General features: G+C 65.1%; 44 protein-coding genes (2 of these 44 cut by a window edge). 25 read left to right on the top strand and 19 right to left on the bottom strand.

Annotated features, from left to right (window positions below):
* On the top strand, window positions 1-325 hold the 3' portion of the coding sequence (locus AXW84_RS13000; protein ID WP_068227993.1) for an IS701 family transposase. It extends 737 nt beyond the left edge of the window; only the last 325 of its 1062 coding nucleotides appear in the window; the start codon falls outside the window, past its left edge; the stop codon is at window positions 323-325.
* A 200-nt stretch (window positions 326-525) separates the two neighbouring features.
* Here the strand turns inward: AXW84_RS13000 and AXW84_RS12995 are convergent, their stop codons facing one another.
* Complete coding sequence (locus AXW84_RS12995) at window positions 526-2940, bottom strand: TonB-dependent receptor domain-containing protein (protein ID WP_082773875.1); 2415 nt, start codon at window positions 2938-2940, stop codon at window positions 526-528.
* 104 nt (window positions 2941-3044) lie between these two features.
* Window positions 3045-3476: a hypothetical protein gene (locus AXW84_RS12990; RefSeq protein WP_068233844.1), complete on the bottom strand. Its 432-nt coding sequence runs from the start codon at window positions 3474-3476 to the stop codon at window positions 3045-3047.
* A 254-nt stretch (window positions 3477-3730) separates the two neighbouring features.
* Between AXW84_RS12990 and AXW84_RS12985 the strand changes: the two genes are divergently transcribed.
* Window positions 3731-4552, top strand: a complete 822-nt coding sequence (locus AXW84_RS12985; protein ID WP_068233841.1) for a phosphatase PAP2 family protein — start codon at window positions 3731-3733, stop codon at window positions 4550-4552.
* A gap of 230 nt (window positions 4553-4782) precedes the next feature.
* On the opposite strand, the gene AXW84_RS12980 is transcribed toward AXW84_RS12985, so the two are convergent.
* The 4 genes from AXW84_RS12980 to AXW84_RS12965 form a co-directional block, all read right to left on the bottom strand.
* The gene (locus AXW84_RS12980; protein WP_068233838.1) at window positions 4783-6561 is read right to left on the bottom strand and encodes an ABC transporter ATP-binding protein; all 1779 of its coding nucleotides are present in this window, start codon (window positions 6559-6561) and stop codon (window positions 4783-4785) included.
* Between the two features lie 258 nt (window positions 6562-6819).
* Window positions 6820-8355 (bottom strand): TolC family protein, encoded by a 1536-nt coding sequence (locus AXW84_RS12975; protein WP_082773874.1) that lies wholly within the window; start codon window positions 8353-8355, stop codon window positions 6820-6822.
* A 245-nt stretch (window positions 8356-8600) separates the two neighbouring features.
* Window positions 8601-9806, bottom strand: coding sequence for an efflux RND transporter periplasmic adaptor subunit (locus AXW84_RS12970; RefSeq protein WP_068233832.1), 1206 nt, complete (start codon window positions 9804-9806; stop codon window positions 8601-8603).
* Between the two features lie 47 nt (window positions 9807-9853).
* Window positions 9854-13222, bottom strand: a complete 3369-nt coding sequence (locus AXW84_RS12965; RefSeq protein WP_068233829.1) for an efflux RND transporter permease subunit — start codon at window positions 13220-13222, stop codon at window positions 9854-9856.
* 435 nt (window positions 13223-13657) lie between these two features.
* Here AXW84_RS12965 and AXW84_RS12960 point away from each other — a divergent pair, with 435 nt between their 5' ends.
* From AXW84_RS12960 to AXW84_RS12935, 6 genes are all read left to right on the top strand, one after another.
* A complete protein-coding gene (locus tag AXW84_RS12960) occupies window positions 13658-14029 on the top strand; it encodes a hypothetical protein (RefSeq protein ID WP_068233826.1) in 372 nt (123 codons plus the stop codon).
* Window positions 14030-14141: 112 nt separating this feature from the next.
* Window positions 14142-16496 (top strand): TonB-dependent receptor, encoded by a 2355-nt coding sequence (locus tag AXW84_RS12955; RefSeq protein ID WP_068233822.1) that lies wholly within the window; start codon window positions 14142-14144, stop codon window positions 16494-16496.
* Between the two features lie 92 nt (window positions 16497-16588).
* Window positions 16589-18232 carry a PepSY domain-containing protein gene (locus AXW84_RS12950; RefSeq protein ID WP_068233813.1) on the top strand — a complete coding sequence of 548 codons (1644 nt, stop codon included), beginning with the start codon at window positions 16589-16591 and terminating at the stop codon, window positions 18230-18232.
* A gap of 192 nt (window positions 18233-18424) precedes the next feature.
* Entirely contained in the window at window positions 18425-19189 is a 765-nt protein-coding gene (locus AXW84_RS12945; protein WP_068233808.1) for an MbnP family protein, read from the top strand.
* 103 nt (window positions 19190-19292) lie between these two features.
* Window positions 19293-20444 carry a cytochrome-c peroxidase gene (locus AXW84_RS12940; RefSeq protein WP_068233805.1) on the top strand — a complete coding sequence of 384 codons (1152 nt, stop codon included), beginning with the start codon at window positions 19293-19295 and terminating at the stop codon, window positions 20442-20444.
* A 140-nt stretch (window positions 20445-20584) separates the two neighbouring features.
* A complete protein-coding gene (locus AXW84_RS12935; RefSeq protein WP_068233803.1) occupies window positions 20585-22186 on the top strand; it encodes a S41 family peptidase in 1602 nt (533 codons plus the stop codon).
* A gap of 121 nt (window positions 22187-22307) precedes the next feature.
* Here the strand turns inward: AXW84_RS12935 and nagA are convergent, their stop codons facing one another.
* Complete coding sequence (gene nagA / locus AXW84_RS12930; RefSeq protein ID WP_068233800.1) at window positions 22308-23447, bottom strand: N-acetylglucosamine-6-phosphate deacetylase; 1140 nt, start codon at window positions 23445-23447, stop codon at window positions 22308-22310.
* Between the two features lie 293 nt (window positions 23448-23740).
* Here nagA and fbaA point away from each other — a divergent pair, with 293 nt between their 5' ends.
* The 13 genes from fbaA (at window position 23741) to AXW84_RS12865 (ending at window position 38039) form a co-directional block, all read left to right on the top strand.
* Entirely contained in the window at window positions 23741-24826 is a 1086-nt protein-coding gene (gene fbaA, locus AXW84_RS12925) for a class II fructose-bisphosphate aldolase (protein ID WP_068233799.1), read from the top strand.
* A gap of 159 nt (window positions 24827-24985) precedes the next feature.
* Window positions 24986-27202, top strand: a complete 2217-nt coding sequence (locus AXW84_RS12920) for a penicillin acylase family protein (protein WP_068233797.1) — start codon at window positions 24986-24988, stop codon at window positions 27200-27202.
* A gap of 231 nt (window positions 27203-27433) precedes the next feature.
* Window positions 27434-28045, top strand: a complete 612-nt coding sequence (locus AXW84_RS12915; protein ID WP_068233794.1) for a hypothetical protein — start codon at window positions 27434-27436, stop codon at window positions 28043-28045.
* 12 nt (window positions 28046-28057) lie between these two features.
* The gene (locus tag AXW84_RS12910; RefSeq protein ID WP_068233793.1) at window positions 28058-28393 is read left to right on the top strand and encodes a hypothetical protein; all 336 of its coding nucleotides are present in this window, start codon (window positions 28058-28060) and stop codon (window positions 28391-28393) included.
* Between the two features lie 178 nt (window positions 28394-28571).
* A complete protein-coding gene (locus AXW84_RS12905; protein WP_068233791.1) occupies window positions 28572-30644 on the top strand; it encodes a restriction endonuclease subunit M in 2073 nt (690 codons plus the stop codon).
* A gap of 83 nt (window positions 30645-30727) precedes the next feature.
* Window positions 30728-32014 carry a restriction endonuclease subunit S gene (locus AXW84_RS12900; protein ID WP_068233788.1) on the top strand — a complete coding sequence of 429 codons (1287 nt, stop codon included), beginning with the start codon at window positions 30728-30730 and terminating at the stop codon, window positions 32012-32014.
* Between the two features lie 36 nt (window positions 32015-32050).
* Window positions 32051-32842: a TIR domain-containing protein gene (locus AXW84_RS12895; protein ID WP_068233785.1), complete on the top strand. Its 792-nt coding sequence runs from the start codon at window positions 32051-32053 to the stop codon at window positions 32840-32842.
* 162 nt (window positions 32843-33004) lie between these two features.
* Window positions 33005-33559 carry a hypothetical protein gene (locus AXW84_RS12890; RefSeq protein ID WP_068233784.1) on the top strand — a complete coding sequence of 185 codons (555 nt, stop codon included), beginning with the start codon at window positions 33005-33007 and terminating at the stop codon, window positions 33557-33559.
* 82 nt (window positions 33560-33641) lie between these two features.
* Window positions 33642-34061, top strand: a complete 420-nt coding sequence (locus AXW84_RS12885) for a hypothetical protein (RefSeq protein WP_068233777.1) — start codon at window positions 33642-33644, stop codon at window positions 34059-34061.
* 226 nt (window positions 34062-34287) lie between these two features.
* Window positions 34288-35568, top strand: a complete 1281-nt coding sequence (locus AXW84_RS12880; RefSeq protein ID WP_068233775.1) for a metal-dependent hydrolase family protein — start codon at window positions 34288-34290, stop codon at window positions 35566-35568.
* 418 nt (window positions 35569-35986) lie between these two features.
* Complete coding sequence (locus AXW84_RS12875) at window positions 35987-36718, top strand: phosphatase PAP2 family protein (RefSeq protein ID WP_157886997.1); 732 nt, start codon at window positions 35987-35989, stop codon at window positions 36716-36718.
* Between the two features lie 80 nt (window positions 36719-36798).
* Window positions 36799-37815 carry a YncE family protein gene (locus AXW84_RS12870; RefSeq protein WP_071891300.1) on the top strand — a complete coding sequence of 339 codons (1017 nt, stop codon included), beginning with the start codon at window positions 36799-36801 and terminating at the stop codon, window positions 37813-37815.
* 26 nt (window positions 37816-37841) lie between these two features.
* Window positions 37842-38039, top strand: a complete 198-nt coding sequence (locus tag AXW84_RS12865) for a GldL-related protein (RefSeq protein ID WP_068233769.1) — start codon at window positions 37842-37844, stop codon at window positions 38037-38039.
* Here the strand turns inward: AXW84_RS12865 and AXW84_RS25895 are convergent.
* From AXW84_RS25895 to AXW84_RS12850, 3 genes are all read right to left on the bottom strand, one after another.
* Entirely contained in the window at window positions 38017-41229 is a 3213-nt protein-coding gene (locus AXW84_RS25895) for an efflux RND transporter permease subunit (protein ID WP_068233766.1), read from the bottom strand. The two genes, AXW84_RS12865 and AXW84_RS25895, sit on opposite strands and share 23 nt — an antisense overlap.
* A 28-nt stretch (window positions 41230-41257) precedes the next feature.
* The gene (locus AXW84_RS12855) at window positions 41258-42220 is read right to left on the bottom strand and encodes an efflux RND transporter periplasmic adaptor subunit (protein WP_068233762.1); all 963 of its coding nucleotides are present in this window, start codon (window positions 42218-42220) and stop codon (window positions 41258-41260) included.
* A 291-nt stretch (window positions 42221-42511) separates the two neighbouring features.
* Complete coding sequence (locus AXW84_RS12850; RefSeq protein WP_068233761.1) at window positions 42512-43849, bottom strand: TolC family protein; 1338 nt, start codon at window positions 43847-43849, stop codon at window positions 42512-42514.
* A 190-nt stretch (window positions 43850-44039) separates the two neighbouring features.
* On the opposite strand from AXW84_RS12850, the gene AXW84_RS12845 reads away from it, so the two are divergent.
* Both AXW84_RS12845 and AXW84_RS12840 read left to right on the top strand, forming a co-directional pair.
* On the top strand, window positions 44040-44717 hold the full coding sequence (locus AXW84_RS12845) for a response regulator transcription factor (RefSeq protein ID WP_068233758.1): 678 nt from the start codon (window positions 44040-44042) through the stop codon (window positions 44715-44717).
* 215 nt (window positions 44718-44932) lie between these two features.
* Window positions 44933-46195 carry a sensor histidine kinase gene (locus tag AXW84_RS12840; RefSeq protein WP_068233755.1) on the top strand — a complete coding sequence of 421 codons (1263 nt, stop codon included), beginning with the start codon at window positions 44933-44935 and terminating at the stop codon, window positions 46193-46195.
* Window positions 46196-46376: 181 nt separating this feature from the next.
* Here AXW84_RS12840 and AXW84_RS12835 read toward each other — a convergent pair whose 3' ends face one another.
* Both AXW84_RS12835 and AXW84_RS12830 read right to left on the bottom strand, forming a co-directional pair.
* The gene (locus tag AXW84_RS12835) at window positions 46377-46835 is read right to left on the bottom strand and encodes a c-type cytochrome (protein ID WP_071891295.1); all 459 of its coding nucleotides are present in this window, start codon (window positions 46833-46835) and stop codon (window positions 46377-46379) included.
* Window position 46836: 1 nt separating this feature from the next.
* The gene (locus tag AXW84_RS12830) at window positions 46837-48117 is read right to left on the bottom strand and encodes a PQQ-dependent sugar dehydrogenase (protein WP_068233746.1); all 1281 of its coding nucleotides are present in this window, start codon (window positions 48115-48117) and stop codon (window positions 46837-46839) included.
* A 453-nt stretch (window positions 48118-48570) separates the two neighbouring features.
* On the opposite strand from AXW84_RS12830, the gene AXW84_RS12825 reads away from it, so the two are divergent.
* Both AXW84_RS12825 and AXW84_RS12820 read left to right on the top strand, forming a co-directional pair.
* Window positions 48571-49014: a hypothetical protein gene (locus AXW84_RS12825; RefSeq protein WP_068233744.1), complete on the top strand. Its 444-nt coding sequence runs from the start codon at window positions 48571-48573 to the stop codon at window positions 49012-49014.
* Between the two features lie 108 nt (window positions 49015-49122).
* Window positions 49123-51282 (top strand): glycoside hydrolase family 97 protein, encoded by a 2160-nt coding sequence (locus tag AXW84_RS12820; RefSeq protein WP_068233741.1) that lies wholly within the window; start codon window positions 49123-49125, stop codon window positions 51280-51282.
* Between the two features lie 129 nt (window positions 51283-51411).
* Here AXW84_RS12820 and AXW84_RS26235 read toward each other — a convergent pair whose 3' ends face one another.
* From AXW84_RS26235 to AXW84_RS23350, 7 genes are all read right to left on the bottom strand, one after another.
* The gene (locus tag AXW84_RS26235) at window positions 51412-51534 is read right to left on the bottom strand and encodes a hypothetical protein (protein ID WP_257722061.1); all 123 of its coding nucleotides are present in this window, start codon (window positions 51532-51534) and stop codon (window positions 51412-51414) included.
* 21 nt (window positions 51535-51555) lie between these two features.
* Window positions 51556-52290: an SDR family oxidoreductase gene (locus tag AXW84_RS12815; RefSeq protein ID WP_236943120.1), complete on the bottom strand. Its 735-nt coding sequence runs from the start codon at window positions 52288-52290 to the stop codon at window positions 51556-51558.
* Between the two features lie 110 nt (window positions 52291-52400).
* The gene (locus AXW84_RS12810) at window positions 52401-53330 is read right to left on the bottom strand and encodes a helix-turn-helix domain-containing protein (protein WP_068233738.1); all 930 of its coding nucleotides are present in this window, start codon (window positions 53328-53330) and stop codon (window positions 52401-52403) included.
* A gap of 196 nt (window positions 53331-53526) precedes the next feature.
* Entirely contained in the window at window positions 53527-53913 is a 387-nt protein-coding gene (locus AXW84_RS12805) for a hypothetical protein (protein ID WP_236943119.1), read from the bottom strand.
* 58 nt (window positions 53914-53971) lie between these two features.
* Window positions 53972-54517, bottom strand: coding sequence for an exosortase X (xrtX, locus tag AXW84_RS12800; protein WP_068233733.1), 546 nt, complete (start codon window positions 54515-54517; stop codon window positions 53972-53974).
* 135 nt (window positions 54518-54652) lie between these two features.
* Window positions 54653-54868, bottom strand: a complete 216-nt coding sequence (locus AXW84_RS12795) for a PID-CTERM protein-sorting domain-containing protein (RefSeq protein ID WP_068233730.1) — start codon at window positions 54866-54868, stop codon at window positions 54653-54655.
* A 100-nt stretch (window positions 54869-54968) separates the two neighbouring features.
* Window positions 54969-57671 carry the 3' portion of a T9SS type A sorting domain-containing protein gene (locus AXW84_RS23350; RefSeq protein WP_071891292.1) on the bottom strand. It continues 1113 nt past the right edge of the window, so the window shows 2703 of its 3816 coding nt (coding positions 1114-3816); its start codon lies off the right edge, out of view; its stop codon occupies window positions 54969-54971.

Here is a 57671-nt window from a genome sequence, read left to right as displayed (position 1 = left end):
TACAAACAAAGACGGTTCGCAGGGCGTGCTCTACCTGGTCAGCAGCGACACGACCCTGAACCAAGCCCAGTTGGCGGCGATTTACCAGAGACGGTGGAAAGTCGAAGAATACCACAAATCCCTCAAACAGAATGCGTCGATGGGCAAGTCGCCCACCAAAACGCCCGACACCCAAGCCAATCATTTTTTTGCCGCTATTCTGGCTTACACCAAGTTAGAAGCGCTCAAACTCAAGTGCGGCATTGGGCATTTTCGCTTGAAAGCACAACTATATTTGACCGGACTCAAAGCCATGTACCAGCAATTAGCCCAATTCACCGCGTAATATCAGCTGTTCATCTGGCGTCCGCGCAGCCGAAGCATCCCTACCGCGCAAGTAATTATTTACTTACTCAGTAGGGATGCTTCGGCTGCGCGGACGCCAGATGAACAGGACCGTTTTAATTGGTCCAAATGCCTTTTTATTATAACTCAAATCTAGTGCTCAACGGCTTAATATATTGTTGATAATCATTGCGATAACTCTTACTCGAAGCCGCCGCCGTTGTCCTCGGCCGCAGCCTTCTTCTGGCGGGCGGTTTGGTTTTGCCCGAAGCGGTAGGCAAAGCCCAGGAAGGCGATGCGCGACTCGCGCTTGAAGTGGCTGGCGGTGGAGAAGTCGGCCCCGTAGGCGGTGTAGTCGAAGTGCAGCGTGTTGAATACATCGGCCACGCGCAGCGTGACGGTGCCCCGGTCGCCGAGCACGGCATACTTGGCCGCCACGTCGACGTTGAAGTTGGCGCTGCGCGTGCCCTGGGCCGAATTGATGGGCGAGCGGTAGTTGAGCGCCAGCTGGGCGTCGAGTTTTTTGCTGAGCGCGAAGGTGTTGTTCAGGCGGGCCGTGTACACTTGGCTGGCCGTGTTGATGGGCGTACTGGCCACGCCGCCCCGGATGAGGCGGCGAAACGTGGAAGCCGTCACGTTCATTTTCCAGAAGGCCGTGAGCGGGCTTGCGGCCACTACCTCTAGCCCGTAGGAGGTTTCCTTCCCCAGGTTCAGGCGGGTGGTGCTCGTGACGACGTTGCCCGTCAGCGGGTCCGTTATCACCTGGCGGAAGCCCTGGGCCGTGTTGGTTTCGAGGCGGTAGAAGGCCGTGCTGCTCAGGCTGCGCCCCCCGGCGAAGGTGCGCTCGTAGCCCAGCTCCACCGAGTGCACGTATTCGGGCAGCAGCTGCGGGTTACCAGTCTGCAGGTTCAGCGGGTCGGAGCGGTCGGTGAAGGGGTTCAGCTCGCCCGCATCGGGCCGGCCGATGCGCTTGGTGTAGCCCAGGCGCACCTGCTGGTCGTGGGGTAGCTCGTAGGTCAGCGCCGCGCTCGGAAACAGGCTGAGGTAGCGCTGGCTAAACGGGGGGTTGCTGCCCGCCAGCTGGGTGCCGTTCAGGTTGGTTTGCTCGGCCCGCAAACCCACTTGGTAGCTAAGTTTCTGGAGGGCCCCGGCGTAGATGCCGTACGCCGCCTGCACGTACTGCTGGTAAATAAACTGGTTCGACGGGTCGAAATTCAACGCCGGCGTACTGGCAAACGTGTAGCGCAAATCGTACTGCCGCAGGCTGCTGCGGGCCCCCAGCTCGAAGCGGCTTTTCTCGCCCAGCGGGTGCACGTAATCAACCTGGGCCGTGCCCTGGGCGGTGTGGTTGGTGGTGCGCTGCTGCTGGGCCACTTGGCTGTTGTCGAGGTACACGATGCCAGAGGCGACGCTATTATCCCCCAGCAGGGGCGTGTATACCGCGCTGGCCGTCAGCTCGCGGCCCGGGTGTTGGGCCCAGGTGTGGCGGTAGTCGAGCGTCACGTCGGCCGCGCGGAAGGTGCCGGTGGTGGCGTTGTTCCGGCGGTTGGTGCCCGCCAGCACGGGCTGGTCGCCCGCCGTCTGGTTCACCTGCCGCGAGTCCAGCGTTTCGTCGGCCGAAGTGGGGTTGAAGCGCGGCTGCACGGCCAGCGTGATGGACTGCTCGGGCGTGAAGTCGTAGTCGAAGCCCAGGCGGGCGGCGTGTGAGGTTTGCAGCGTGACGCCCTGGCGGTCTTGGTGCAAGAGCAACGTGCCGGTGCCGCCCGCCGTGGTTTGGTCGAGGGTGCCGTTGGTGCGGCGGCGGTCGCGGCGGTAGTCGTACTGCCCAAATACGTTGAGCTTGCCCCTGCGGTAGTTGAGGCCCAGGGAGGCGTTGGCCTTGTCGCCGGTGCCACCGGTGGCGCTCACCTGGCCGTTCAGGCCGTCGCGGCGCTCCTTTTTGAGGATGATGTTCAGGATGCCGCCCGCCCCGCTGGCGTCGTAGCGCGCCGAGGGGTTGGTGATGACCTCCACGCTCTGGATGCTGCTGGCCGGAATCTGGTCCAGGGTGGTGCCGGTGGGCTTGCCGTCGATGAAAATCGTGACCCCGCCCGAGCCCCGGATGCTCACCGCCCCGGTCTGGTCCACGGTCACGGAGGGCACGTTTTGCAGCACGTCGATGGCCGTGCCCCCGGTCACGGTCAGGTCTTTGGTCACGTCCACCACTTTTTTGTCGAGCCCGCCGCTTAGCACGGGGCGCTCGGCCGTAACCACCACGTCCGTGAGCTGGGTAGCGGCCGGGCGCAGGTGCAGCGTGCCCATTACCAAGGCCGGGCTGCTGGCCGTGAGGCTGATGGCCCGCCGCCCGGTGCGGTAGCCCACGGCCGTAGCCCGCAGTATGTAGGGCCCCAGCGGCAGCTTGCCCAGCTCAAACACACCCGCGTCGTCGGCCTGGGCCCCGGCCACAAAAGTCGAGTCGGGGCTGTGCAGCAACACCACGCTGGCAAACGACACGGGCTTGTTGGTGCCCACTTCCTGCAACGTGCCGCGCACCACGCCTCCCTGGGCCCAGGCCGTGCCCGCCGTGCCCCACACAATCCCCAGCAGTACCAGCAGCCGCAATTTCAACGTTCTCATTCTTCTTAAGTGACCAAGCCCCGTTGGCCAGAACGGTAAAAAAATGCCCCTCGGCCGCGTGGCCGAGAGGCGCAAGTTCTTTATTACAACAAAATTAGCAGGCGCTATTTGGGGGCTACCCGGCCGTTGGCCGTGAAGAGCACATCGTGCTTTTTGCCCCCTTTCGCCACTTCTGCTTCGTACACCATTGTGCCGTCGGCCCGGACGATGGCAGCCGCCTCAGTGACTTTGTACGCTTTGTAGTCGCGGGCCAGCGTGGCGCGCACAGCGGCCGGCAATTCGCCGATGCTCATGTCCGTTTCGGTTTCCTGCAACGCCCCACCCGGCGCGATAACAGCCGACATCGTCTTGTTGTTCAGCGTAAAGCCTGCCTCAAAAGCATTGCCTTCCTTTTCCCAGGTATTGCGTTGTACCGTCGGAAACTTGGCTTTGAACGTGGCTTTGGCGGCGGCGGGCACTTGGGCCGCCGGCACTGCCTGGGCCTGGGCCGCGCCGGTAAGCAGCAGCGCGGCGGCGGATAAAAGCAAGATTTTCATAGATTCGGGGATTAGGGATGAATTGATTTCTGCTCAAACCTACTGGCTGATTCTGGCGCTAATCTGGAGGTGCCGCGCCAGGGCAAAAAAATGGATTAAATACTTGAAAAATACGTATAGCATCAACTTTTGTCACTTCTCCGGCGGCTGCCGATACGCAGATTCTCGCCAGAATCAGCCCCTATATTTGCCACTGTTCTGCCTCCTGGCCGGGCCACGGGCCAGGAGTTCACGTTTGCTTCGATCCCTTTTGTATGCGGTATTCTTTACTTTACCGGCTGAAAATCTGGCTGCTGATTGTTGGCTTGGCCACCCCAGCGCTGGCCCAGGTGCCTGCACAGGCGCCCGCCCCGGCGGCCGACACGACCCACAAATACGAAAACACGGTTGGGGCCCCCACGGCGGCTAAAAGACCGTTTTTTAAGAGCAAGGGCTTTCGGGCAGCCATTGTGCCAGCGGTGCTCATCGGCTACGGAGCGTACACTTTCAACGGAGGCGGTTTTTATACCAACCAGGACGCGAACCGCGACATCCACCGCCTCTTTCCCACCTACCGCACGCACCTCGACAACTACCTGCAATTTGTGCCCTACTTGGAAGTGGGGGCCGTAGTGCTCGCCGGGGTCGAGTCGCGCAACGACCGGGTAAACCTGGGGTTGGTCGTTCTCAAAAGCGAATTGATCATGCTCTCCAGCGTGTACATTGTCAAGACTTTGAGCCACGAAGAACGGCCCGATGGCTCCGACAACCTCTCGTTTCCGTCGGGGCACACGGCGCAGGCGTTTTTGGCGGCCAGCATCGTGCACACCGAGTTTCGGGACAAAAGCCAGTGGTACGGCGTTGGCGCCTACGCGGTGGCCACGGGCGTCGGGGTGCTGCGGATGGTCAATACCAAGCACTGGCAGAGCGACGTAATAGCCGGGGCGGGTTTCGGTATTCTATCGGCACACGTGGCCTACCTCACGCACCGCAACCGCTGGGGCCGCAAGCCGCTGGACCGGACCTCCGCGTGGCAGGTGACGCCGCTCTACTACGGCGGGGCCACGGGCCTGACGCTGAGCTGGCACCCGCGCTAGCTGCGAACTGGTCGGTGTACCTAACGTTTTACAAATACAAGAAAAAGTGGATTTGGCGGTCATGCTGAGCGCAGCCGAAGCATCTCTACCGCAGCACTAAAATTGATTAGTTACGCGGTAGAGGTGCTTCGGCTGCGCTCAGCATGACCGTCTATTTTATGGCTTTTTAATTTATGTGCGGGGCCAGCCGGCACCACCAAGCACGGCCAGGGGCCCAGCTGGCTCCGCGCCTAGGCCTTGGCCAGCACGGGGGCCCGTTCGCCGATTTGCTGGCGCCACATGGCGTAGTACAGGCCTTTGCTGGCCAGTAGCTCGTCGTGGCGGCCAGCTTCGGCCACTTGGCCGCGCTCGAGCACGAAGATGCGGTCGGCGTGCAAAATGGTGCTGAGGCGGTGGGCGATGAGGATGGTGATGTGCTGGCGTGAGCCCGATAGCTCGCGCACCGTGCGCCCGATTTCTTCCTCCGTGAGCGAGTCGAGGGCCGAGGTGGCCTCGTCGAACACGAGCAGGGTGGGGCGGCGCAGCAGGGCCCTGGCAATGCTCAGGCGCTGCTTTTCGCCACCCGACACCTTCACGCCGCCCTCGCCGAGCACCGTGTCGAGGCCCTGGGGGGCCCGGGCCAGCAGCGTGTCGGCGGCCGCTTCGTGCAGGGCCCGCAGGCATTCGTCGTCGGTGGCGTGGGGGGCCACGAAGCGCAGGTTCTCGCGGATGGTGCCGGCGAAGAGCTGCGTGTCTTGCGTCACGAAGCCGATTTGCTCGCGCAGCGCGTCCAGGTCCACCCGGTCGCTGGGCACGCCGTTGTAGAGGATGCGGCCGGCCAGCGGCGGGTACAGCCCCACCAGCAGCTTCACGAGCGTGGTTTTGCCCGAGCCCGAGGGCCCCACGAAGGCAACGGTTTCGCCCAGCTTGGCGCCGAAGGAAATGCCATCCAAGGCCGGCACGTCGGCGCTCAAGTGCTTGAAGCGCACGTCTTCAAAAGCCAGCGTTTCAATCTTGTTGATTTCGACCGGGTGCTCTGGCTTCACGTCGCGCGGCGTGTCGAGGATCTTCTGGAAATTAGCTAACGAAGCCTCCGATTCGCGGTAATTGCCGATGATGGTGCCAAATTCCTGCAACGGCCCGAAGATGGAGAACGAGTAGATAAAGAACGAGAAGAACTCGCCCAGGCTGATGTGGTTCTGCACCCGCAAGTACAAGAGCAATAGGATGATAACGTTACGCAGCAAATTCACGAACGTGCCCTGCACGAAGCTCAGCGAACGCAGGTAGCGCACCTTGCGCAGCTCCAGCTTCAGAATTTTGCCGGTGATGCCGTTGAGGCGGTCGGTTTCCTGCTGGGCCAGCCCCAAGCTTTTTATCAGCTCAATGTTGCGCAGGCTCTCGGTGGTGGCGCCAGCCAGCGAAGTGGTTTCGGCCACAATGGTCTTCTGGATGACCTTGATGCGCTTGCTGAGGGCAAAGCTCAGAATACCCAGCAGCGGAATGGTGAGGAAGTAGCCCAGCGCAATGGGCCAGTACACGCTAATGGCGTACCACATCACGAAAATGATGCCCACGAGCGCCGTAAATAGCACGTTGACAAAGCTTTGGATCAGCTTCTCCACGTCGAGGCGCACCTTCTGGAGCTTGCCCAGCGTCTCGCCCGAACGCTGGTCCTCAAACACCTGGTAGGGCAGATCGAGCGAGTGCCGCAGGCCGTCGGAATACATGGTCGCCCCCAGCCGCTGCGTGATAACGTTGACGTAGTAATCCTGAAAATTCTTGGCAATGCGCGACACCATTGCCACGCCCAACATCATGGCCAGCAGCGGAATAGCTTCTCGGAAAAACGGCGCAAACGGCACGCTGCGCATCCCGCTCATGTCGGGGTAGCGCGCCGTAAACTGGTCCACTAGCTTACGAAAAATGTAAGGGTCGAGCAGCGAGAAAACCTGGTTGACGGCGGCCAGCACCAAGGCCAGGGCCAACAGGCCCCAATAGCGCCGGAGGTAACTAAAAAGTAATTGCATAGACTGAAAAGCACTGGGCCTGGGGCCCAGCGAGAAAGCGCGAAATTAAGCCCTATAACCGGCGCCCGGCGGCGGAGGTTCAGGCCACCAATGGGGTTGGCCAGCGCAGGACGATAAGTGCCAACAGCAAAATTAACAGCATAATGGCCGGCACGCCGCTCGCCCGCCGGGCGTTTCGGTGGCGTACATCACCACGACCCCGCCACAATAATGACGTGGCCGGCAGCCGCGGCTGGGGCTCCGCCGTTTGGCCCGGGGCTACTGCCAACTGCCGCCCAGGGCCCGCACCAGGGCCACGGCGGCCTGGAGCTGGGTGGTTTGGGTTTGCGCCACGAGGCGGGCGGTGGTGAGCGTTTGGTTGTCGGCCACCACCACGGCGAAGTAGTCGCTGAGGCCGCTGAGGTAGCGCTCCAACGTGAGGCTGCCGGCCAGGCGGGCGGCCGCCAGGGCCCGCTGCTGGGCCGCCAGCTGCGCCTGGCCGGCCCGCACGTTGGCCAGGGCGGTTTCGACCTCCTCGTAGGCGGTGAGCGCGGTGCCCTGGTACGCCGCGGCCAGCTCGCGGCCTTGGGCGCGAGCCAGTTGCTCGGCCCCGCGCAGGCGGCCGCCGTCGAAGAGCGGGACGTTGAAGCCCCCGCCCACGTAGTACGTCAGGCCGTTGCCCACCTTGGGCAGCTCGGCGAGGCGGGCGCTTTGCGGGCCAATGAAGCCGTTGAGCAGCAGCGTGGGCAGGCGGTTGAGGCGGGCCTGGTCGGCCCGCAGGCCGGCGGCGGCCAGCAGGCGCTCCTGGTAGCGCACGTCGGGCCGGCGCAGCAGCAGGCTGGCCGGCAGCGTGGCCGGAATGCTGGGCAGCGGCACCAGCAGCGGCGGCAGGCCCGACTGGGCCGCCCCCGGCCGGCTGCCGCGCCGCGGCGGCAGGCCGCGGTAGCTCACCGAGTCGGGGGTCAGCGAGAGCAGCGCGAAGCTGCTGGCCGGCCGCCCGGTGAGGGTGGCCAGCAAGGCCACCAGCCCGGCCCGCTGCCGGCGCAGCTCCACGGCGCTGCCCTCCACGGTGGCCAACTGGGCCTGGGCGTAGCGCACCCCGATTTCGTTGTCCACCCCGGCCCGAAAGCGGGCGTTGGTCAACTGCACGTTGTAGCGGTAGGCCTGGCGGGCGCTGTCGAGCACCAGCAGCTCGGCATCGAGGCCGCGGATGTTGAAGTAGTAGGTCGCCGCGTCGGCCGACGTACTCAGCCGCACCGTTTGCTCGTCGGCCTCGCTGGCCTGCTCGGTGGCCAGGGCCGCCTGGGCCCCGCGCTTCAGGCGGCCCCACAAATCGACTTCGTAGCTGACGTTCAGGGGCACGTAAAACTGGTTTTGCTGCACCGCCACGGCCGGAATCACGCTCGACTGCACCGGCCGCAGCGCCGAGAGCTGGGTGGTGTAGAGCGAGGGGGCCAGCGCCACCACCGGCACCCGCTGGGCGTTGGCCACGCGCAGTTGCGCCCGCGCCTGGTCGATGCGGGCCACGGCCGCCCGCGTGGCGAAGTTCAGGGCCGACACCTGGCCTTCGAGCCGGGTGAGCGAACTGTCGTTGAACACCGCCCACCACGCGGGCAGGCGCGGCACTTGCGGCAGTTCGCGCCCGGCATCGGCCCGCAGCGGCGCGGGCACCTCGGCCCGGGCCCGCCCCCGCAAATCGACGGGCTCCGCGTTCTTGAACGCCGCGGGCACGGCCACGGCGGGCGGCTCGTACCGGTAGTGGCTCGCGGCGCAGCCACTTAGCAGCAAGCTCAGGAAGGCAAGAGAGATACGCATTCGGGAAGGAAGATTTGGTGTTCGGTTGCTATTGAGGCAGTTTAGGAATTCGCCAGGCGGCCATGCCGAGCTTGTCGGCGCCACTCTCCCGCCTCGCTGAACGATTGGGCCAGTCGGCGGGAGAGCGGCTCCGACAAGCTCGGCATGACGTTCTGAAAAATTTTGACGAACTTCTAAACAGCTTCATCGGCCAGTGCTTGGGAGCATTGACTGCCAACAACCGAGCACCGAGCACCGACGAAAGGCTACTTCGCAATCGGCGACGACACCCGGGGTGCGTCGGGGTCGTTGGGGCGGGGCTTGGCCGGCGGGGGCCCGGCGGGGGCGGGCGTTTTAGGGGCGGCCCTGGCGCTCACGGCCAGGCCTTCGGTGAGGTTTTCGGTGGGGTTGAGGACCAGCAGCTCGCCGCCCTTCAGGCCCTGGGTCACCTCGAGGTTCGTGCCAAAGTCGCGGCCCAGCACCAGGTTCTGAAAGTGAATCTTGCCGTCGCGCACCATTGCCACCTTCGAGTCGATGCCCGGCACCAGGGCGTTGGCCGAAATAATGATGCTGGGCGTGGTCTGGGGCAGGTAAAAGCGCACCTGGCCGTAGATGCCGGGCCGCAGCCGCCGGGGCCCCCGGTTCACCACCAGCACTTCGGTGCGCAGCGTGCGGGTCTGGGGGTCCAGGGCTTCGGCGTCGCGGGCCACCCGGCCTTCGAAGGGCTGGGTCGGAAACTCGGGCACGAGCACGTCGGCCTTCAGCCCGCGCTTGATGCCGGTCACGAAGTTCTGGGGGATGTCCACGAAGGCCCGCAGCGTGTCGGTCTGCTCCACCTTGAAGAGCTGCGTGCCGGTGGCGTTGCCGCCGGTCACGAGGTTGCCCACGTCCACGGTGCGCTGCGTCACGGTGCCGGTGAAGGGCGCGAGCACCCGCCGGAAGCTGCGCTGGGCCTGCAACTGCCGCACGGCGGCCTGCTGCACGGCAAACTGGGCCCGGCCGGCGTCCACTTCCTGCCGCGACACGGCCCCGGGCAGCGTCACGCTTTCGAGGCGGTTGAACGAGCTGCGGGCCAGCGCCAGGCTGGCCTGCGCCTGCGCCAACTGCTGGTCCAGCTCGGGCGTGGTGATGGTGGCCAGCACCTGGCCCCGGCGCACATGCTGGCCGATGTCGCCGGTCCAGCTCTGCACGAAGCCGTTCACGCGGGCAAACACGTAGGTTTCGTGGTTCGAGCGCACGTCGGCGGGCAGCGTGACGGTCGTCACGGCGGGGGCCGGCTTGGCGGGCAGCACCGTCACCACGGGCTTGGCGCGGGCCGTTGCCTGCTCTTCCGCGTCGAGGGCCTGGTTGTGCTGGAGCCGGGGCAGCAGGCCTATGGCAAACAGGGCCCCGAACACGGCGAGCAGCACGAGGATGACCAGCCAGAAGCGGCCGGTGCCGGAAGCGGCGGGGGCAGTGGAATCGGTTGACATTTACAAAGGGGGATAACGGACAAGGGCAACGACAAAGGCCGAAACGCCTACGCCAGCTGGGGCTCCGGCGTAGTTTCCGGCTCCGGCCGGGCCGCCGGTGCCGGCTCTTCCTTCTTCTTCAAATAAGAAAACATGATGGGCACGAAAAACAGGGTGGTGCCGGTGGCCAGCAGCAGGCCGCCAATCACGGCGCGGCCGAGCGGGGCGTTTTGCTCGCCGCCCTCGCCGAGGCCCAGCGACATGGGCAGCAGGCCGATGATCATGGCCAGGGCCGTCATTAGCACCGGGCGCAGGCGGGTGAAGCCGGCGTCCAGGGCCGCGTCGCGGGGGCTGAGGTCGGGCTCTTCCCCGCGGCGCTCGTTGGCGAACGTCACCAGCAGGATGGAGTTGGCCGTGGCCACCCCGATGCACATAATCGCGCCCATCAGGGCCGGCACGCTCAGCGTGGTCTGGGTCACGAACAGCATCCACAGGATGCCCGCCAGGGCCCCGGGCAGGGCCGTGATGATGATCAGCGGGTCGAGCCAGCTCTGGAAGTTCACGGCCATCAGCAGGTACACCAGCACGATAGCCCCGGCCAGGCCCAGCCCCAGGCCAATGAACGAAGTGCGCATCGACTCCACTTGCCCGCGCATGACGATGGTGGTGCCCTTGGGCAGGTGCTTCTCGGCGTCGGCGATGAGGCGGCGCAGGTCCGTGCTCACGCCGCCCAGGTCGCGCCCGCTCACGCTGGCGTAGACGTCCACGGTGCGCTGGATGTTGTAGTCCGAGGCCACGGCCGTCGTCAGGGTGCGGTTCACCTGGGTGAAGTTGGTGAGCAGCTGGGGGCTGAGCTGGCCGGGGCCGGTGACGGTGATGGCCCCAATCTGGTTGAGGTTGGCCAAGCTGCTGGGCGGCGTTTGCACGGCCACGGGGTAGTCCACGCCGTTCTGCGGGTTCAGCCAGCGGTTGGGGCTGGTCTGGGTGCTGCTGCTCAGGTTCACGAGCACGTTGTTGGCAATGTCGCGCTGGGTGAGGCCCGCCTGCTGGGCCCGCAGCCGGTCCACGTTGAGCTGCAGGCGGGGCAGGTCGAACACCTGGTACACAAAGGCGTCGACCACGCCCGGCACGCCCGAGATTTTGCGCTTCAGCGCGGCGGCAATTTTCTGGTTGGCCGCCACGTTGCGGCCCGTCACTTGGATGTCGATGGGAGCCGGCAGGCCAAAGTTCAGGGTCTGGTTCACGATGTCGGCCGGCTGGAAGAAGATGGTCAGGTCGGGGTACTGCCGGTGAATCTGCCGGCGGATTTCCTCGATGTACCGGCCCGTGGGGCCGTGCTCGGCCTTCATGCTCACCAGAATCTCGCCGTCGCTGGCCCCAATGGTGGGGTTGTCGCTCAGGATCAGGTTGATGGCCACCTCGGGCAGGCCGATGTTGTCGAGCACCAGGTCCAGCTCCTTCGCCGGAATGACTTGCCGGATGACGGTTTCCACCTGCCGGAAGCGGCTTTCCGTGTCCTCGATGCGGGTGCCGGAGGGCACCCGGATGTGCAGGCGCAGCTGGCCGGCGTCCACGGTCGGGAAGAAGTTCTGGCCAATCAGCGGAAACAGCCCCAGCGAGCCCACAAACAGCACCGCGAAGGCCGCAATCACCAGCGGGCGGTGGTCCAGGGCCCAGTCCAGGGCCCCCCGGTAGCCGTGGCGGAACTTTTCAAAGCCGTGCTCGAAGCCGGTGTGCAGGCGCCACACCCAGGTTTTGGTGATGGCCTCGCCGGCCCGGCGCTCGCCGTCGGTGATGCCCGGCTCGGCTTCTTCTTCGGGGGTGCCGCTGGGGTGCGCCCGCTCGAACTGCTCGCGGCGCAGGCGGGCGAGGTCGCGCTCGGCTTGGCTCACGGCGCGGCCGTTGCGGAAGGCGGCGCTCGGCACCTGCTCCTCCTCCTGGGCGTGATAGATGGGCAGCTCCTTGCGCAGCAGGTACATCACCATCGTCGGCACCAGTGTCCGGCTGAGCAGGTACGAGGCCAGCATGGCAAAAATCACGGCCGTGGCCAGCGGCGCGAAGATGGCCGAGGCCACCCCGCCCAGGAAAAACACCGGCACGAACACGATGCAAATCGAGAGCGTGGCCACCAGCGCGGGCGTGGCAATCTGCTGGGCCCCGTCCAGGATGCTGCGCTTGAGGGGCTTTTTCTGGCCCATGTTGCGGTGGATGTTCTCAATTTCCACCGTGGCGTCGTCCACCAGGATGCCCACGGCCAGCGAGAGGCCGCCGAGCGTCATGATGTTGAGCGTCTGGCCCAGGATGTTCATCACCACGATGCTGACCAGGATGGAGAGCGGGATGCTGGTGGCGATGATGAGCGTGGAGCGCCACGAGCCCAGGAACAACAGAATCATGAGGGCCGTGAGGCCCGCCGCGATGCTGGCCTCAATCAGTACGCCCTTGATGCTGGCCCGCACGAAAAAAGACTGGTCGAACAGCAGCTTGATGTTGAGGCCGGCCGGGGCGTTGGCCTGGATGTTGGGCAGCACCTGCTTGATTTTGTCGATGACGGCCAGCGTGGAGGCCGCCCCGCTCTTGAGGATGGGGATGATGGCCGTGCGGCGGCCGTTCTGGCGCACGATGTTGGCCTGCACCGCCGAGCCCTGGTGCACGAAGGCCACGTCGCGCACGTAAATCGTCACGCCGTTGATCGTTTTGATGGGCAGGTCGTTGAGCGTGGCCACCGCCTCCGGGCTGGAGTTCATCTTCACGTCGTACTCGCGGGGACCGATTTTGGCCGTGCCGGCCGGAATGATGAGGTTCTGGGCGGTGAGGGTGGCCACCACGTCGTCGGCGCTGAGGCCCTTGCCGGCCAGCTTCTGCGGGTCGAGGTCCACCATTATCTGCTTGGGCTTGCCCCCGTTGGGCAGCAGCACCGAGGCCCCCTGCACCACCGCCAGCCCCGGCCGGATGAAGGCATTGGCCGCGTCGAAGAGGTCCGACTCGCCGAGGGTTTCCGAGCTGAGCGAGGTTTGGGCAATCGGCACGTTGGAAGCCGAGTAGCGGATGATGAGCGGCGGCGTGATGCCCGGCGGCAGCACCCGCAGGATGGTCTGGCAGACGGCCGTAATCTGGGCCACGCCGGCGTCGGGGCTGGTGCCGGGCTGGAAAAACACCTTTATCAGCCCGATGCCCTTGAGGCTCTGGCTCTCCTGGTGCTCCACGTCGCTGACGGTGGTGGTGATGGAGCGCTCTACGGGCGTCACGATGCGCTGGTTCATCTCCTCCGGGGCGATGCCCGAGTACGTCCAGACGATGCCCACCACCGGAATCGGGATGTCGGGGAAGATGTCCACCGCCATGCGCTGGATGGTCAGCACCCCCATTATCAGAATCAGCAGCGCCATGACCACGAACGTGTAAGGGCGCGCCAGCGCCAGCCTGACTATCCACATAATATCAAGATTAAGAAGCTGTTTGAAGTAATTAAGATGCTTCGGCTGCGCGGACGCCAGATGAGCATGACCGCTTTATTAACATCAAACAGCTTCTAAATGCCTCGTCATAAAAAACGTCCCCGCCACCAGCGCATTTCAACCGCACCTTGCGGCAAAAGGTTGCGCCCAACGACGGCCGTCATTGGAGGAAGTTGCGCGCCCGGGACGAGTTTAGGCCCCGGGCCGCGGAGGAAAAACGCCACCGATGAAGAAGAAGTGACCTGCTTCATCCGGCATTCATTGCGCAAGGGTCGATTTTATTTTGTCTGCGGCGGGACTTTTAGCAACATCTTTTAATCGGCATTGGCCGGGGCGGTGGGCCCGGGTAAGGGCCGCCCGGCTTTGGCCGGGGCCGCCCTATCTTTGCCGCAGGTCCCGCCCGCTCCTCGCCGCATGAAGTCCTGTTTCGCCTATTTGCTCGTGGCCCTGGTGCTGCTGCAAACCTTCAGCCGGGAGCTGCTGGTGGTGGACTTCGCGCTGAACCAGGCCACCATCACGGCGCGCTTCTGCGTGAACAAGGCCCGGCCCCAGCTGCACTGCGACGGCAAGTGCTACTTCGCTAAGCAGCTCAAAAAGCAGCAGGAGCGGGAGAGCAACGCCCCCAGCCCCCTGAAAGAGCGGCTGGAGATGCTGCCCGTGGCCCTCGGCAGTTGGGAGGCCCGGCCCGCCCAACCGGGGGCCCCGGCTACCATGCGCTACGCGGCCCTGGTGGCCGGGCGCTACGCCGCGCCGCTGGGCACGGTTTTTCACCCGCCGTTAGGCTAAAAATAACCACCGTGTGGGGAGTTGCCGGCCGGAGGGCCCGGGAAGTGCATGCGCATTCCTGGGGCCCCCGCCTTGCCCCCTTTGGGTTTGTTTTTAGCTTGACTGACAAGGGATGAAATCTATTTTTATGGCGGCTGGCCTGAGCTTGGCCAGCCTGGTTAACGCCTACGCCCAGCAGCCGAACGCGCTGCGCGGCACTATTCTCGACGCCCAGACGCAGCAGCCGCTGCCGGGCGTCAGCGTCGGGGTGCCGGGCACCGGCCTGGGCACCACCACCGACGCCGCCGGGCACTTTGCCCTGCCCAATGCACCCGCCACGCGCGAGGTAACCGTCTCGTTCATTGGCTACAACGCCCAGAACCTGCGCGTGCCCGCCGACGGCCGGGCCCTGACCGTACGCCTCGAAGCGGCCCCCGTGACCCTGCAAGGCGTGGTGGTATCGGCCAGCCGCGAGCAGGAAAAGCGCACCGAGGCCCCGGTGGCCATCAGCACGGTGTCGCCGCAGCTCATGGCCGACACCAAGGCCACCGCGCCCTACCAGCTGCTCAACAAAGTGGCGGGCGTGTACATGGTCGATTTGGGCAGCGAGCAGCACATGATGGCCATCCGCCAGCCCATTACCACCAACGCCGTGTACCTCTACCTGGAGGACGGCCTGCCCATCCGGCCCATCGGCATCTTCAACCACAACGCGCTCTACGAAATCAACCAGAACGGGGTGCGCAGCATCGAAGTGGTGAAGGGCCCGGCTTCGTCGCTCTATGGCTCCAACGCCATCGGCGGGGCCGTTAATTTCCTGACGCGGCAGCCCACACCCTTGCCCACGGCGGGCGTGTCGGTGCAGGGCGACGGCTTCGGCTACCGCCGGCTCGATGCCAGCGCCAGCGGCACGGTGGGCAAGCTGGGCGTGTTTGTGGGCGGCTACGCGGCCCGGCAGCGCGGCGGCTGGCAGGATTATACCGACTTCAGCAAGGAGTCGTGGACGGCGCGGGCCGACTACGCGTTGACGGCCAAAACGCGCCTCATCGGCGCGGGCACCTACAACTACCTCAGCACCCAAACGCCCGGCAGCCTCGACAGCGCCCACTTCTACAGCCGCCGCTACCAGAGCAACAACCGCTTCACCAACCGCGTGGTGACGGCCGTGCGCAGCAGCCTGCGCCTGGAGCACGACTGGAGCGCGGCCCAGCAAACGGCCTTCACGGGCTTTTACCGCTCCAACTCGACCGGCCAGCTGCCGAGCTACTACATCGGCGACGTGTACGACAAGGCCACTGGCGCGTACCAAAGCTCGAACGGGCAGGTGAACAACCAGTCGTTCCGCAGCTACGGGGCCCTGGCCCAGCACCGCGCCGACCTGGACTTTCTGCACGCGCGCCTCATCGTGGGCGGGTACTTCGACTACAGCCCGAGCACGTACTTCGCCCGCTACCTCGACATTCAGAAGGACCAAACCAACAACTTCTACACCGGCTTCACCGACACCGGCCGCTACCTCGACAACTACCGGATTGACCTCTACAACGAGGCCGCCTACGCCCAGTACGAAGTGCCGGCCACCGAGGCGCTGCGCATTGTGGGGGGCCTGCGCTACGACCGGGTGCAGTACAAGTTCACTAACGACCTGAGCGGCAGCCAGACCACCAAAAAGGCCGCCCAGGACAACGTGTACAACCTGGTGGCCCCCAAGCTGGGGCTGACCTACGCGCTGGGCCCCAACCGGGGCCTGTACGCCAACTTCAGCACCGGCTTCGAGCCGCCCGAAACCGGCAGCCTCTACAGCTCGCGGCAAAAGGCCGAGCTGACGCAGGCCAACTTCAACAACTACGAGGCCGGGGGCTGGGTGGCCCTGCTCGACCGCAAGGTGTACCTCGACCTGAGCCTGTACCAGATGGACGGCCGCAATGAGATAATCAGCGTGGGCCTGAACGACAACACCAACAACACCCAGTACGTGAACGCGGGCGCGACCCGCCACCGCGGCGTGGAGTACGCGCTGACGTACGCGCCGGTATCGGAAGTGAATTTCCGCCTCAGCGGCACCAACGCCCGGCACACGTTTCTGGCGTACAGCGAGTTTGCCCAGGGTAGGGATAAAGACTACTCGGGCAACCGCATGAGCAATGCCCCCGACTGGATTGCGAACGGCGAGGTGTTCTACAAGCCGCGCTTCGTGCCCGGGGCCCGCCTGGGCCTGGAGTGGCAGCACATCGGCTCCTACTTCACCAACACCGCCAACACGAAAGCCTACGCGGGCTACGACCTGTTCAACCTGCGCCTGGGCTACCGCCTGCCGCAAACGGCCCTGCGCGGCCTCGAAGTATGGGCCAACGTGGTGAACCTCAGCAATCAGCTGTACGCGGTGAACGCCACCACCACCCAGTACGGCACCACCTACTCGGCCGCCGCGCCGCGCACCGTCACGCTGGGCGCGGGCTACACCTTTGCCGCGAAGGCCCGGGAGTAGGCGGTCGAGGGGCTAAGGCGAAAGGCCAGCACATAAAAAAACCAAAAAGGCCGTCGTGCTGACCGGTTATAATGTCTCAATTTCAGACTCATATGCAATCCAACCTCACTTCCCCCGGGGCCCCCGCGGCCACCCCGGCGCGGGCCGCCTCGCCGGTGCGGCGCTTCGTGGGCCGCAACGTGTACCGCTGGCACCGGGTGCTGGGCCTGGTCACCGTGGTACCCGTTATCATGTGGACGCTCAGTGGGCTTTCGCACCCGCTGATGTCCAACTGGTTGCGGCCCACCATTGCCCACGAAACCGTGCCCGCGCCGCCGCTGCCCACCGCTGCGTTGGCGGTACCCGTGGCGCAGGTGCTGGCCCAATACCACTTGGCCGCTGTGCGCAATCTGCGCGTGGTGCAGTACCGCCACCGGCCGTATTACCAGCTCACCGATGGCCTCGGGCGGCCCCGCTACTTCGCCGCCGCCACCGGCCAGGAGCTGCCCGGCGGCGACTTGGCTTACGCCGAGGACGTGGCCCGCTACCTGCTGGCCGACTCGACCAGCGCCGTGGCCCGCGCCGAGCGCCTGACCCACTACACCGGCGACTACAAGTTCATCAACCGCCTGCTGCCGGTCTGGAAAATTACCTTCGCCCGGCCCGACGGCATGGCTGTATTCGTCGAAACCGGGCAGAGCCGGATGGGCACGTTCAACAACCACGCCCGGGCCACCTTCCTGTGGGTATTTGGGATGCTGCACAACTGGGATTTCCTCGATGCGCTGCCCCGGCCGCTGCACCTGGGTATCATGCTGGTGTTCACCACCGTTATCTGGCTGTCGGCGCTGAGCGGGCTGGTTATCTACGGCTTCGTGCGGAAGAAATTGCGGCAGCCCCGCTCGGCCCAGGACGCCACTGGCTGGCTGCGCCGGCGGCACCGCACGGTGGGCCTGTGGGTGGCGTTCGTCTCGTTCACCTTCGCCCTCAGCGCCTCGTACCACCTGTGGCAAAAATTCACGCCCGACCAGCGCGACGACGTGGCCCGCGTCAACTCCTTCGCGGCGGCGGAGCTGACCTGGCCGCTGGCCGGGGCCCTGGCCGGCCCGGCCGGGGCCGCGCCGGTGGTGCAGGTGTCGCTGGCCCGCGTGGGCGGCCGGCCCTGCTACCGCCTCGTGCGCCGGGCCCCCGCCGGGCCCCTCGCCGTGGAGTACCGGAGCACCTACGACGGCCAGCCCCTGCCCGATGGCGAGTTTCGCTACGCCCGCGAGCTGGGCCAGGAGTTCCTGGAGAAGCTGAGCAATCCCGCCGCCCTGGCCGCCAGCGCCGCCAGCGCCGCCAGCGCCCCCCTGGCCGACTGCTGCGTGGCCCCCGCCCTCGCCGCCGAGACCCCGGCCGCCGTCGGCACGCCTGCTGCGGGGCCCGCCCCGGCCCCGGCCAACCTGCTCAGCCCTGAATTGGTAACCAAATTCGCCGGCGAGTACGGCTTCGTGAACAAGCGCCTGCCGGTGGTGAAGCTGGCCTTCGCCGGCCCTGGCCACCCGGCCCTGTACGTGGAGCCCGCCACCGGCCGCCTCGCCGCCCTGGTGCGCGACGGCGACCGGCGCGAGGGCCTGTCGTTCGCCGTGCTCCACAAGTTTTTTCTGATGGACTGGGCCGGCAAAAACGTGCGCGACCTCGTGGCCATGCTCTCGGCCCTGGGGGTGCTGAGCGTGACGCTGTACGGCTTCGCGCTGCTGCTGCGCACGCGGCGCTAGCTTGGCCGCCGCTGGGGGCCGGGCTAGCGCCGTGACTGGGGCCCCCGGCCGGGACCGCCCGATAATATCCGGCCGCGGCCGGCGTTGGTGGGCCGGGCCCACCGGGCACTTTGCCGCCCCGGCGTTAGTTGGAGCCAAACGACTGGTTATGCCTAATTTCAGGCCGTTTTAACTCATTCACTGCCCGCACCCATGAACCGATTTTACCTCTGGGCCCTGCTGTTGCCGCTGGCCATTAGTGGCTGTAAAAAAGACGAAGCCGCTGGGGCCGACACGGGCAGCGTGGCGCTGGACCTGACGCACGTGGTGGGCACTGCGCCCCTGGCCTTCGATGGCACGAGCTACTCAAAATCGGACGGCCAAACCTTCAAGGTTACCAAGTTTAAGTACCTGCTCTCGAACGTGCAGCTGCTGCGGGCCGACGGCACCGCGTATGCCGCACCCGAGAGCTACTACCTCGTGGACGCCGCCCAAACCGCCACCCTGCACCTGGTGGTGCCGGGCGTGCCGCTGGCCAACTACACTGGCCTACGCTTCGTGGTGGGCGTAGACGCAGCCCGCAACACCGCTGGGGCCCAAACCGAGGCCCTCGACCCCAACAACGACCTGTACTGGGACTGGACCGCGGGCTACGTGTTCCTGAAAATGGAGGGCACTTCCCCCCAGGCCCCCCACCCGGCGGCCGCGGCCGAGGGCGGCCTGCGCTTCCACGTCGGCGACAACGGCACCCAGCGCACCATTACCTTCGCCGGGGCCCCACTGGTCGTGACGGCCACCCAGGCGCCCGCCGTGCATTTGCGGGTGAACGTGCTGGCCCTGTTCGACAACGCTGGGGCCCCCAGCAAGAACATCGATTTCAGCAAAACTTCCGACGTGATGGGCGGGGCCAGCGCGCCCGCCGTGGCCGATAATTACGCCGCCGGCCTGTTCACCCTAGAGCGCGTGGCTGCCAATTAAATTAATTAAAAATGGAGAATTAAAAATGAGTGCTTAACATGACTTTCAGCCTAATTTTTAATGCTCCATTTTTAATTTTTAATTAATTCAAACTTCCACACCCATGAAGCATTTTTCTTCGCAAGTGCTGCGCCGAACGCGCGGGTGGGTGGCCGCCGGCCTGGTGGGCGTAATTGCGGTGGCCGCGTGCAGCCGCGACGGCGGCAGCGGCGACGCGCCCACCCCGACGCCCCCGCTCGCCGCGCCCACGCCCTACGCCCTGGTGCTGCCCAGCAACTTCCCCGGCAGCCCGCTGCTGCCCGCCGACAACCCCCTCACGGTGGAAGGCGTGGACCTGGGCCGGCACTTGTTCTACGAAAAAACGCTGTCGGTTGACAACAGTATTTCCTGCGCCTCGTGCCACCGCCAGTCGCTGGCCTTCACCGATGGGCTGGCCCACGCCGTGGGCGTGAACGGGGCCAAGCACCCGCGCAGCGCCATGGCCCTCAGTAACTTGCTCTGGGACCCGCTGCTGACCTGGGACGGCACTTCGGCGGGGTTGGAGACGCAGGCCCGCACCCCGCTCACTAACGATATCGAGATGCACCAGACGCTGGCCGCCAGCGTGGCCAAGCTCCAGGCCCAGCCGGCCTACGTGACGCGGTTTGCCAAAGCCTTCGGGGCGGGGGCCCTCACGGAGGACAATATGCTGAAGGCCCTGTCCCAGTTCGTGCGCACGCTGGTGTCGGGCAACTCGCGCTACGACCGCTACCGCCGCGGCGACCGCAGCGTGCTCTCGGCCGACGAGGTGCGCGGCTTGCAGCTGTTCATCACCCACCCCACGGGCACGGCCATCGGCCGCGGCGGCAACTGCGCCGACTGCCACGCCGGCGACCTGCAAACCAATCACCTCTTCGTCAACAACGGCCTCGACCGCACCTTCCCCGACCTGGGCCGCGCCGTGCCCACGGGCCTGGCGTCGGACCAGGGCAAGTTCCGCATCCCATCACTGCGCAACATCGCCCTCACGGGGCCCTACATGCACGACGGCCGCTTCACCACCCTGGAGGACGTGCTGGCCCACTACAACGAGCACATCGAGTACGGCAGCCCCAACCTCGACCCCAACATCCTCAACGGCACCAACAGCCCCCTCGGCATCGGCCAGCCCCTGGGCCTGACGGATACCGAGAAGAAGCAAATCGTGCTGTTTTTGCGAACGTTGACCGATTCCACGTTCATCCAGGACCCGCGCTTCAGCCAGCCTACGGACTGAATGTAGCGCGGACTTTGTCGTCCGCAGCTCTCGCTTAGTCCTGTCGATAATCGTTGGGCGACCGTTCAACCGCGCGGACTCGCAGCGTCCACGCTACGGCCCCGGGGCCCTAAACTTTAGTCCAAACAGCGTTTTATCTCGTGGCGGTAATTTTTCGATTACGGCGTTGGAGCGCGGGCGTTGGCCTGGTTTGGCTGGCCGCGTGCCAGCCGCAGCCGGCGGCCGAAGCTCCGGTCCTGGCCCGCGTGGTGCCCAAGGCGCAGGTTTTGGCTGATTTGGCCTTGTTCCAGCGCATCAAGGAGGCGGCCCACGCCGGCATTTACAAGTACCGCACTAAGGCCCAGATGGACAGCGCCTTTGCCGCCGCCTGCTCCCAAGTCACGGACAGCCTGACGGTTGTTGACGTGTACCGGCTAGTGGTGCGCGTCACGGATTTTGAGGGCAGCCTCCACAACGACACCTCCCTGCCCGATGCCGTGCGCGACGAGCTGCGCGCGGCCCCCGCGTTTTTCCCGTACCCGGTGAAGCTGGTGGCGGGCCAGCTGCTGCTAAACGCGGCCCGGGGTCCCCTGCCGCTGGGGGCCGCCATTGCCAGCATCAACGGTATTCCGGCCCGGCAGTTGGTGCGCGAGCTGGGCCGCTACTACACCACCGACGGGCTGAACATCACCGGCAAAACCGTGGGCTTGGCGGCGAATTTCCCCGAATACTACCGGCTCGAATACGGCCCGCAAGCCGCTTTCAAGGTGCGCTACACGCTGCCAAATAGCCCAGATGCCTTGACGCAAACCGTGCCCGCCGTGCCGTACCGCGCCTACCAGCAGGCCTTCGAAGCCCGCCATTCCAAGCCGTTCGACAACGCATTTTTTGCCGATGCCCCGCGCAAGTACACGTTCCGGTTGCTACCCAACCGGTCAGCGGCGGTACTGACCATCAACACGTTTGACATTGGCGAAGAGGGCACGGCGGGGCACAAGCGGTACGAGGCGTTCCTAGATTCGTGTTTTGGGCTATTGCGCCGGACGCCGGCCATCACCGACCTGCTGGTGGACGTGCGGGCCAACGGTGGCGGCGACGACAACAACGACATGCTGGCCTTTTCCTACCTGGCCCGTGCTCCGTTTCGGGAGAATAAGGGCGCCGCCGTCAGCTTCCCGCGGGTGCCGTACCGCCGGTACCTCAGCTTCGAAAAAGACACCGCCGAGCGCGCCGCCACGGTGCGGGAAACAGCGGAGAAGTTGCGCACCGATTTCGCCCGGGGCCCCACCGGCCAGCTGCACCAAACTGCTGCGAGCAACCCGGTTTTTCAACCCCGGAAAAACCGGTTCCGGGGCCGCCTGTACCTGCTCATCAGCCCGCGCCTGGCCTCGGCCGGCTCCATGTTCGCGGCCATGGTGCGCGGCAACACCGCCGCCGTGGTTGTCGGCGAGGAAACCATGGGTGGCTACTACGGCCACACCGGCCACGGTGAGCTGGCCTACACCCTGCCCAACACCGGCATTCAAACTAGGTTCTACTGGGTTGATTTGCAGCAGGATGTGCCGCGCAAAGCCAGCCAGCCGCCCGGCCGGGGCGTTCTGCCCAATTACCCCGTGGCGCAGTCCCCCGCCGATTTCCTGGCCAACCGCGACCCGCAATTGGCCTTTGCGCTAAAGCTGATGGCCACCAAGGCAGCCGGCGGGGGCCCCCACCCTAGCCAGCGGATTGAATGTAGCGTGGACGCTACGCGTCCGCGTAGTTGAACGGCCGCTGAACGATTACCGGCCGGGCGAAGCAAGGGCCGTGGACTACAACCGAAGGTCAGCGCAGCTAAAGTCCGCGCTACAGTTTATCATTTAACCGTGCAAACTTGCAGCGTCCGCGCTACGCCCAGCGGTGCAGCTCGCCGTGCAGCACGGTGGCTTGCGCGTTGAAGTCGTGGTCGAACGCGCACAGGTCGGCCCGGTAGCCGGGCTGGATGAGGCCCAGGTGGCCGGCCAGGCCCAGCACGCGGGCGGGGTAGAGGCTGGCCATGCGCAGGGCCTCGGGCAGGGCGATGCCCACGTGCTGCACGCAATTGCGCACGGCCGCCAGCAGCGTAAGGGCCGAGCCGGCGAGCGTGCCGTTGGCGTCTACAAAATGGTCGCCCTGGCGGTGAAACTGGTAGGCTCCGTGGGTCGATTCATTTACGGCGTCGGTGATGAGGAATAGCCGTTCGCCCATGATTTTGTGGGCGATGCGGAGGGCGGCGTAGTCGACGTGCACGCCGTCGGCCACCACGCTGGCGGCTACCGCCTCGTCGTCTAATACGGCCCCCACCAGCCCCGGGGCCCGGTGTAGCAGCCCCGACATGGCGTTGAATAAGTGCGTGGCCGCCGCAAACCCGCCCCGAAACGCCGCCTGTCCTTGGGCAAACGTCGCGTCGGAGTGGCCCGCCGAGCACACCACGCCGGCGGCGCGCAGCTGGGCCACGGTTGCGGGCGCGGCCATTTCCGGGGCCAGCGTCATGATGCGGAGCACGCCGGTGCTGGCGGCCAGCAGCTCGGCCAGGGCCCCCGGCTCGGGCCGCTGGATAAACTCGGCGCGGTGCGCGCCTTTCTTGAAGGGGTTGAGGTAGGGGCCCTCCAGGTGCAGGCCCAGCAGGCCGGGCGTGGTGGGCAGGGCCGCGCGCACCGCCGCGATGGCCGCCTGCATCAACTCGGGCGCGTTGGTGGGCATGGTGGGCAGGAAGCTGGTGGTGCCGTGGCGCAGCGTGTGGGCCCGCAGGTCGGCCAAAGCCGCGGCGGTGGGCTCGACGGAAAACAGGATGCTGCCCCCGCCATACAGTTGCAAATCGATGAAGCCCGGGCAAAGGTTGGCGCCACCCAGGTCGTGGCGGGGTACGTCGGCGGGGGCCTCGGCGGCGGGCAAAACGTCGGCAATTAGTTCATTATCTACCAGCACGGCGTGGTTGGGCAGCACGGCGTGGCCCGTATACACGGTGCAATTGGTGAGCAAGTAGCGCATGGTGGTAGGGGAGAACATGGGCGCGGGTGAGCGGTGTGGAGGGGGCGAAGCTAACCGGCCGCTAGTGGACTTTGCCGCGGAGCCCCAACTGTCTTGACGGGTATTGGGCGGATATTTTCTAGCATTAAAGCGGGGCGATGTTTTGGGTGAATTGCCCTGACTAGCGGGCCCAATGGAGCCATGGCGCCGGTGCGGGCCGGGGGTGGCGGCATGACCCAGGCAAGCGGCTTGTTAGAAAATAAAATCGTGGCGGGGCCCCGAAAACGCTGGGGGCCATAAATTGCCGCCTCATTCAGTCCAATACCAATCCCATGTTAACTCCTTCCACTGGCCGCCTGCGCGCCGGCGTGCTGCACGGCGACGAAGTGCAACAGCTTTTCCAACGCGCCAAGGCCGAGGGCTACGCCCTGCCCGCGGTGAACGTGACCGGCACCGACACCGTGAACGGCGTGCTAGAAGCGGCCCGCGACCTGAACTCGCCCGTGATGGTGCAGTTCTCGAACGGTGGCGCCCAGTTCTTCGCCGGCAAGGCGGTGCCCAACGACAAGCAGCAGGCCAGCATTGCCGGTGGCATTTCGGGGGCCCAGCACGTGCACGCCATGGCCGCCCTCTACGACGTGCCGGTGGTGCTCCACACCGACCACGCCGCCAAGAAGCTGCTGCCCTGGATCGACGGCCTGCTCGACGCCGGCGAGAAGCACTTTGCCCAGCACGGCCAGCCGCTGTACAGCTCGCACATGCTCGACTTGTCGGAAGAGCCGATTGAGGAGAACATCGAAATCTGCGCCAAGTACCTGGCCCGCATGGCCAAAATGGGCATGACGCTGGAAATTGAGCTGGGCGTGACCGGCGGCGAGGAAGACGGCGTGGACAACTCCGACGTCGATTCAAGCAAGCTCTACACCCAGCCCTCGGAGGTGGCCTACGCCTACGAGGAGCTGAGCAAAATCAGCCCGCGCTTCACCATTGCGGCGGCCTTTGGCAACGTGCACGGCGTGTACAAGCCCGGCAACGTGCGGCTGGAGCCCAAAATCCTGCACAACTCGCAGGAGTTTTTGCGCGAGAAGCACAAGATCGAGGCGGCGCTGCCCATCGATTTCGTGTTCCACGGCGGCTCGGGCTCAAGCCAGGCGGAAATCCGCGAGGCCATCAGCTACGGCGCCATTAAGATGAACATTGACACCGACTTGCAGTGGGCACTGTGGGAAGGCATAAAGGACTACTACGTGAAGAACGAGGCCTACTTGCAGGGCCAAATTGGCAACCCCAACGGCCCCGACTCGCCCAACAAAAAATATTACGACCCCCGCGTGTGGCTGCGCGAAGGCGAAAAAACCTTCGTGGCGCGCCTCAAGCACGCCTTTGAGGACCTGAACGCGGTGAACCGCCGCGGCTAGGGGCCCCAGGGTTGCATTTTCCGGAAAGGCCGCCCGTATTGCACGGGCGGCCTTTCTTTGTAGGGTAGCGTGGGCTCTGCGAGTCCGCGCGTGTGAACGTTAACCTTGGCAATTGTGCAACGCGCGGACTCGCAGAGTCCACGCTACACCCCGCACCCGATGAGAAAAATACTTACGGTTCTCTTTTCCCTGGGGGCCCTAACCCAGGCCCGGGCCCAGGCCTTTGCGCCCGCCGAAGTGGCCCGCTGGAAGCAGCAGGCCCGGCAGGTGGCGGTGACGCGCGACACCTGGGGCGTGCCCCACATCAGCGGCAAAACCGACGCCGACGCCGTATTTGGGGCCCTGTATACGCAGTGCGAGGACGACTTTGCGCGGGTGGAAGACAACTACCTCACCGCCCTGGGCCGCCGTGCCGAAGTGGACGGCGAAAAAGCCCTCTACGAAGACCTGCGGGCCCGGCTGTTCATGGACAGCACCCAGGCCATTGCCGTGTACGGCCGCAGCCCGGTGTGGATGAAAAGCCTGCTCAACGCCTTCGCCGCCGGCACCAACTACTACCTGGCCACCCACCCCGACGTGCACCCGCGGCGCATCCGCCGCTTCCAGCCCTGGATGCCGCTGCTCTTCAGCGAGGGCAGCATTGGGGGCAACGTGAGCGTGGTGCCCGTGGAGCGCCTCAAGGCCTTCTACAGCCAGCAGAAGCCCACCTCGTGGCAGGGGCCCCGGCCAGCAGCGGAAGGGGAGGGCTTCGACCGCAGCTCGGTGGGCTCGAACGGCTTTGCCATTGCGCCGGCCAAAAGCGCCTCGGGCCACGCCCTGCTGCTGATTAACCCGCACACCTCGTTCTACTTCCGCTCCGAATTGCAGATGACGAGCGCCGCCGGCCTCAACGCCTACGGGGCCGTAACGTGGGGCCAGTTCTTTATCTACCAGGGTTTCAACGCCAAGTGCGGCTGGATGCACACCTCCAGCTACGCCGACTCGATGGACGAGTACCTGGAAACGGTGACGGAAAAGGACGGCAAGTATTACTACCAGTACGATGGCCAAACCTTGCCCGTGCGCGCCCAGCCCGTCACGCTGGCGTATGTGAAAGATGGCCAGCTACTGCGCCGAAAGTTTGTGGGCTACCACACGCCCCACGGCCCCGTGGTGGGCCTGCAAGACGGTAAGTGGGTGACGGTGAAGATGATGGATGCCCCGCTCGCCGCCCTGGAGCAGTCGTACCTGCGCACCAAGGCCACCGACTACGCCAGCTTTAAGGAGGTGATGCGCCTGAACGGCAACGCCTCCAACAACACCGTGTTTGCCGACGCCAAGGGCACCATTGCCTACTGGCACGGCAACTTCATGCCCCGCCGCCCCGCCGGCCCCGACTGGAGCAAGCCCGTGGACGGCAGCACCAAGGCCACCGAGTGGCAGGGCCTGCACCCGGTGGAAGACCTCGTGCAGGTGCGCAACCCCGCCAGCGGCTTCATCCAGAACTGCAACGGCACGCCCTTTACCGTGGCGGGCCCCGGCAGCAGCCCCGACCCGGCCAAGTACCCCGCCTACATGGCCCCCGAGCCCGACAACTACCGAGAAATCAACGCCGTGCGGGTGCTGAGCCGCCGCCAAGCCTTCACCCTCGACACGCTCATCGCCGCGGCCGACGACCCGCACCTGGCCGGCTTCGAGAAGCTGCTGCCCGCTGCCCTGCGCGACTGCCAGCTGCTGCTGGACGCCGCCAGCGACGCGCCGCTGCCCGCCGGGGTGAAAGCGGCCCTGCCCGTGCTGCGCGCCTGGAACCTGAACTACAGCGCCACCTCGGTGGCCCAAACGCTGGCCATTTATTGGGCCGAGCGGATGCAGCGCCTGGCCCGCCCCCGCGTACCAGCCGGCCAAACCCTGGACTACATCGCCTTCACGCAGTTCGTCATCGACCACGTTACGCCCGAGGAAAAAGCCGCCGCCCTGGGCGAAACCCTGGCTGAGCTCACCCGCGACTTCGGCCGCTGGGACGTGGCCTGGGGCGAGGTGAACCGCTACCAGCGCCTGACCGGCAAAATCGACGAAACTTACGACGACGCCCAGCCCAGCCTGCCGGTGGCCTTTACCTCGTCGGCCTGGGGCTCGCTGGCGGCGTTCGGGGCCCGTACGGCGCCGAACACCAAGAAGCGCTACGGCTACGTGGGCAACAGCTTCGTGGCCGTGGTGGAGTTTGGGCCCCGCGTGGTGGCCCGCTCGGTCGTCACCGGTGGCCAGGACAGCCGCCCCGGGGCCCCGCACTTCACCGACCAAGCCCCCCTCTATACCCAAGGCAAATTCAAAGACGTGTGGTTTTACCCCGAAGACGTGGCCCAGCACGTGGCGCGGCAGTACCACCCCGGCGAGTAGGGGGTAGGCGAAAGTTTTGGAACAGGCTCAAACTTTTATTGAAGCTGTTTAGAAAGTCTGGAAATTCAAAATTGAACGTCATGCTGAGCGCAGCCGAAGCATCTCTACTGCGGCAGTAATCTTGATTAGTTGAGCAGTAGAGATGCTTCGGCTGCGCTCAGCATGACGTTCTGACGACTTCCTAAACAGCTTCATTAAGCCGGAGCCTATGATAGAAAAATAAGCCAGCACATGCCCCAACCCCTCTTGCCAGCTTATGCGCGCCAGCACCTGCCCACTGAACTACGCCTCATGCAAACCGGTGGCTATGCCAGGGCGCACCCCACGCTATCGGCCGAGGAAAAAGCGTTGATATACCACTATACCGCCAGTGGCTCCACGGCTATTAATCGACTGCTTCGCCTTAGCCAAGGCGTGCCTGCCAATCCCCTGAGTGAGGAGTTGGTATTGGCCGTTCAAAAGATGCCCTGCCACGAAGGCAATGCGTTTAGCGCGGCCCACCTAAGCCCGGCTGAACTCAGTCGTTTGCGGCTGGTGTTTACTGGCGGGACGCCGCAAACGGCCCAGCGTATTACGTGGCCCGCTTTCTTATCAGCTAGCCGTTCCATCCTAATTGCTGAGCGCCATTTAAATTATACGGGGCCCCCGCTGCCGCACAATTGTCTGTTTCAGATAAGCTCTTTGCGCGGCCGTTCTATTGAGCTGCTCTCGCACTACGGCCCCAATAGCCACGACCCGTATGATAACGAGCAGGAGATTCTATTTTTACCCAATACCACGTTCCGCATTATCGGAATCAACTTTGCGAACACCTGGCCCCAGGTAGAGTTGCTTGAGCTATAAAACCCCGCCTCCATGTCTGCCTTCACCACGTATCTCGAAGCCGCCAGCCAGCGGCCAGCGCCCCTGCAGGAAGCCGACTTGCTCCTGGAAATGGTCGTAGCGCAGGATGACTCCACGCTCCTGAACGCTATAATCGCGGCGCTGAATAAAGAGCTGCGCGCCCTGCCGCCTACGGCACCTAACAGCGCTTTCTCCGCCATTATGCGGCTTACTGCCCACCTGCAACGCCGCAAGGAAGAAGCCGAGCTAGCCGCTGACCCCGCCCGCCGCGCCGGCATCGAGCGCGTGGGCGAGCACTTCGCCCGCAAGGCGCAGTCGGGCTTTTCGCCGCTGCCGCTGCCCGAGTAGCGGGGGCTACGATTGATGCTGGAAAGATGCCTCAGCTGCTCACGCGACCGGGGCTTTTTAAAGCTGAGTGAGGTAGGTTATTTTTTATAAATCAAAAAATAACCTACCTCCGCGCAAGCAGCGCTTATGGTTGCCCGCTGTACCTTCGGGGTTCTAGTTTGACGTTTCTTTACCCAACGTGTCCGAACCAATTCTTTACCTGCCCCAAGCGTTTGACGATGACTTGGCCGCTCTCGTAACCGACGGCAAAACCGAAAACATTCACTACCGCGCCGTGCCTGATGGGCCGACGCTTTTTAAAGCCAAATGGGCCAACCCTGAAGAGAAAGTGCGGGCTGAGTTGTGGGCCGAACTGATTTATAAGTACGAGTACCCAGCCGAAAATATTCGGTTGGAGTTTCCCATCCCCGACCGGGTAAATAACAAGCGGGCCGACATTGTCATCTTTCACGATGCGCTGGCCATGCAGCCCTATTTCGTATTTGAGGTGAAGGCGGCCGATACCTCCGACTCGGCGATGGCGCAGGCGTTGGAGCAGGCTTGCGGCTACCGCAACCAGCTCAGTGCCTCGTTTGCGGGGGCGGTGTCGGGCACTACTACCCGCCGCCTGCTGCGCTTCGACGACCCCAAGAAGTACCCGGCCGGAATGCGCGACGGTAACAAGCTCACCGACATTCCGCACCGCTACGAGAAGCCGCCCAAGTGGCGCTACTACCAGGGCGTGGCGGGCAAAGACCTGGTGGCCGTGCCCCGCGAAGACTTGCGCTCGGCCATTCGCAAGTGCCACCAAACGCTGTGGGGCGGCGGCAAGCGCTCGCCCATCGTGGCGTTTGGTGAGTTTTGCAAGCTGGTGTTCGTGAAGCACCGCGACGAGAAGAACCCCGCCCGGCCCGACGGTGAGCCCTACGCCTTTCAGAGCGGCGACGGCGAAACCGATGCCGAGCTGGCCCTGCGCATTCACCGCCTTTACGACAAGGAGCGCGAAGACGAGCCGGACGTGTTTACCGACCGGCTGCTGGTGGAAGACGGGCCGCTGGCGCGGGTGGTGGAGCACCTGGAAAGCATCTCGCTCAACCGCACCGACCTCGACACGAAGGGCGTGGCGTTTGAGGAGTTTATGAGCGGCTTCTTTAAGGGCGACTTCGGGCAGTACTTCACGCCCCGCGAGCCGATTGCCTTTGCCATTGAGCTGCTGGGGCCGAAGCGCGACGACTTCACCATTGACCCAGCTTGCGGGTCGGGCGGCTTTTTGCTGTATGCCCTCGACCACGTGCGCCGCGAGGCCGACAAGCTGTTTCCCAAGCGCAAAACTGACCCCGCGCAGTTCAAGAAGCACTTCGACTACTGGCACGACTACGCCGAGAAGCGCCTCTTTGGCATTGAGGTGAACGACGAGCTGGCGCGGGTGGCCAAGATGAACATGATTATCCACGACGACGGCCACACCAACATCGTGGGCAACGACGCGCTGGATTTTATGGCCACCCTCACCGGCAAAAACCCCGGCCTGGCCCCCGATAAGTTCGACCTCGTGTTTACCAACCCGCCCTTTGGCGCGGTGGTGAAGCGCACCGAGGTGGGCGAAAAGTACATCGAGCAGTACGAGCTGCGCCGCTACCTAAGCAAGAACGCCAACGCCCGCCCCGGCGACCCCGCCGACGTAGACGAAGACGACCCCGCCGGCAAGCGCGGGGCCAAAAGCCTCAAGGAGCGGGCCAGCATCAAGACGGAAATCCTGTTTCTGGAGCGCCTGCACACCTTTTTGAAGCCCGGTACCGGGCGGGCGGCCGTGGTGCTGCCCGATGGCATCCTCACCAACTCGTCGCTGCAAGGCGTGCGCGACTGGCTGCTGGGGCACTTCCAGGTGCTGGGCGTGGTGAGCCTGCCACAGTTCGCGTTTGCGCACTACGACGCGGGCGTGAAAACCAGTATCGTGTTTTTGCGCAAGCTCAAAGCCGGCGAAACAGTGCCCGCCAAAGCGCCCCTGTTTATGGCCCTGGCCGACAACATCGGCTACGATGCCACCGGCCGCCCCACCTACGTGGTGAGCCTGGAAAGCGAAGTGCCCGCGAAGGAGCGCATCGAGCAGCACGCCTGCGACCTGTTTACCTACCGCGTGTGGTACGACTGGAACGACCTGGACCCCAAAAAAGCCGGATGGACCGAGCGCCACCGCGAAATCATCCCCAATACCGGGCTGGTCGCGCAATACAAAGCCTTTGAGCGGAACCCGGCACCTTTTTTCGTCTAAGCCCCGTGGAGCGGAGCCAAGCATCCTGCTTTGGCGCTACACGGGGCGAAATCGAAACGCGGGCCGATGTCAATTATAGCCGGTTGCTGCCGCTGGTAAAAGAGCGGCTGGCTAATGCGGCTTACCCGGCCGTACCGCTGGGGTCTAAGCTGACGCTGGTGCAATACGGCTCTTCTACGCTGGCCTCTACCGAACCTAGCGGGGTGCCTATCGTGCGGATGAATAACCTGCAACAAGACGGCTGGGCGCTGGACGATTTGAAGTACGTAACCCTACCGGAGAAAGAAGTAGATTCTTACCGAATTGAGTTGGGCGACATTCTTTTCAACCGCACCAACTCAAAGGAATTGGTAGGTAAATGCGAAGTATTCCGCGAGCCGGGCAAGTGGGTATTTGCTTCGTATCTCATTCGGGTACGCACCAACCCGCTGGAATTAGACTCGCAGTTTGCTTCTGATTTCCTGAACGCACCAACGGGCCGCTTGCAAATTGATTGTGTCTCCCGGCAAATCGTCGGGATGACTAACATCAACTCGGAGGAAATCCGGGACTTCGGGATTCCCCTGCCGCCGCTGCCGGTGCAGCAGGAACTGGTAGCGGCCATGAACGCCGCCCGCGCCCTACGCCAGCGGCAACTGGCCGAGGCGGAGGCGTTGCTGGGAGGTTTCGACACGTATTTGCTGGCTACACTCGGTATCAGTACGCCCGCCAATGATGGCCGCCGGGTTTTTGGCGTTTGGATGGCCGATGCCTTCCAGAAAGGCCGCATCAGCCCGGAATATTTTCACCCGGAGCGCCTGCTCACGCTACGCGCCATTGAGGAAGCCGGGGTACGGCACGAGCGCTTGGGCGACTTGGTGGATTTTGTGCGGCAGCAAATCAAAACGCCAAGCGAGAATTACTTGAGCCTGGGCCACGTCCAGAGCCATACGGGCGAACTGGTAGCGTCTTCCGAAACGTCGGAGGGCAATTGCTTTACCTTCCTGGCGGGCGACGTATTATTTATGCGCCTGCGGCCTTACCTCAACAAAGTGTATTTGGCCGAAGCGGACGGCTGTTGTTCGCCGGAGTTTCATGTGTTGCGGGTGCGCGACGAGGCCGCCATTCACGCCGATTATTTAGCGGTGGCCCTACGCAGCAAGCTGATGCTGCTCCAAACCATACATATGATGACCGGCAACACACACCCGCGCCTAGCAAATGAGGACGTGCCCGACCTCATTTTACCCGTGCCCCCGCTGGCGGTGCAACGCGAGGTAGTAGCCGAGGTGCAGCGCCGCCGTGCCCGGGCCCGGCAGCTGCGCGAGGCGGCCGATGCGGGCTGGGCAGCGGCCAAGGCGGCGTTCGAGGCGCGGCTGCTGGGAAACTAATTTCGTTTTGCGCTACTACTTTCTATTCTCCACTACATGGACCGCCCGAAACTCGCCGCTCTCCAAGCCCGCATCACCGCCGTAACGCTGCCAGCGGCGGCCAAGCCAGGCAGTCAGGCCTATTACCAGTCGCAACCGGACACGAGCCCTATTCAAAAAGAATTGGTTGCTATTGCTACCGCTGCCCGTGGTCTATTGTCGAAAGCCAAACTGGTACAAGGAGCAAAACACCAAGAGAAACTTACCAAGCTGACCGAGAAGCTAAGCGCAAAAGATACCTGGGGCCACGCCGTCCGGTTGGAAATGAGCGTGCTTCGGTCGGCACGTACTACCCTGGCGGGTCTGCTCACCACCGTAGCAGCCGAAAGCCGCAAGGTGTTTATCGTTCACGGCCGCGACGAGGCCATGCGCAAAGCTGTGCAGGGGTTCTTGCACCAGGTAGGGCTGGATGATGTCGTGCTGAGTGAAGCCTTGAACAAGGGCGACACCATCATTGAGAAGTTTGACCGGGAGGCGCGGGCCTGCGGCTACGCCATCGTGTTGTGCAGTCCCGACGATGTGGGGAACCTGAAACCGGCCGGAAAAGCCGAACTGAAGCCGTTGCCTCGCGCCCGGCAGAACGTGATTCTGGAGTTGGGGTACTTTGTGGCGCTGTTGGGCCGCCGCCACGTATTCGTGCTCATGGCGGGCAGCGTAGAAATGCCCAGCGACTTTAGCGGGGTGGTGTATGAGGGCTACGATAAAGCCGATGCCTGGAAGCGCCGCTTGGCCGATGAGCTAAGCGAAATGGATTTTTATATTGACCCGGCCGTGCGCAAAAAGCTGTAGTTATTGCCTTATTCCTCCTTGCTTGCACTCTCTCAGTGACGCGAAGACAGTAGATAGCCCTGCCAGACGCATTAATTACTCAAATAGCTGAGGATTCTAGCAGTAGAGAAGGGTGAGGTAGGTTGCTTTTGATTTTGTAAGAAATAACCTACCCCGCTTGCCATGCCGCGCCGCGCCAAGTTCTCCGCTACCCCGCTGGCGCAGGTGCGCCGCCACTTCGGCCTCGACCAGGCCACGCTGGCCGCTTACCTGGGGGTAGGGGCGGGCATGGTGGGCCACCTCGAAGCTGGCCGCAAGCCCACTAGCCTGGCTGCTGCGCAGCGGCTGCTGCCCCTGCTGCAAGCGCTGGCAGCCCCTGCTACGGCCGAAGTCCCCGCTGCCCACCTGGCCCCGCCCGCCCCCGCCCCCCTCGCCGCCCGCCTCGCCACCTGCCAGCACCAGGCCCGCCGGCTGCGCCGCGAGCTGGCCGCCCTCACCCAAACCCTGGAATACGCCCGCCGCTGGCAGGCCGCCCTGCCCGCCCTGCTGGCCCCGGCCGACGAGCGCGCCCGCGCCTGGCTGCTGCGCCGCCAGGCGCAGGCCGCCGCCGACCTCGACGGCGAAACGGCCGCCCGCTACCACCTGCTGCGCCTGCGCGCCGCCGCCCTCGAAGCCGAAGCCACTGAGCTGGCCGCGCTGCTGAGCACACTGGGTAGCGGGGAGGAAATTGCTAACTAAAAAGCATCGGAATGCTAAAATGTAACGCAGGGCTCGCTACTTTTGAAGCGTACATTTTTTCATTCCTACCTCATTCTTTATTATGGCCCTTGACCTGACCTTCCTCACCACCAAAGCCGAGTGCGACGATGCCCTCGCCGACCTGCAAGCCGAGCTGGACGGCTACCAGCACCGCACCGCCAACCTCGACTACGCCGCCAGCCAGGCCGGCCGCAGCACTGCCGACGTAGCGGCCCGGCTGGCCGGTGTGCAGGCCGAAATCGACTCCTACACGGCCATGCTCAACGTGCCCAATATGCCGGCCGCCCTCAAAAAGCAAACCGAAAGCAAGCTGCGCCGCGCCACCGACCGCAAAGACAACCTGACCGAGCGCGGCCAGGCCCGCACCGGCACCGCGGCCTTCCTGGCCGCCGTCGATGCCGAGCAGGTAGCCGCCCAGGTGGCTACCCTCAGCAGCGCCCAGTCGGCCGTGGCCAGCCGCAAGGCCGCGCTGCCCGCGTAAGCGCCCCCCCGGAAATAAGCCCCCTCGAAAGGCCGTCCTGCTTGCCAGGGCGGCCTTTCTTTGTGGCCGCCGGGCCCCGCCGTGCTTTATTTGGCGGACGCTGGATGGGCGCGACGTTACCACGATTTCCTACTAGTGGTTTCCGAAGGAATGAACCTGTCCTGACCCGCCAAGCGGTGACTAGCCTGAAAACCGTATATACAGCTTCTTAAACCACGAGGAAATAATGCACCGGATTTTCGTTTTTTGCCTGTGGCTGCTCCCCCTAGCGGCCCGCGCCCAGGCCCCCAGGCCCGCCGCACCACCCACGGCCACGCTGTTGCACCCCGCCGCCGTGTTCGACGGCCAGGACCTGCACCCGGGTTGGGCCGTGCTGGTGGAGAACGGCAAAATTACGGCCGCGGGGCCGGCGGCGCAGCTCACTGCCCCGGCCGGCGCGCGCACCCTGGAGCTGCCCGGCCTCACGCTGCTGCCGGGCCTCATTGAGGGGCACTCGCACCTGCTGCTGCACCCCTACAACGAAACGCCCTGGGACGACCAGGTGCTGAAGGAGCCGCTGGCCCTGCGCGTGGCCCGCGCCACCGTGCACGCCCAGCGCACGCTGCTGGCCGGCTTCACTACCACCCGCGACTTGGGCACGGAAGGCGCCGGCTACGCCGATGTGGGCTTGAAGCAGGCCATTGACGAGGGGATTATCCCGGGGCCCCGGCTGCTGGTGGCCACGCGCGCCCTGGTGGCCACCGGCAGCTACGGCCCCCGCCTGGCCGCCGTGGACGACCTGCCCCAGGGGGCCCAGGAGGCCGACGGCGTGGACGGCATCATCCGGGCCGTGCGCGAGCAGATTGGCCGCGGGGCCGACGTGGTGAAGGTGTACGCCGACTACCGCTGGGGCCCCGGCGGCACGGCCGCGCCCACGTTTTCGCAGGAAGAATTGACGCTGATTGTGCAAACCGCCCGCTCGACGGGCCGCGGCGTGGTGGCCCACGCCAGCACCGCCGAGGGCATGCGCCGCGCCGTGCTGGCCGGCGTCGAAACCATTGAGCACGGCGACGCCGGCACGCCCGAAGTGTTCCGCCTGATGAAGCAGCGCGGCGTGGCCCTGTGCCCCACCGTGGCCGCCACCGATGCCATCTCGCAGTACAGGGGCTGGAAAAAAGGCCAGGGCCCCACGCCCGAGCGGGTGCTGGCCAAGCACCGCGCCGTGCAGGCGGCGCTGCAAGCCGGCGTGACGCTGGTGATGGGTGGCGACGTGGGCGTGTTTCCGCACGGCGACAACGCCCGCGAGCTGGAATTGCTGGTGAACGACTACGGCCTGGCCCCGCTGCAAGTGCTGCGCGCCGCTACTGCTGGCAACGCCCAAGTTTTCCACCTCGCCGACCGCGGCCGCGTCGCCCCCGGCCTGCTCGCCGACCTCGTGGCCGTGGCCGGCGACCCCACCCGGCAAGTAGAAGCCCTGCGCCAAGTGCGCCTCGTGATGAAGGGCGGCGTGCTCTACCGCCAGCCGTAGCAGCAGCGTGGACGCCGCGGGTTCGCGCCTTACGCATCAGCCATTCAGCCGCTCGGACTTGCAAAGTCTGCGCGGCTGAATGGTGTTTGGGGCCCCGGGGCTAACTGCCAGGCGTTGGCGCAACGGTAGGCGCGCTACGCAGGCTGATTACTTTACGATTTGGTAACCCAAAGGCCCGGCGGCGTCGTAGGGAGCTTTTGGGCGCAAACCTGTAGCCGCAAATACCCCAGGGGGCCTCCACGGCCACAGGTTTGCGACAGGTTTAACGACAAATTTTGTTTTATTGGCAGGGCATTCAATGCAATTTTTTCTTTCTACTATTCGCAATCAGGGTCGGCGCGTGGGCGCGGCCGGGTTGGTTTTATTGGCATTGGCGGCCGGGACGGGCCCTGCGGCGCAAGCCCAAGTGTTGCCCCCAGTGGCCCCGCCCGCGGCGGCCGACACCGCGCACAAGTACGAAAACCCCAGCGGGGTGTCCTCGTCGGTGCGGAAGCCGTTTTTCCAGCGCAAGCTGGTGCGCGCAAGCATCGTACCGGCCATCTTGATCGGCTACGGGGCGTACACCTTCAACGGGGGCGGCTTCTACACCAACCAGGATGCTGACCGCGACATCCACCGCCTCTTCCCGAAGTCCAACAGCCGCATTGCCGACTACCTCATTTTTGCGCCCTACCTGGAGTTGGGGGCCGTGGCGCTGGCCGGCGTCGAGTCGCACAACGACCGGGTGAACCTGTTGCTCATCATCGCCAAAAGCGAGGCCATCATGCTCAGCAGCACCTTCGTGGTGAAGGCCCTGAGCCACGAGGAGCGGCCCGATGGCTCCGATAACCTCTCGTTTCCGTCGGGGCACACGGCGCAGGCGTTCCTGGCCGCCAGCATTGTGCACACCGAGCTGCGCGATAAGAGCCCGTGGTACGGCATCGGGGCCTACACCATCGCCACCGGCGTGGGGGCCCTGCGCATGATCAACGAAAAACACTGGCAGAGCGACGTGTTTGCCGGGGCGGGCTTCGGCATCCTGTCGGCCCACCTGGCTTACCTGACGCACCGCAACCGCTGGGGCCGCAAGTCCATCGGCCGCGACGTGGGCATCGTGCCCAGCTACTACGGCGGCGTGCCCGGCGTGTGCCTCACCTGGCGCCCCAAGTAGTGGGCCGGCGGGGTGAGGCGTTGTGCTTAGGATATCATAATAAGTCACTTACCCCTACTGGCTAATCGCCGCCCACCCCCATGACCCAACCGCTGCTGTCCATTCTCCTGCTGGGGGCCCTTGCCGGGGCCCCGGCCCAGCCGGGCCCCGCGCCTACCTACCGCGTGGCCACTACTTGGCCGGTGGGCGGCGAAGGCGGCTGGGACTACATCTCCGTTGACCACGCCGGCGGGCGTGTCTACGTCTCGCACGCCACCCAGGTGGAAGTGCTGGACTTAGCCAGCGGCCGCAAGGTGGGCACCATCCCCAGCACGGCGGGCGTGCGCGGCATCGTGGTGGCGCAGGGGCGCGGCTACATCAGCTGCGGCAGAACCAACACGGTAATTGAATTTGACCCTAAGACCCTGGCAGTGACGGCCACCGTGCCCGCCGGTACCAAGCCCGACGCGCTGCTCTACGACGAATTCTCGAAGCGGGTGTTCGTCTTCAACAACGGCGCTACCACCGCCACCGTGCTCGACGCGGCCACCGGCCAGCCCGTGGGCACTGCCGAGCTGGGCGGGGCCCCCGAGGCCGGCGTCAGCGACGGCAAAGGCACGGTGTTCGTCAACCTCGAAGACAAAAACGAAATCGTGGCCTTCGACGCCAAAACCCTAAAGGAGAAGCACCGCTGGCCCGTGGGCCCCGGCGAGGAGCCCAGCGGCCTGGCCCTCGACCGCGCCCACCGCCGCCTGTTCAGCGTGTGTGCCAACGAAAAAATGGTGGTGCTCGACGCCGACAACGGCAAAGTAGTGAACGCACTGCTCATCGGCAGCGGCGTCGACGGCGTGGTGTTCGACGAAGGCCGGCAGGTGGCCGTCAGCTCCAACGGCAGCGGCACCGTCACGGTGGTGCACGAAGACGGCCCCGAGGCCTTCCGCGTGGCCCAAACGCTGGCCACCGCCCGCGGTGCCCGCACCCTCGCCATCGACGAAGCTACCCACCGCCTCTACCTGCCCACCGCTGACTTTGGCCCCGCCCCGGCTCCTACGCCCGCCGTGCCCCACCCACGCCTGAGTACCGTGCCCAACACCTTCCGCGTGCTGGTGGTGGAGTAGGGCCCCCGGTGGCTACCTTGCCGCCCATGAAAGCCAAGCACGCCGTTGTTCTATTCGTTTTTGGGCTCTGCGCCGATTTTATAGGCGCGTTGCTCAAAATTATGCACTGGGCTGGGGCCGATGCACTGCTGATTATGGGCATGACACTCAAGGTCATTGGTGCCTTGGCCTTCCTTTACAAGCTGGTTACGCATCCCAAGGTTAAAGATTTTCTATACTGGTAAGTCCTGGCTTCCCGCCGCCGTAGGCTAGGCGCAGCAGGCTGGGCAGCACCACCAGCAGCAGAGGTAGGGCCAGCAATAGGCCCCCGATAACGGCGATGGCCAGCGGCTGGTGCAGCTGGGCCCCGGCGCCAATGCCGAGGGCCAGCGGGGCCAGCGCCACAATGGCCGAGAGCGCCGTCATCAACTTGGGGCGCAGCCGGGCGGCGATGGCGTAGGCAATGGCCTCCTCCACCGGCCCACCTTCGGCGCGGAAGTCGTTGAACTGCTGGAAGGTGAAGATGGCGTTCTCACCAATGATGCCCACTACCATGATAAGGCCAGTGTAGGAGCCGACGTTGAGCGGCGTGTTGGTGAGGTACAGCGCCAGGCTGCCGCCGGCGGGCCCCAGGATGGCCACGAGTAAAATCAGCCCCGCCGCTTTGAGGTCTCTGAACAGGAACAAGCCGACTGCGAATACCAGTAGGCACGCGGTGCCCAGGATGGTGAGCAGCTCTTGGAACGACTGCTGCTGCTCGGCATACGAGCCGCCGTACTGGATGAAATAGCCAGGTGGCAGGGGTACTTCGCGCACAATCTTCTGTTGAATTTCCTGCATGGCCGAGCCCAGGTCGCGGCCATCCAGGCGGGCGGTGACGGCCGTCATGGCTTGCAGGTTTTCCCGCTCCAGCTCGGCGCTGCTGGTGGTGACGGTGATGTCGGCCAGCTCGTCGAGGCGGCGGCGCTGGCCGTTGGGCAGAAAGACGGGCTCGCCGCGCATCTGGGCCAGCGTGGCCTGCGCCGCTTGCGGGTAGCGCATCCGAATGTTGAGCAGCTGCTCGCCGCTGAGCACGTTGCCGGCCACCGTGCCGCCAAGCTGCGTTTGCAGCTGCGTCTGGAAATTCGTGGCCGTAAGGCCAAACTGCGCCAGCTTGCGCGGGTTGGGGCGCACGTCCACGCTGGGGCCCACCCGCACGATGCCGTTGAAGACGTCGGCCGTGCCGGCGGTTTTGGTCACCACGTCGGTTACCTGGTTGGCCAGGGCGTAGCGCTGGGTAGCGTCGGGGCCGAAAACCTTGATTTCGATGGGCTGCACGGTGCTCATGAGGTCGCCGAGCATGTCGCCGATAACCTGGCCGAAGTCTATCACCAATGCCGGCTCGGTAGCTTCGATGCGCTGGCGCAGGTCGGAGATTACTTCCTCGGTGCTGCGCTTGCGGCTGGTTTTGAGGCGAATGAGGTAGTCGCCCCGGTTAGGCTCGGTGATAAAGAAGCCCATCTGGGTGCCCGTGCGGCGCGAGTAGCTGGCCACCTCTGGCACTTGCAGAATGAGCTTTTCGGCCTGGCGCAGCATGCGGTCCGTTTCGTCGAGGCTGGTGCCGGCCGGCGAGTTATAGTCGAGCACAATGGCCCCTTCGTCCATATCGGGCAAAAAGCCCGTGGCCAGGCGCGGAATGATGAACGCCATCACCCCCACCAGCAGCAGAATACCCACCACGCTGTAAGCCGGGTGGCGGATAACCGAGCGCACCCACGGAATGTCGTGGTGCTGGGTCGAAGCCGTCGCACCCTGCGCCTCAGCCGCAGGCCCGCCCTTCATTTTTTTGGAAGGCGTTGAAGCCCGCTTTTCCAGCTCCAGGCTGTCGTCGGCGGCCGCCGTGGTGGCGTCGGCCGGGGCGTCGTCGGGGCCAAATTCGTCGTTGGTTGACGGCGGGCCGGTCGGCTGGGGCCCCTTATTTTTTTTGCTGAGCAGCAGGTACGCGACCGGCAGCCCCAGCCACGCCACGAAAAACGAGCACACCAGCGCCACTACCATCGTGGTAGCAAGTACTTTAAAATAAGCTCCTGCCACGCCACCCAGCAGGGCAAAAGGCAGGAAAATCACGATGGTGCTGAGGCTGGAGCCTATCAGGGCGGGCAGCAAGTGCTTCACCGAGCGCTCCACCACCTCGCCGGGCGTGGCGGCCGGGTGCTCCTCGCCCACGCGGTGCAGCTGCTCGACCATCACCACGGCGTCGTCAATCATGAGGCCAATGGCGGCGGCAATCGCGCCCAGGGTCATGATGTTGAGCGAGTAGCCCAGCACGAAATAGAGCACGGCCAACGTCAGGGCCAGCGCCACCGGAATGGTGAGCACGAGCGTGAGCGACGCCCGCCACGAGCGCAGAAACAGCGACGTGACCACCAGCGCCAAGGCCAGCCCAATCCACAGGGAGTCCTGCACCGAGCGCACTACTTCCGACACGAAATCGGCCTGGTCGTAGTAGGGCTCCAGCTTGATGCCGCGCGGCAGGCCCACGCGCAGCGCCGCCACTTTGGCGGCCACGCCCTGGCTCACCTGCACCACGTTGGCCGCTGGCTGGCGCTGCACCGAGATGAGTACCGCGTCGTGCCCGTTGGCGTTGATGCGGATGTACTCGGGCTGCTCGCCGATGCGCACCGTGGCCACGTCGGCCAGGCGCACAATGCGGCGGTTGTCGTTGCGCAGCACCACGTTTTCGATGTCCTCTTTTTGCAGAATGGTGGCATCCGTCACCGTCAGGTAGAGGCGGCGGTAGTCGGCCAGGTAGCCGTTGCTGAGCACGAAGTTGGTGTTGTTCAGGGCCGTCTGCACGTCGTCGGGGCCCAGGCCCAGGGCGGCGAGCTGGGTCGGAATGAGCTCGACCTCGTACTCCTTGGTGCGCCCGCCCTGAATCTGCACGGCCGCTACTCCCTCCACCTGCGAGATGAACGGCTTAATCGTGTAGAGGGCCAGCCGCCGCAGCTCCAGGGCCGAGTGCCCCGGCGCCTCCAGCGTGTAGCCCATCACCGGCAGAATGGCCGGGTTCATGCGCTCGACGCTGATGTTGATGTTGGCCGGCAGGTTGCCCCGCGCTTGGTTGAGGCGGCTCTCGATGAGCTGCTGGGCCTGCACCACATCGACGCCCCAGTTGAGGTACGCCGAAATCTCGCACGAGCCCCGGCTGGTGGTCGAGCGTAGCAGGCGCAGGCCGGGCACTTGCTTCATGGCGTCTTCCAGCGGCTTGGTCACGGTCACCATCACCCGGTCCACGGGGGCGAGGCCCACGTCGGCAATCACCTTTACTTTCGGAAAGGTTACTTCCGGAAACAGGGCCACGTTCAGCCGCCGGTAGGCTAGCCCGCCCAGGGCCAGGGCCAGCGCCAGCAGCACCGCGATGGGGGCCTTGTAGGCTTGCAAAAAAGGAGTACGCATACGAGGTCTAAAGGAAGTAAGAGCGGCCCTACTCGGCAGCAGCGGGCGGCACCTGGCCGGCCCGCTGCACTTTCACGGCCGCCGTGTCGTCGAGGCCATAGTTGCCGGAGAGCAGAATCTTGTCGCGGCTGGTGAAGGCGGGCGACTTAATTTCCACGCGGTCGGTCTGCTGGTTGCCCACGGTCACGGGTACCTTCACGGCGGTCGAGTCGTTGAGCAGGCGCATCACCCAAAACTGGGTCTGGGTTTCGTCGGTGAGGACGGCCGCGCGGGGCAGGGTAGGGGTCAGGTGCGGCGCGGTGCGGTCGACCTCGACTTGCACGGCGAGGTTTTCGGGCAGTTCGGGCACCGGGCCGGTGGGGCGCACGGTGTAGCGCTGGGTTTGGAGGGCGGCGTCGGCGGTGGCGAGCACTTCGGCCACGCGGCCCGGCAAGATGCGGCCATCGGGCAGGCGAATGCGGCAGGGCTGGCCCACGCGCACGTAACGCAGCTGCGTCACGGGCACGTCGAGCACGAAGCCGAAGCGGGCGCGGTCGTAGCTCAGGGCTAGCTGCTCGCCGTCCTGCACGTAATCGCCGGCCAGCTTGTCTACGGTGGCCAGCACGCCCGCCTGGCTGGCCTTGATGCGGATGATGCCGGAGAAGCGCAGGCGCGGGTCGCCGGTGAGCTTATCCAGGTGCAGCACCCGGCTTTCCTTGGTTTGGAGGGTGAACACGGTTTGCCCGGCGGCCACGCGCTGGCCCGGCACCGGCACCGGCGCCAGCAGGTAGCCGGTGGTGGTGGCGCGCAGCACGTCCTTGGCCGGGTAGGCCGAAAGGGCGCTCAGCCGGAGCACGTCCGTCACGGTATCGCGCTGCACCGTGCCCACCGTGACGACGGCGCGGGGCTTCGCGGCGGCGGCCTCGCCGTCGGCGGGTGCGTCGGCCGCGGGGGCCCCGGAGTGGCAAGCGGCCAAAAGCAAGAGCAACGCAAAAGGCAGAAAACGGAGCATAGATGAAAGCAAAAACCAGGTGTTTACTAGGGATAAAAGAACAGCGTGATGCTCAACTGGCGTCTGTGCCGCCAAAGCATCTCTTACGCTGCGTAGAGCAGTTTCGGGGCCCCAACGGGGGCAAGGTTTTGGCGGCGGCAGTTTCCGCGGCACAGATTTCGAAAATGCGCCAAATCATGGTTTGCTGCTGTAGGAGAGGTACTTCGACAGGCTCAACGCAACGGCCTTTAATTGGGCAAGGGCGCTTAAAACAGGTGCCGAAAAGAACGAAAGCAGCGGGCCCCCGGGGCCCTATTCCGCCAAATAGTCTAGCGCGTACTGGCTGCGAAGGCGGTCGGTTTCGGCCTGCGTGAGGCTGAACTGCAGGGTGCGGTAGCTCGTCACCAGGTTTAGGTAGTCCAAGATCATCACGTCGCCGGTGGCCAGCTGCTGGCGGGCGGCGCCCACCAGGGCCTCGGCTACCCGCAGCTGCTCGCGGATGCGCGCCGCCAGCGCCTCCGAGGCTTGGATGAGGGCCCCCAGCTGGTCGTACTGCTGCTGCCGCTGCACCGTCAGGAACTGCCGGTAGCCGCGCCGGCTCCGCTCGCCCAAGTCAATGCGCTGGTACTGGAGCTGCCGCTGGTGGCCGTCGAAAATAGGCAGTGCCAGCAAAAAGCCTGCCCCCAGGCCGGTGCTGTGCCCCAGGGCCAGCAGCCCGGGCTGCGATGATTGGATGCCGGCGTCGAGCACCGCGCTCAGCTTGGGCCGGTAGCTGGCGTCCACGGCCTGGCGGTCGAGCTGGTAGCGCAGGCTATCCAGCGTGTACTGGCGCTGGGTGATGGAGCCCAGGCCCGCCAACGGCCGGCGCACCGGGGCCCCGGGCACGGCCAGGGCCACCAGGGCCGTGTCGGCCACGCCGCACAGGTAGCGCAGCGTGCCCAGCTCGCGCCGGTAGCCGAGGCGGTTTTGCTCCACGGTTACCTCCTGGGTGTGCACCGACAGGTAAAAGCTCAGGTACTGCGTCTGCTTGAACACGCCCGCGTTCACGAGCTGGCGCAGCTGCTGGTCTTGCTGGCGCAGCTGCCCGAGCAAGGTGCGGCTGAAGTCGAATTGCAGCTGCGCGGCATAAGCCATCAGGAACTGGTCGGTTACGGAGCGGCGCAAATCCAGAGCTGAGAGGCGGCCAGTGTTGCGCAGCACCAGCCCCTGGTTGCCCAGGATGCGGTAGTCGGTTTGCAGCTGGAAGCGGTTGAGCACCGGCTTGGTGGCCTGCCCGAAGGTGGCGTAGTTGCCGCCGTTGCTCACGGCCTGGTCGTAGCCGATGACCTGCTCGCCGCTGCTGTTCGTGATGGACGGCGACGCCACCGCCGCCCCGATGCCGGCCACCTGCACGCCGTTCTGCGCCTTGCGGCGGAGGCTGTCGAGGCGGTTTTGCAGCACTTGGTTGCGCAGGTCGCCCAGCAGCGGGCTTTGGGCGTAGGCCACGGCCAGGAAGTCGGGCAGCGCCCGCAGGCTGGCCGGCTCGGCGGGCGCCACGGCCGGCAGGGGCCCCAGCGTGGGCTGGCCCGCCCCTTGGGCACGGGCCGCCCCGGCCCCTAGGCCCAGCACCAGGGCCCCTGCGGCTAGCCAGCGAAAAACAAAAAGCACCACAGCGAGCGAGATAAGGGGAGAAGCAAGCACTAAACACCGTAAAAGTCTTCCATAATTCTGAAGCAATGTTGGCGGCTGCCACCGTTGGGGCCCCAGCCGCCGGGCCGGGCCACAGATTTCCCCCAGCTTTGCTTCGTTTTTTCGCAGCCTGGCCGGCGAAACTTCCCGCCCGCGGCCCGATTATCTTTTCATGAAGCTCCTGCTTATCGAAGACGAACCTGCCCTGCGCGCCGTGCTGCTCGAATCGCTGCGCCCCGGCGGCTACGTGGTGGAAGTGGCGGCCGATTTTGCCCAGGCCTACGAGAAAATCAAGCTCTACCGCTACGACTGCGTGCTGCTCGACCTTACGCTGCCCGACGGCAACGGCCTCGACCTGGTGCGGGTCCTGAAGGCCGATAATTCGCCGGCCGGCGTGCTCATCTTCACCGCCCGCGATACCCTGGAGGACCGCATCGCCGGCCTCGACCTGGGGGCCGACGACTACCTCGTCAAGCCCTTTCACCTCTCGGAGCTGAACGCCCGGCTGCGGGCCATCATCCGGCGGCGGCAGTTCCAGGGGCAGCACCACATCGTGTTCCGCGACCTGCTGGTGTGGCCCGACCAAGCCGAAGTGCTGGTGCGCGGCGAGCCCCTTGCCCTCACCCGCAAAGAGTACGACCTGCTCCTCTACCTGCTCGCCAACCCCGACCGCGTCCTCACCAAAGAAGCCATCGCCGAGCACCTCTGCGGCGACGCCGTGGACGCCGCCGACTCATTCGATTTCATCTACACCCACTTCAAAAACCTGCGCAAAAAGCTCCAGGAAAAAGGCGCCGATAATTACATTCGTACCATGTACGGCGTAGGGTATAAGCTTAGCAGCGAGTAGGTTGTTTAAATGTGAAAATGTGTGGAATGTGTTTCAAATGTGAGAATTAGACCGTCATGCTGAGCGCAGCGAAGCATCTTTTTCGCGTAACTAATCCTGATTGCTGGCGCCAGAAAGATGCTTCGCTGCGCTCAGCATGACGGGCTTGTGGCTCGTTCTATAATTCACCCATTGATCCACCACCTCGCTCATTCACCCGTTCGCTCCTTGAAAATATGAAGCTGCTCGCCGCCACCAACCGCTACTACCTGGCCCTGGCGGCGGTGCTGTTCGCGGTGGGCAGCGGGGCCCTGTACGTAGGCGTGAACCACGCCTTGCGCCACGAGGTAGGCGAGCAGCTGGCCGTTCGCCGCCACGAAGTTGAGCAGCAGGTGCGCGCCGGCCGGCCGCTGCCGGCGCCCCCGTTCGAGTCGGGGCTGGACGTGAGCACGGGGCCCCGGCCGGTGGGCTTCAGCGACATTGTGCTGCGCGACACGCTGGAGCACGAATGGGTGCCGCACCGGCAGCTCACGTTTGCGGTGCGCCCGGCGGCGGGGCCCCCGGCGTGGGTGACGGTGCGCAAGTCGCTGGTCGAAACCGACGATTTGGTGCGCGTCATTCTCACCACCATGCTGGGCGTGCTGGCGGCGCTGCTGGGCGGCGCGGCCCTGCTCAACCGCTGGCTAGCGGGGCGGCTCTGGGCCCCGTTTCGGCACACGCTGGGGGCCCTGCGCGGCTACGACTTGCAGCAGCACCAGCCCCTGGCGCTGCCCACGCCCGCCATCGCCGAGTTTGCCGAACTGAACCTGGCCCTGACGCACCTCAGCCAGCGCCTGGTGGCCGACTACGAAAACCTGCGCGAGTTCACGGCCAACGCGGCCCACGAAACCCAGACGCCGCTGGCCATTATGCAGGCCCAGCTGGAACAACTGCTGCAACTGCCGGTCCTGGAGCGCGACCCCGCCGCCGCGCCGCTACTGGCGGAATTATACGGTGCCACGCGCCGCCTCTCGCGCCTGCACCAAGCCCTGGGGCTGCTCAGCCGCATCGAAAACCGGCAGTTTGCCGCCGCCGCCCCGGTGCGGCTTGACGAGCTAGTGGCCGAAAAAAGCCGGCAGCTGGGGCCCCTACTCGAAGCCCGGGGCTTGGCCTTGCACCTGCACGCGCCGGCGGCCCTGGTGGTGTACATGCACCCCGGCCTGGCCGATTCGCTGGTGCACAACCTGCTGCACAACGCCATCAAGCACAACGAGCCGGGCGGCGATGTAACGGCGGTGCTGGGCGGCAACTTTTTCGAAATCAGCAACCCCGGGGCCGACCCGGGCGGCGACCCGGCCCGCTTCTTCGAACGCTTTCGCAAGCACCGCGCCACCGCCGACTCGCCCGGGTTGGGCCTGAGCATCGTGCAGCAAATTGGGGTGTACTACGGGTTTGGAGTGAGCTACATGTTCGAGCCAGCCGGCCGGCGCCATGTGCTGCGGGTACAGTTTGGGGCGTAGCGTGGACTCTGCGAGTCAGTGCCTTTCGCTTTGTCTTACCGGTAATAGATGTAGCGCGAACTCTGTGGCTCGCGGCGCTACCTGGTCGCTGCCCGATAATCGGCAGGACAAAGCGAGAGCCGCGGACTACAGAGTTCGCGCTACATCTATTGCCGGCAGGACGCGCAGCGTCCACGCTACGTTACTTGCTGGCGCGGGTAGCTTTTACCTCGGCTACGCTCACGGCGCTGGCTTTGTTGCCGAACGAGTTGCGCACGTAGGTGAGCACGGCGGCCATTTGCGCGTCGGTGAGAAAGTCGTGGGCTGGCATGACGTTGCGGTACGTCTCGCCTTGGATTTCCACTTTCTCCGCAAAGCCGTGCACCAGGATATTGGTTAGCCGCGCTTTGTCGCCGAGCACGTACTCGGTTTTAGTGAGGGGCGGGTTCATGTTTTGTACGCCGCCGCCGTCGGCCTGGTGGCAGCTGAGGCAGTATTGCGTGTATACTTGCTTGCCTTGGGCCAGCAGCGCCGGGGCGGGGGCCCCGGCGGCAGCGGCTTTAGGTTTGGGCTTGGTTTGGGCCCCCGCGGGCCCAGCGCCCGGCAGCGCCAGGACCGCAGCCAGCAGGAGGGCGGCCCCCAAAAGGGAAGAACGGGTCATGCTACTTGTTGTAAACGATGCGGAAAATGGTGCCTTTCGAGTCGTCGCTCACGTAGAGCGAGCCGTCGGGGCCCTGGGCCAAGCCGCAGGGGCGGTGGTCGGCGCGGCCCGAAGCGGTTTTAGCGGCCGTGCCGGCGAAGTTGTCGGCAAATACCTCATAGGGGCCGCTGGGCTTGCCGTCCTTGAAGGGCTGGAAGGCCACGAAGTAGCCCATCTGGGGCTCGGGGGCCCGGTTCCAGGAGCCGTGGAAGGCGATGAAGGCCCCGTTGCGGTATTTGGCCGGGAACATGCTACCGGTGTAGAACAGCAGCGCGTCGGGGGCCATGTGGGCGGGGTAGGCGGCCACCGGGTCAATGTACTTGTCGGTCACAGCTTTTTTGCCGTCGCCGCCGTACTCGGGGGCCAGCATTTTCTGGCGCTTGGCGGGGTCATAGTAGATGTAGGGCCAGCCGGCGTTGTCGCCCGACTTGAGGGCGTACATGCACTCGGCCGGCAGCTGGGACGAGGTTTTCTCGTCGTACATGGCCGGGAAGATGTCGTGCAGTTGGTCGCGGCCGTGCTGCATCACGAAGAGCTGGTTGTCCTTCTCGTTCCAGTCGAGGCCCACCACGTTGCGCAGGCCGGTGGTGTAGCGCGTGCCCTGGGCCTGGCGCTGGCGCTGCCCATCGGCCTTGAACTGCCAGATGCCGCCCGCCGAGTCCAGGACCGGGCAGTTGGCGATGCCCATCGAGCCCTTCTCGCGGTCCTTCACTTGGCACGAGTTGGAGTAGGCCCCCACGTTCACGTAGAGGTTGCCGGCGTTGTCGAGCACGATGGACTTGCTCTCGTGCTCCTGGCCCAGCTTGAGGCCCGCCACCACCAGTTCGGGCTGGGCGGGGTTGATGACTTGGTTTTTGGCGTCGAGCTTGTAGCGGTACACGTCTTTGTCGGACGAGGCGTACAAGTACCCGTTTTTGAGGTACATGCCCGTGCCGCCGTAGTTGCCGAAGCCGCTGGCTACGGTGGCCTTGCCGGTTGCCGAGGGCTTCAGCACCAGGATGCCGCCCTGGGCCGTGGGCTTGTTGAGTTTTACGTACACCGTGCCCTCGGGCGTGACGGCGAGGTGCCGGGCCTTGCCGCCGGTTTCGGCCACCACCAGGGCCCCAAAGCCGGTCGGTAGTTTCAGGCCAGCGTTGCCGGGGTCGGGGGCCACGCGGGGCGCGGCCGGCGCAAGGGCAAGCAGGGCTGCGCCGCCGGCCAGGGCGGCGGGCAGCAGAGCAGAGCGAAGGGCAGAAATTTTCATATGTAAAGAAAGAATAAGAATGGCCAAACCAGGGCCAGGGCCTTTTACTCCAAACGGCACCCGGTGGTTGGGACCATAAGTCCCGGGCCGTCCCTAAGGTTCGCGGGCCCAAAACCCACGCCCGGGCCCAGCAGAAAGAAGGTTGGCCCCACTGCAAGTTAATTTATTGAAAACCTGCGAAAAAGTACTTTGGGTTCCATTTGCGCAGGCTTTGGGGCCAACCTGGGGCCCTGGCGAGGCCTGCCAAGCAACTGCGTAAAAGCAAACGAGTTACCAGTTGCTCGTTGGCACTTGTTGGCAACCGTTGACTTATGGGTTTTTCAACGGGCAGCAACGAGCAGCTAGTGGGTTAGGGAGTGCCCCTGCTGGCCGGTTGAAGGCGACCCGGGGTGCTTACTAGCTCCGCGGTGTGGCCCGGTTTCTGCCTGGGCCCTTGCTCATTTTCTTCGCGCTATGCCGTACTCATTGCTGTTGTCTTGGCCATCCGTTACCATTGTGCACGACGTGCCCCGGGGGTGGCTGTACGTGGACTGGCGGGGCCCCCAAACCCGTGCAACGGTGACGCGCGGCGCGGCGCAGTTGCAGTACTTCCTGCAAGCCACGGGCTGCCGCAAGCTACTGAACGACAACACCAACGTGACCAGCCTGTGGCACCTGGAAAACGCCGAGTGGGTCATCCGCGAGGTGCTGCCGGGCCTGGGCGCGGCCGGGCTCCGGCACATGGCCTGGGTGTACGCGGCCGAGTCGGGGAGCTGGCGCTCGGCCGAAGTGGCGCTGGCCATGGCCGCGGCCGGGCCCACGGTCATGGCCTTCTACGACGTGCCTGCGGCTTACGCGTGGCTGGTGGCGGCGGACGGCGGCGGGCCCGGGGCCCCGGGTTTGCCATTGGTTTCGTAGCAGAGGCCGCTCGTGCGGGCCCCCGGGCTACCTTTGGCGCGGGTTGCGGGTGCCCTGGGCTGGCCTGGCTCGCCCACCCGTTCCCCGGATTTTTCTGTACTCCCCGCTATGCCCCACCCTTTCCCCGCCCGCCGGTTGGCGCCCCGCCGCCTCATTCGCCAGTCGCTACTCCTGGTTAGCTTCGTTTGCTGCTGGAATTTCGCGCACGCCGAAGAAATCAAGTCGCCCAACGCCAACCTGGCGCTCACCTTCTCGCTGCAAGCGGGCGGGGTGCCCACTTACAGCCTCACCTACAAGGGCCGGGCGGTCATCAAGCCCAGCCACCTGGGTTTGGAGCTGAAGGAGGGCCCCGGGCTCGCCAACGGCTTTGCCGTGCGCGACGCCAAAACCACGGCCTTCGACCAAACCTGGACGCCGGTGTGGGGCGAAACCAAAACCATCCGCAACCACTACAACGAGCTGACCGTCACGCTCACGCAGGCCGCCACCAAGCGCACGATGGTGCTGCACTTCCGGGTGTTCGACGACGGGCTGGGCTTCCGCTACGAGTTTCCCAAGCAGCCCGAGCTGGCGTATTTCGTGGTGAAGGAAGAGCGCACGCAGTTTGCCCTGGCCGGCGACCACAAGGCCTTTTGGCTGCCCGGCGACTACGACACGCAGGAGTACAGCACCACCACTTCGAAACTGTCGGAGGTGCGCGGGCTGATGAAAACGGCCGTGACCGGCAACGCCTCGCAAACCACGTTCTCGCCCACCGGCGTGCAAACGCCGCTCATGCTCAAGAGCGCGGACGGCCTGTACATCAACCTGCACGAGGCGGCGCTGATTGACTACTCCACCATGTCGCTGGAGCTGGACGACAAGAACTTCGTGCTCGAATCGCACCTCACGCCCGACGCCCAGGGCAACAAAGGCTACCTGCAAACGCCCTGCCTCTCGCCCTGGCGCACCATCATCGTCAGCGACCGGGCCGGCGACATTCTGGAGTCGAAGCTGGTGCTCAACCTCAACGAGCCCACCAAGTACACGGACACGAGCTGGATCAAGCCCACCAAATACGTGGGCGTGTGGTGGGAAATGATTACCGGCAAAAGCACGTGGTCGTACACCAACGGCGGCAACCTCAAGCTCGATTCCATCAATTACGCCACGCTCAAGCCCAGCGGCACGCACGGCGCCACCACGGCCCACGTGAAGGAGTACATCGACTTTGCCGCCCAGCACCACCTCGACGCCGTGCTGGTGGAGGGCTGGAACATCGGCTGGGAAGACTGGTTCGGCCAGAGCAAAGACTACGTGTTCGATTTCGTGACGCCGTACCCCGACTTTGACGTGCAGGAGCTGCACCGCTACGCGGCCGGCAAAGGCATCAAAATCATCATGCACCACGAAACCAGCAGCTCGGTGCGCAACTACGAGCGGCACATGGAGCGGGCCTACCAGTTCATGAACGACAACGGCTACACGGCCGTGAAGAGCGGCTACGTGGGCAACATCCTGCCCCGTGGCGAGCACCACTACGGGCAGTGGCTCAACAACCACTACCTCTACGCCATCACGGAGGCCGCCAAGCACAAAATCATGGTGAACGCCCACGAGGCCGTGCGCCCCACCGGCCTGGCCCGCACCTACCCTAACCTGATTGGCAACGAGGCCGCCCGCGGCACTGAGTACGAATCGTTCGGGGGCAACAACGCCGACCACACCACTATTCTGCCCTTCACGCGCCTCATTGGGGGCCCCATGGACTACACGCCGGGCATTTTCCAGACGCGGGTGAGTGCCTACAACCCCGCCAACAAGTCGTTCGTGCACAGTACCCTGGCCCGCCAGCTGGCCCTGTACGTGACCATGTACAGCCCGTTGCAGATGGCCGCCGACCTGCCCGAAACCTACAACAAGCACCTCGATGCTTTCCAGTTCATCGAGGACGTGGCCGTGGACTGGGACGACTCGAAGGTGCTCGAAGCCGAGCCCGGCGACTACATCACCATCGCCCGCAAGGCCAAGGGCAAAAGCAGCTGGTTCGTGGGCAGCACCTGCGACGAGCAGGGCCGTACCTCCCGCATCGACCTAAGCTTTTTGGACCCCGGCAAAACGTACCTGGCCACGATTTACGCCGACGGTAAAAACGCGCACTACGAGAAAAACCCGCAGGCCTATGCCATCCGCAAACTCATCGTCACCAGCAAATCCAAGCTCACGCAATACTGCGCGCCGGGCGGCGGCTACGCCATCAGCCTGACGGAAGGCACAGCGCGGCGCTAGGGCCGCCAGGGAGTAGCTTGGACTTTGTAGTCCGAGCGCGAGCGCAGCGAGCAGTTCCGGTAGCACGAGCCGGACGCGGGATGCCCGCTGCGCCTACGCTCGGACTACAAAGTCCAAGCTACTGACCGGCTACTTGAAATAGCTGCCCTCTTCCAAATCGGCCAGCAGGCCCTTGTGGCTGGGGTACCAGGCTAGTTCTTGCTGCGTGAGGGTACTGGAGGCCGGCATGTCCATGCCGACGAAGCGGGCCATCCAGCCAAAGTGGTCGTCGGCCTACGCGGGTGATTTGCTGGCGACCGGCACGCCCAAGTGGCGGCCAATGATGGCCGCAAGCTCGCGCATCCGCACGCCTTCGTCGGCCACGCCGTGGTAGCGGGCCCCGGCCACGCCGTGCTCCAGCGCCAGCCGGAAGAGGTGGGCCGCATCGAGCCGGTGCACGGCGGACCAGCGGTTAAGCCCTTCGCCTACGTACGCCGCCACGCCCGTTTGGCGGGCAATATTAATGAGCGTTGGCACGAAGCCGTAGTCGCCATGGTCGTGCACGGAGGGCGCCAGGCGTACCACGGACGCCCGCACGCCCTGCGCCACCAGCGCCAGCGCGGCCGGCTCCGACAAGCGGGGCGAAGGGCCGGGCGTGTCTTCTTCGGTGCCGAGGCGCCCCAGGGCCAGGCCCGCCAGCCCGGCAGTGACCACCAAGGGGCGGCCCGAACTGGCCAGCGCGCTGCCGAGCGTTTCAATGGCCAGTTTATCGGCTTGGCCCGCGGCCTCATAGGCGGAGAAATCGTGGCCGTAGGCCGCGTGGATGACGCCGTCCGCGGCCGCCGCGCCGCGCCGCAGGCTGTCGAGGTCGCCGAGGGCCCCCGGGTGGGCCTCGGCGCCCGCGGCGGTGAGGGCCTGGGCGGCGGCTTCCGAGCGGGCGAGGCCGAGCACCTGGTGGCCCGCGCCGAGTAGTTCTTGAACGATGGCCGAGCCGATGAAGCCCGTAGCGCCGGTTACGAAAACACGCATGTGGTGGTCTGTTTGAGGGTGATCAGTAAGTACCCCACAAAGGTCCGGCAGGCAGGCGGCGGCGGCGTTGCGCGAGCCAAACCATCTACTGAACAATTCAAACACTCGTATTATTCCCGGAAAGCCCCCGGCACCAGGCCCGTCTGGCGCTTGAAGAAGTTGCAGAAATGCGCCACGTCGGCAAAACCCAGGCTGCTGGCAATTTCCGAGGTGGTCCAATTCGTTTGCTTCAGCAGCAGCTTGGCCTCCTGCGCCACCCGGCCGCCGATGAGGGCGGTGGTGGTGCAGCCGGTCGTTTCCTTCAGCACCCGGTTCAGGTGGTTGACGTGCACGGCTAGGTGGCCGGCGTAGTCGGTGGCCGTGCGCAGGCGCAGCTGCTGCTGCGGGGCTTCCAGGGGGAACTGCCGCTCCAGCAGGTCGGCAAACAGGGCCGCCAGCCGGGCCCCTGCCGAGTGCGTTGGGGCCCGGGCCGGGGCCGGCTGGAGCTGCTGCCCCCGGTGAATAAGCTCCAGCAGGTAGGCACGCAGCAGGTCGTATTTATAGGCGTAGCTGGAGGCAATTTCCTGGACCATTTTCTTGAAAATGACTTCAATGGCTGCGTATTCTTCGTCAGTGAGTGCCACCACTGGGCAGCCGCTCGGCTGAAAAACCGGCAGCTCGTGTAGCACTAGGCCCCCGTTGGCGGGCCGTAAAAACTCTTCGGTGAACACGCAGAAATACCCCGCCTGCGCCTGGTCGTGCGGCAGCCAGCGGTAGGGCACGCGGTGCGAGGCAAACCACAGGTTGTTGCCGGCCGCCTCAAGCCCCTGGTTGGCGTACTCAATCCGGCTGCGCCCGCGAATCAGGCTGATTTTATAGAAGGCCCGCCGGTCGAAGGTCATCGGCGGCCGGTTGCGGTAGTCGAGCATCAGGTCCGCCACGTTGAAGACGTTGAAATGCCCGATTTCGCGCCGCCTGTCCGGCGGCGGCAACACGCCAGCCGCGGCGTCGGCTTTGGGCACAAGCTTGGTGTAGAGCTCTTCCAAAGGGCGAAGTTTCATGGCGATTGGTTGTAGAAATCAAAGGTAAAGCGAGCCTTCCTCCCGCACGACCAACATGCCCTTGCGGCACGTCCCTTCGAAGCGGGGGCCAGCAATGGGCTCGGCTGTATTTTCCCGCAGCTTCCCGGGGCCCTAAAAGCGTTTAGGCCGCCGGGCAAGCCCCAGCGGCCTAAGCGCCTATTAAAACATAAAGCTGCTACGGTTGGGAAGGCGTGGCCACGGGCTGGCCCAGCAGGGCCAGTGCGTAGCCGGCCAGCAGCGCCAGCGGCGAGGAAGCCGCGCTAATCAGCAGGTGGCCCTGCTCGGTGGCCACGGGCCAGTGGGCGGCGTGCCCCCACGCCAGCAGCCCCAAGCCCGCCACTAGTGCGGCGCTGAAGCCGCCCACCACCCACCGGGTGCCGCGCCCGCGCAGCAGCACGTGCAGGGCCCCGGCGCTGGCCCCGGCGTAGAGCAAGTGGTAAGTGACCGACGCCGGCAAGCCGTGCTGGCTCAGCCCGGGGGCCCCCGGGGCCCCAGCGGCCCACCACGCGCGCGTCAGCACGGTAAATACTTCCTCTTGGAACTGGCCCAACAGGACCAACACGACCCCAAAAAATGCCAGGGCTAGCCAGTGGGCCCAGGAGCGCGCCGGTAACTGTGCCCTACGCGGTGGGCTCATAGCCAGAATAGGCGGCCGGCCGGCCGTTCGTCCACCACGCCCACAGGGCCAGGATGGCCGCGTAGGCCACGAAGGTGAACGTGTAGTGGTGATTGAAATCGACGGTGTGGTACCAGTAGGTGTGGTTGAGGGCCAGCACCGCCACGCGCGCCACGTTCACAAGGTACAACACGGCGATACCCAGGGCAATGAACCAGCCCCGGCGCCGGCCGTTGTCGGGATAAGCCAGCACGAAGCCGGCGAACAGCGCGTACAGCACCAAGCCGTTGCAGGGGTCGCCCACGAGCACGGCCGGCTGGCCCGCCATCCGCACCAGAGTGGGGGAGGTGGGCACCGTGCTTGCCGCAAACCCAAAGGCCCGCAGGCCCCAGGCCGCCGCCCGCGCCACCTGCACCGACAGGGCGTGGTCGAGGCGGCCGTCGGGGCCCAAGCCGTGCTCGTAGCCCAGCCACCAGAGCAGGTACAGCCCGGTGGCCACGGCCAGGAAACGCCACTGAGGCCGGGCAGTTTTATTGAAAAGAACAGCCATAAAGCGTGAAAAGTAAATAGTTGCCACTTGCTGGTTATCCGTTGTCAGCCAATAGGTTGTATTGGTTCTGACAACGGATAACCAGCAACTGGCAACTAGTGTCAGACAACTAGAGCAGGCAGGGCCCCGGAAAAACTAGCGGGCGCGGCGGCGGTCGCGGAGCTTTTTCAGGCCAAGGGCCACGCCGCTGGCCAGCAAAATTGAGGCGCCGCCATCAATGGGCACGGCGGTGGGGGCGTTGGGCGTGGGGCCCCCCGAGCCGGGGCCGTCTTGGGCCAGGGCAGGAGCAACAGCGAGCAGGAAGCACGCAACGGTGCCGTACAGGGCGGCTACTAATATATTCTTTTTCATGGCAAAAGGAATGTAAAAAGGGGAGGGGAACGAACCAAAACAACTTAGCCCAGGGCAGCGCCAAGCGGGGGTTGGGGCCCCGCCCGGCGCTGCGGGTTGGCTATTGGATAATGGTCAGGCGCTTCACCACTTTGGTGGTGCCGCCGGTCATTTGCAGGGTATACACCCCGAAGGCGAGGTGCGACACGTCGAACTGCGCCGTGGCGCCGGCGGCCGTCATCGGCAGCGTGCGCTGCGACACCACCTGGCCCAACTGGTTGTAGAGCGTGGCCGTGACCGGCGTGCGGCCCAGCTCGGCGGGAAGCAGCAGCGTGAAGCTGCCGCGGGCCGGGTTGGGGTACAGCTGCACCTGCTGGGCCAGCGAGGCAGGGTTGGTAGCCAGCACTGCCGAAGGCCCGAAATACAGGCTAAACCGGCCCGGCATGGCCTTGGTGGCCGCCGTGAAGGTGTAGAGCGGCTGCTGCTTGAGGTCGATGCGGGCCCCGGTCTGGGCGTCCAGCAGCAGCACCTGCGTGGTGGCGGTGAAGTTGACGACGCTGGCCGCGTTCAGGGTAAATACGCCCGTGGTGGGCACCTGCACGTCGAGCGGCACGGTGGTGGCCACCGTGGCCACCAGCGGCGCCAGGCCGTTGATGGACAGTGCATCATTGGCCGCGAAGCTGCTGATGCTCAGGCCCGACGAGCTGGGTAGCTTGTAGGCATCGTACTTGGGGTCGTAGCCGGCCGTGGCGCCTTGCTCGAAGTACACGTTGGTTTCGTCGGCCAGCAGCAGGGCGGCGCCTTGCAGCTTCAGGTTCACCAGGGGCCGGGTTTCAGTGCCCCCGCGGTTGAAGCTAGGAGTGGTGGCAAACGTGGTGACGCGGGCCGCGTTGTTCAGGGCTAGGCTGCCCATCGTCTGCCCGGCGCTGACGCGGGTGAAGAAGCCCTGCATGGCAGAGATTTGCGGGTTGCCCACGCCGTTCACGTAGCTGCGGTACTGGCCCACGTACTGGCCGGTGCTCTGGTACACGTACACGGCGTCGTCCACGTTGGTGCGCGTCACGCCGCCCATCAGGCTGAAGTCCAGCGGCGAGGGGTAGGGGTTACCCAGCAGCTGCCAGCCGCTCTGGGGCTGGGTGCCGCGCATCAGGTTCGTGCGGGACTGGGGCCCGTTGTTGAGCGTGCCCGTGAGGTCCACCACGGCCGTGGCCGGGATGTTCACCGCGTAGCCGCTCATGATGCCCATCGGGTCGCTGCCCAGGGGCACCACGAAGCCCATGTCGAAGGCGCTCGTGGCGTTGGCGCCGCTGGTCACGCGGGCCTGGTCGTAGGCAAACACGTTCGGGTAAGGCGTAACGGCCCCGGCGTTGGCCCCGGCCGAGTTGTAGGCCTGGTTGAAGATGGGGCTGAAGCTGGGCGTGTTGGTGCCCAGGTCGTCGAGGGTCGTATTCGCCACCGGCGAGCTGTAGTGGCGGTAGCCCGGCCCGGCATTAAAGGCCGGGTCGATGGCGCGCTGCATGGTGGCGGGGCCTACCACGGCGCCGTTGGTGTTCACCACCAGGGCGGTGCCGGCGGTGGGCGTCGAAAGCAGCGTCAGCGGCTGGCTGGTGCTGGTGGTCAGGTTGCCGTTGGTCAGGGCCAGCACCTGGGCGATGCGCACGCCGCCGTTGTTCAGGGTCAGGCCGGAGCTGTTGTTCACCGTCAGGCTGCGCACCTGGTTGGGCAGGCCCGTGCCGCTCAGCTGGGCCTCGCCGCCGTTGAACTCGTAGGTGGCGTCGTTCGAATACATCCGCGTGCCGCCCACCTGGATGGCGCCGGTGGTGCCCATCGTGGCTATGCCGTCGGGGTTGCAGGTGCGCAGCGTGGCGCCGGCTTCCAGCACGAAGTTGCCGGGGCCCGTCACGGCGATGCAGTTGGTAGCCAGCACGCCGCGGGTGTTCAGCACGCCGCCGGCTTGCACGGTCAGGGTGCCGTTCACCTGGATGGGGCCGTTAAAAGCCGCCACCCCCGAGCCGGTGATGGTGATGTTGTTGTACGTGCCCGCTTCCACTGGCATGGCCGTGCTCACGGTCAGGTTCGGAATGATAACGGTGTTGGTCGGGCCGCTGGCCGAACCGGTGCCAATCCACGGCGTCTGCACGAAGGGAAAGGCGGCGCGGATGGTCGTGTCGTTCTTCTCCACGCCGGTCGTGAAAGTCAGCTCGCCCAGCAGCTGGGGCGTGAGGGGACTGGCGCTGGTGGGGGTGTAGTCGTCGTACCATAGGCCCACGGCGGCCAGCACGAGGCCGCCCACTGCTTTCAGCTCAATCTGGTCCACGGCGTCCTCCAGGCGGCGCCCGTTGGGGAAGCCGTCCATGTTCGGAATGTTCTGAATAGCGGTGCTGCCATTAAAACGACTGTCGGTGAGGCCGAGCACGGCCGCGGCCAGCAGGCCCTGGTTGCTAAACTCTGGGTTGGCCTGGCCGTTGACGGTGCGCGGGGTGGCGGGCACGGCCATGTTCAGGCGTAGCATGTCGCCGCCAGGGTTGGTGCGGCCCGAGGCAGTAAGGGGCAGGAAGTTGTTGATGAACGGCTTACCGGCGGCCAATGGATTACCGCCTTTGGCGGCAGTAGCCAGTTGGTAAGGGGGCAAGTTGGGCACCCCGGTGTGGAAAATGGGCTTAATGTCCACCGAGCGGGGGCTGTTGGCCACCAGCAGGTAATTGCCGAAAGCGGCGTCGTCCAGGGCGGTGCCGGCCACATCCGTGCTGCCCTTCACCGGGAACAGGCCCTGTTTCGTGTTACCGAAATCGAAGCCAGCCGCCGGAAAATCCTGGAAGCCCGG

It is taken from the genome of Hymenobacter sp. PAMC 26628, from assembly GCF_001562275.1.
GTDB lineage: Bacteria > Bacteroidota > Bacteroidia > Cytophagales > Hymenobacteraceae > Hymenobacter.
This window is presented reverse-complemented; position numbering and strand designations above follow the sequence as displayed.

Coding starts and splice junctions, on each gene's coding strand:
- AXW84_RS12995 (WP_082773875.1), bottom strand. CDS start 2,940: ATGAGAACGTTGAAATTGCGGCTGCTGGTACTGCTGGGGATTGTGTGG.
- AXW84_RS12990 (WP_068233844.1), bottom strand. CDS start 3,476: ATGAAAATCTTGCTTTTATCCGCCGCCGCGCTGCTGCTTACCGGCGCG.
- AXW84_RS12985 (WP_068233841.1), top strand. CDS start 3,731: ATGCGGTATTCTTTACTTTACCGGCTGAAAATCTGGCTGCTGATTGTT.
- AXW84_RS12980 (WP_068233838.1), bottom strand. CDS start 6,561: ATGCAATTACTTTTTAGTTACCTCCGGCGCTATTGGGGCCTGTTGGCC.
- AXW84_RS12975 (WP_082773874.1), bottom strand. CDS start 8,355: ATGCGTATCTCTCTTGCCTTCCTGAGCTTGCTGCTAAGTGGCTGCGCC.
- AXW84_RS12970 (WP_068233832.1), bottom strand. CDS start 9,806: ATGTCAACCGATTCCACTGCCCCCGCCGCTTCCGGCACCGGCCGCTTC.
- AXW84_RS12965 (WP_068233829.1), bottom strand. CDS start 13,222: ATGTGGATAGTCAGGCTGGCGCTGGCGCGCCCTTACACGTTCGTGGTC.
- AXW84_RS12960 (WP_068233826.1), top strand. CDS start 13,658: ATGAAGTCCTGTTTCGCCTATTTGCTCGTGGCCCTGGTGCTGCTGCAA.
- AXW84_RS12955 (WP_068233822.1), top strand. CDS start 14,142: ATGAAATCTATTTTTATGGCGGCTGGCCTGAGCTTGGCCAGCCTGGTT.
- AXW84_RS12950 (WP_068233813.1), top strand. CDS start 16,589: ATGCAATCCAACCTCACTTCCCCCGGGGCCCCCGCGGCCACCCCGGCG.
- AXW84_RS12945 (WP_068233808.1), top strand. CDS start 18,425: ATGAACCGATTTTACCTCTGGGCCCTGCTGTTGCCGCTGGCCATTAGT.
- AXW84_RS12940 (WP_068233805.1), top strand. CDS start 19,293: ATGAAGCATTTTTCTTCGCAAGTGCTGCGCCGAACGCGCGGGTGGGTG.
- nagA (WP_068233800.1), bottom strand. CDS start 23,447: ATGTTCTCCCCTACCACCATGCGCTACTTGCTCACCAATTGCACCGTG.
- fbaA (WP_068233799.1), top strand. CDS start 23,741: ATGTTAACTCCTTCCACTGGCCGCCTGCGCGCCGGCGTGCTGCACGGC.
- AXW84_RS12920 (WP_068233797.1), top strand. CDS start 24,986: ATGAGAAAAATACTTACGGTTCTCTTTTCCCTGGGGGCCCTAACCCAG.
- AXW84_RS12915 (WP_068233794.1), top strand. CDS start 27,434: ATGCCCCAACCCCTCTTGCCAGCTTATGCGCGCCAGCACCTGCCCACT.
- AXW84_RS12910 (WP_068233793.1), top strand. CDS start 28,058: ATGTCTGCCTTCACCACGTATCTCGAAGCCGCCAGCCAGCGGCCAGCG.
- AXW84_RS12895 (WP_068233785.1), top strand. CDS start 32,051: ATGGACCGCCCGAAACTCGCCGCTCTCCAAGCCCGCATCACCGCCGTA.
- AXW84_RS12890 (WP_068233784.1), top strand. CDS start 33,005: ATGCCGCGCCGCGCCAAGTTCTCCGCTACCCCGCTGGCGCAGGTGCGC.
- AXW84_RS12885 (WP_068233777.1), top strand. CDS start 33,642: ATGGCCCTTGACCTGACCTTCCTCACCACCAAAGCCGAGTGCGACGAT.
- AXW84_RS12880 (WP_068233775.1), top strand. CDS start 34,288: ATGCACCGGATTTTCGTTTTTTGCCTGTGGCTGCTCCCCCTAGCGGCC.
- AXW84_RS12870 (WP_071891300.1), top strand. CDS start 36,799: ATGACCCAACCGCTGCTGTCCATTCTCCTGCTGGGGGCCCTTGCCGGG.
- AXW84_RS12865 (WP_068233769.1), top strand. CDS start 37,842: ATGAAAGCCAAGCACGCCGTTGTTCTATTCGTTTTTGGGCTCTGCGCC.
- AXW84_RS25895 (WP_068233766.1), bottom strand. CDS start 41,229: ATGCGTACTCCTTTTTTGCAAGCCTACAAGGCCCCCATCGCGGTGCTG.
- AXW84_RS12855 (WP_068233762.1), bottom strand. CDS start 42,220: ATGCTCCGTTTTCTGCCTTTTGCGTTGCTCTTGCTTTTGGCCGCTTGC.
- AXW84_RS12845 (WP_068233758.1), top strand. CDS start 44,040: ATGAAGCTCCTGCTTATCGAAGACGAACCTGCCCTGCGCGCCGTGCTG.
- AXW84_RS12840 (WP_068233755.1), top strand. CDS start 44,933: ATGAAGCTGCTCGCCGCCACCAACCGCTACTACCTGGCCCTGGCGGCG.
- AXW84_RS12835 (WP_071891295.1), bottom strand. CDS start 46,835: ATGACCCGTTCTTCCCTTTTGGGGGCCGCCCTCCTGCTGGCTGCGGTC.
- AXW84_RS12830 (WP_068233746.1), bottom strand. CDS start 48,117: ATGAAAATTTCTGCCCTTCGCTCTGCTCTGCTGCCCGCCGCCCTGGCC.
- AXW84_RS12825 (WP_068233744.1), top strand. CDS start 48,571: ATGCCGTACTCATTGCTGTTGTCTTGGCCATCCGTTACCATTGTGCAC.
- AXW84_RS12820 (WP_068233741.1), top strand. CDS start 49,123: ATGCCCCACCCTTTCCCCGCCCGCCGGTTGGCGCCCCGCCGCCTCATT.
- AXW84_RS26235 (WP_257722061.1), bottom strand. CDS start 51,534: ATGGCCCGCTTCGTCGGCATGGACATGCCGGCCTCCAGTACCCTCACG.
- AXW84_RS12815 (WP_236943120.1), bottom strand. CDS start 52,290: ATGCGTGTTTTCGTAACCGGCGCTACGGGCTTCATCGGCTCGGCCATC.
- AXW84_RS12810 (WP_068233738.1), bottom strand. CDS start 53,330: ATGAAACTTCGCCCTTTGGAAGAGCTCTACACCAAGCTTGTGCCCAAA.
- xrtX (WP_068233733.1), bottom strand. CDS start 54,517: ATGGCTGTTCTTTTCAATAAAACTGCCCGGCCTCAGTGGCGTTTCCTG.
- AXW84_RS12795 (WP_068233730.1), bottom strand. CDS start 54,868: ATGAAAAAGAATATATTAGTAGCCGCCCTGTACGGCACCGTTGCGTGC.